A 57,671-nucleotide genomic window follows, 5' to 3' on the forward strand; every position below is an offset into this window, starting at 1 on the left:
ATGCCTCAAACTCTGGAAACAATTACGATTTAGGAATTACGAATTGTTCCTCCTGCTGATTATAGCAGATGTTTCCTCCCTTATAGTGATATCTTAAGAAGCTAAGTCGAATATCCATGATGACTTTATCAAGTTTTCCCCAACACTAAGCGAGATATCTGGTCTATGATTACCCTAATTACTCATCGTTAATCGCTAATTATTCAATGATTTTCCCGCAGATTAGGCTGATTTTCGCAGAAACTTCCCTCCTGGTAACAATACTTTAAGTTTGATATCCAGAATATCCATGCTGACTTTATAAATTTGACTCCATCGTCAGGCAATATCTTAGATCTATTGTTATCCTAATTATTAACTGATATTTTTCGCTAGAGCCGCTGGGCTCTTACTTTTTGCTTAGATAAAAAAGTAAGCAAAAAATCAAGTCAGTCTGATCCTAGTTTTCTCTATGTAGTTGAAACTGTAGCACGCCTGACGGCAGACTGACAAAGCCCGCTCTAAGCTTTTTGTTAAATTCTTTCGATAGAAGAATTCCAGAATATAATCAAGTGAATAATAGTTCGATGCGAATATTTAAGCGTCTTGTTTCTTGCCCTAATTTCTAATGGGCAAAAGTCAGCTTCAAATCTTGAATATTCCTTAGGCTAGTATTTGTCTTCCCGCTGATACTTTCTTGGATATAGCAATATCTTAAGGTCGCTAAACAGAATTTCCAAGACGACTGATAAAGATGTAAATGTCATGGTATGACTTTTTTCATTCCAAACTTAGCAATGTCTTATTTATTTCCCCGCAGATGACGCTGATAAGTCAAGATACTCTACATTCACTTTCTATAGATTAATACTAACTGATCAGTCACTACTAATTGTAATTATGATTTTCTACTCCCCACGGCATTAGGTTTACTTCATATAACCAATCAACATCTGTCCAATTTGACATCTTTAATGTAATTTCACACATCAATTCCTTAATAAATCGAAATTAAAAACCTTTGACATAAGCATTTTAGCTTTATTAACTTATTTTTGTTTCTAATCTTTATAATTTTGTAGATCATTATCAAAACATATCGAATTGAAAGCATTTACTAGTAAAATTCTTGTTGGGTTGTTTATTTCTTCCCTAATTTATTCATGTGCAAACATGGGATATCCAGTTGGTGGACCTAAGGACGAAGAATCTCCTGTTGTTGAAAAAACAACTCCACCCAATTTTTCAACTGAAGTTGAGGGAGGTAAGGTGAATATCTATTTCAATGAATTTGTGCAGTTGAAAGAGATTAACGAAAAATTCGTTGTGTCTCCACCTCTTGATAGAAAGCCTACGGTGAATTTACGTGGTGAATCTATCTATGTTGACATGGGGGATAGCTTAAAACCCAACACAACTTATACACTTGATTTTGCTGATGGTATTGCGGATTTTAACGAAGGAAATCCATTGGATAATTTTCAGTATGTATTTTCTACAGGAAAAGAACTTGATTCTCTAAGTATACAAGGTCACGCTGTAGATGCTTTTACCACCCTTCCTCTAGAGAAAGTACAGATTTATGCTTATTCTAATCATCAGGATTCTGTCCCCTTGACTACGATTCCAGATTACGTTGCTCAAACCGACACAGCAGGGCATTTTAATTTGAGTAATATGAAAGCTGGAACTTATAAAATATTCGCTCTAATTGATGGGAATCGCGATTATAAATATAATGGACCAGGTGAGGTTATTGGCTTTTTGGACAGCTTATTTACTCCCAGTGCTCATACTTTTCAACAATTGGATAGTATTACTCCAGATTCATCGGCACTAAGAACTTATACAGCTTTTAGTCCTGCTGATCTACAAATCAATTTATTTGAGGAGGAAAATCCATTATTATATCTAACTAAGTTTGATCGTTCTCGACGTGAAAAACTGGATTTTGAATTTTCTTTCAAACGAACTGAGGATTTGAAAATTGATATTTTAGAACTAGAAGATGATGCAAATAGTTTTCTTATTGAGAGTAATAGTACTCTTGATACTTTGTCTTATTGGGTCGTTGATTCTAATATTTATAAAAGAGATACATTAACAGCTGTTCTGAACTATCTAAAGACTGATTCAACAAATCAATTAGTTAGCTTTAGTGATACTATAAAGTTGAATTTTAAAGATCCAAAGAAAGCGAAGCAATCAAAGAAACAAGCTGAAAAGTCTAAAATTAAGAAGCCTGTTTATGGCTTTAAATCGAATATTCAATCCTCACAAGATCTTCATAAAGGAATAGAATTCGAGTTTAATGAACCTTTATTTGATTTTATACTTGATAGTATTCATCTTGTAAAAATGGTGGATACTCTGGAAGTTACTGTACCATTCAATTTTGAGGAAGATTCGGCCTTATTACGTACCTATCACATGAATGTGAAATGGGAATCTGAAACCAGTTACCGTTTAGATATTGATTCTGCTACTTTTGAAAATATTTTTGCTTTAAAGAGTGATGCTTTCACAAAGAAATTTAAAACGAAAGAGCTTGAATACTATGGTAAAATACTTCTTCAAGTTGATCATGTTCATCAACCGGTATTGGTGCAAATTATAGAGAATAATAAAAATGAAACCCTTATTCAGAGCAAAAAGATATATTCTGACCAACTTATAACTTTCGATTATCTTGAACCTAAAACCTATATCATTAAAATTATTGAAGATTGGAATGATAATGGTAAATGGGATACGGGTAACTATAAATTAAACCTACAGCCAGAGACCGTTCATTACTTTCGTAAGGAGATAAAGGTACGTTCTAATTGGGAGGTTGAAGAGAATGTTGTAATATCTCACGAACACTAAATATCTAATATTATGTCAGCACTTTTAGAATTCGCTATTTTTCCAACTGATAAAGGTGATAGCGTTAGTCAATATGTTAGTCAAGTTATTGAAATGATTCGCGAAAGTGGAGTCGATTATCAATTAACGGCAATGGGGACTCTTATAGAAACGGAAACTTTTCCTGAAGCATTAGATATTGTGAATAGGGCATATGCCATTTTAGAGCCACATTCTGATCGTGTATATTCAACAATGACTGTTGATATTCAGAAAAACAAGCACAATCGCCTTAAGTCTAAGGTTAGTGCGATTGAGAAAAAAATAGGTAAGGTTAATCTTTAAATTTACTGATTTGAGATATATTCTTTTTATCCTCGTATTATTTTGTTCGATAGGTCAATTAAAATCTCAGGAGAAATCTGGGATTGAGAATTTTGCCTTTCAGGCGGGAGAGAAATTGACTTTTAGAGGCTACTATAACTGGGGCTTTTTATGGGTTGCAGCAGGAGAAGTGAAACTTGAAGTTAAGAACGAACCATATTCTGATAAACCAGCTTATAAAATTGAAGCTTTAGGCAGAAGTTTAAAGGCTTTTGATTGGTTTTTCAAGCTGCGTGACACGATTTCATGTTATGTGGATACAACGAGTTTAAAACCCTTTTATTTTGATCGTAAAACGCATGAAGGAGATTATATTGCTCGACATGAATATTGGTTCGATTACAATAAGGATCAGATATACTCGAAAATAAGAAAAAGACAAAAACCTGAAAGAAAAGATACGCTTGAGAATAAACATATAAGCTCTGATATTGTATCGGTTGCTTATTACACTCGTAACCTGGATTTTTCAAAGTATAAAAAGAAAGAAAAAATCCCGCTTCGTATGCTGATTGATAATGAGGTTCATAATCTATATATCAGATATAAGGGAATAGAAAATGTGAAACTTAAGAGCGGTGAAGTTTACGAGTGTTTAAAGTTTTCTCCAATGCTTGTAAAAGGTCATCTTTTCCAAGGTGGAGAAGATATGACCATTTGGGTGAGTAATGATAGGAACCGAGTTCCAATTATGGTAGAAGCAAAAGTTTTAATAGGGAGTGTTAAAGGCCTTCTTCAATCGTACGAAGGCCTAAGATCAACACGGAATTCTCATTTTAAGAGACGATCAGGAAAAGTGAAAATTGATTAGATAAATGATTTAATCAATCTTTATTTCAAGAAGTTTAGACCAACGTTTACCAGTTACAAATAGGCGATTGTTAATTGAATCGTAAGCAATACCATTTAGTACATCATCACCTTCAGTTAATTTTCTTTTTTCAGCTGGAGTAAGAAGATTTTCCAAGTTAATATTGCTTTCTACTCGTCCGGTAGTAGGATCAATAATAACAATTGTATCAGTTAGCCATAGGTTGGCGTAAATTTTACCATTGATATACTCTAATTCATTCAAAGTATCCACTTGCCCTTTTTCATCGTAAACTTCGATATCACCAATTTTACTGTAATTTTTCGGATCGACTAGAGTTAGTTTGTTGCTACCATCAGAAATAACGAGTTTGTTATTCATGGTTGTAATTCCCCAACCTTCTCCATTTGCAGTAGGTGGTCTGAAGAAATCCTTCTGTGAAAAGTCTTCGGCATCAATTACAAAAGCCTTAGATGCTCTCCATGTTAATTGGATAATATTCCCATTATAGTAGGTGATACCTTCACCAAAATACTTCGGCTCTAATTTTCTGTCAAAAATACTTTCCCCATTTTTTATTTCAACTTTTCGAAGAGTTGATTCCCCATATTGACCCGTTCCTTCATACAAATAACCATCGTGAAAAAATAAGCCTTGTGTGTAGGATTTTTTATCATGAGGAAAAGTATTAACAATTTTATAGGTCAATTCTTTAGGTGCAATATTCGATTTGATATTGTAGAATGAAGAGATATTTCCTCTTTTTCCGTCTTCATGAAAAGCCAAGATTTGAAAATTGTGTTTCCCCATCTTTTTTTCATTTGCTATATGAGAAAAAGTCCAGGGTTTTGAGAAAATTGTCTGATGAGATTTACCATCAACAATTAGTTGTAGAGAATCAATATCCTTTGAATTCTTTCTTTTCTTTATCGAAATCTCAATCGTATCTCCTTGAGCAAAAACTTTTGCTCTTTGTGGTTGCTTTAATTTTAAGCTACGAATATACTCTATAGCCGTTTCCTGAGTTTCTTTTTCAGATTTTGCAATTGTTTTATGAGTTCCGTTTCCATTACAAGCTGAAAGTGAAACAAGGCATAGAGAGATAATAAGGAATTGAAGTTTCATATTTTATGAACGAGATGAATTTTTATTAAATGGAGGTAAACTCCGATGACCAAAGTTAAACTAATGATATTAATTTAACAATTGATTAAAAAAAAGCTGCTCAATATTAATTGAGCAGCTTTTGTATTATTTAATGATTTCCCATTCGGAACCATCTTTAGTATCTTTTATGGCAATACCATAACTACTTAATTCGTTACGAATTTTATCGGCCGTTGCCCAATCTTTATTTTGCTTGGCTTCGTTTCGAGTTGTTAGTAATAATGAAATAAGCTTATCTAGAATCTCATTGGTTCCCCCATCAGCTTCTTTTTCATTTTTCAATCCCAATACGTCGTAAACTAAATCTTGATAAAGTTTCTTAAGTGATTCAAGTTGATCAGCAGTGATCTGTTCTTTGCCAGCTGCTAATGAGTTGATCATTTTCACGCCATCGAAAAGATGAGCAATTAGAATTGGCGTATTAATATCGTCATTTAATGCAGTATAAGCTTTTGTCTTAATATCCACAATATTGACTGTTGATTCTGCACCAGCTTTAATTTTATCAAGTGTAGCTACAGCTGCCATTAATCTATTAAAGCCTTTTTCTGCAGCCTTAAGCGCATCATTTGAGAAATCAAGAGGACTACGGTAATGCGCTTGTAAAATAAAGAAACGAATAGTCATAGGACTATATGCTTGTTCCAATACATCGTTATCACCAGCAAATAGTTGGTCAAGAGTAATAAAGTTACCCAATGATTTACCCATTTTCTGACCGTTGATCGTAATCATGTTGTTGTGCATCCAATAACGAACTGCTTCGTGACCATGAGCACCGGTTGATTGTGCAATTTCACATTCGTGATGTGGGAATTGTAGATCAAGTCCACCGCCATGAATATCGAATTCAGCACCCAAATATTTTTGACTCATAGCCGAACACTCAAGGTGCCATCCTGGGAAACCATCGCTCCATTTTGATGGCCAACGCATGATATGCTCAGGATTCGCTTTCTTCCAAAGTGCGAAGTCAAAGCTATTTTTCTTTTCACTCTGTCCTTCTAAGTCGCGTGTATTTGAAATTAAATCTTCAATTTTTCTACCTGAAAGCTTACCGTAATCGTGCTTTTTACTATATTTTTCTACATCGAAGTAAACCGAACCATTACTTTCGTAGGCAAAACCATTCTCGAATAACTTTTCAATCAGTTCAATTTGTTCGATGATATGACCAGAAGCACGAGGTTCAATACTTGGCATTAGAACATTTAGATCATTCATATTGGTATGGTAACGATCAGTAAAATACTGAACAACTTCCATAGGTTCCAATTCCTCTAAACGGGCTTTCTGTGCAATTTTATCTTCTCCTTCGTCAGCATCGTTAACCAGGTGTCCTACGTCGGTAATATTACGAACGTAACGCACTTTGTAACCAGAATGCTTTAAAAAACGGAATAATATATCGAAAGTAATTGCTGGACGAGAGTGACCTAAATGAGCATCACCATAAACAGTAGGACCGCAAACATATAATCCAACATGTCCGGGGTTAATAGGCGTAAACAGCTCTTTCTTTCGGCTGAGTGTATTGTAAATTTGCAAATTATTTTCCATCGTCATTGTATTTAAATATCAGCAATTCAAACTTGTTGATATACAGCTTAAAATAATCAAAAGAATAATTGATTTCTTTTGGGTTTGTAAAATTATAAAAAATTATGGCTTCGAAGCCTGATTATGAGCAATAATAGTCGTGCGGAATAGATAGTTAACTATTTTTCACTTATTAACACCTCAAATTTTCGAGTTAAAACTTCACCCTTGTCATCTATTAATATGAGAATATGTTTGCCTAAACCGGTAAATATTTCCTTTTGATGTACATTATTAGTGCTGCCTAAATATTCATTATCGATATGCCAATAAATAGTTGCTCGAGGAATACTATGAGCTGCCTGGAAAATTGATCGTTCGAGCAATCCTCCAAAATTCTTAGGAATAAAAAGGCGGGTGTTATTCTTAGGGTAAATAATATCTATGTTTTCATTATCCTGACTCATGCAAGTTTCTAAATAGGGTGGTCGAGATTGGTATAAGGGGTTTTTTCTTTGATAATACCATTCCATTGCTGGAGGTAAAATCATATACGATTTCTGAATCATATCGCTAACACGGTAACAATCGGCATTAACTCTATATTGACCCGTTTTGTCTAAGTTGATTCGTTTACAATAGGGACAAGTACTTGTTCGTTCTCCAGTAATTGCAACATCTAAACTGTCTATTTCACTGCAATTGAATGATGCCTTGTAGCCGCTTTTTTTACAGACCACTACTTTCAACATATCATCGTAAGGCTTATCGAACCAAGTGCTAGTTGGTAGCGATTTAAAAATATCGAATAAGATGGGTGCAGCAGTTGCGCCACCCGTTAAGCCTGGTCGTCCCTCGCCATCAGCATTGCCGACCCATACAACGACTACATATTCGGGTGTAATACCAACAGACCATGCATCTCGATGACCAAAACTAGTTCCTGTTTTCCATGCAATTTTTCGTGATGAATTATACAGGCTCCAATTGACACCATCTATGGGTCTATCCATTTCGTTTAAAGCCTCGAAAGTGTGATAAACGGGAGCAGCTCCCATCATATCATTGAAGGATTTGTTCTTGATTTTATAGGTAAATGATGATTTATAGGATGCAGGAAAATACAAATCGCTTGAATATTCTGAACTTCCATTCGTATAGAATTGTAACATTCTACTAAGGCTCGAATAGACGTTTCCAAGCTCCCATAAACTCACTTCTCCTCCTCCTAATATCAAACTCAAACCATAATTATCGGCTGATCGATTAATGCTTGTGAAGCCCAATTCTCTAAGCTTATTCCTAAATTTTTCCACTCCATATTTCTGAAGCATCAAAACGGCAGGAATATTTAAGGATCTCGCCAGTGCATTGCTAGCTTTTACAGCGCCATCGTGTTTCTTGTTAAAATTCTTTGGTGCATAGCCCGATATTTGAGTTGGAATATCTGCTAATAATGTATGTGGCAAAAGCTGCGATTCCTTAATCATTAAGGAATAAAGAAGTGGCTTGAGAATACTTCCTGAGCTGCGATTGCAAGAGATTAAATCGACTTGATGACCCGAATTGACATCTTTGCCTGGTGTGTTGCCAACATAGGAAAGTACTTTCCCTGATTTTACGTCAATAATTAATGCTGCGGCATTCTGAATTTGATTTTCTCTAAGGCGACTGTAATGTTGCTCAATAATCCGACTACAGGATTTCTGAATATTGATATCTATACTTGTCTTAATCGATTTGCCTTGTTGCCCATCATTTATGGCACGCGTTAATAGGTGAGGTGCTAATTGAGGTAAAGCTTTGGGTTTTTGTGGCAATTCTTCAGCCTTAGCCAACTCACAAGTTAAGGAATCGATAATCTCATTCTTAGCTAACTTATCCAATAATCGATTTCGCTTTGCTAATAATATGCTATGGTTTCTTCCAGGATAAATTAAAGATGGTGAATTGGGAAGCACAGCTAAGGTTGTTGTTTCTCCCCAGGATAATTTACTCGATGGTCGCCCATAATATCGCCAAGAGGCCGTTTCTAAACCCACAACATTACCTCCAAATGGAGCATGTGATGCATATAGATTAAGAATTTCTTTTTTTGAATAGGATAACTCCAATCTGACTGACAGAACGAATTCGATCAATTTTTGATGCAAATTCCTTTGCTTGCTATCTCGGCTCATACGAATAAGTTGTTGCGTTATGGTGCTACCTCCACTTACTATACGATTCTCCGAAATATTTTGAACTAATGCTCTACCAATCGAGATTGGGTTAACTCCAGGATGATAGTAGAAATACTGGTCTTCGAAATGAAGGAGTGCTTGCTCGTATTTATAGGGAATACTATCGCTTGCAGGGAATCTCCATTGGCCATCGGGAGCGATTTGAGCTGCCAGCAAATGATTGTTTCGATCGAATAGTAAACTTGAATAAGGCGTATTGAAAATCGGTTGGGGCAAGCTAAACCAGAACCAAATTAATAAAACAACAAAACTTCCAAACTTAATGAGGTTTGGAAGTTTTATCAGTGACTTTAACGCTTTGGGTTTCATTAATTAATTTAATTTTTACTGAAATTTCATATCGATTACTCGATGAGTGTACTCATTTGAATATCAGGATGTTTTCCACTGAGAAAATGACCTAGCGATAGCCGACTCTTTTGCACATCATTTTTATTTGAATACATCCATTATTCTATTCATACGTGATTTATTCTTTAATTCAGAAATTTCATTATTTAGAGAATTCACCTGTTCATTTTTTGATAGAATTGTATTGTTTAGATTTGTGTTACTGGAATAAAGTTGATTGTTCCTATTCACAAGGGTTTCAATTTCGTTATTTTTATTTACAATGTTGCTTTTTAGTTCAATCACTTTGTTTTCAGTATCATTGAGCTTGATTATAATTTCATTTTCTTTGTATTTATCTGAAGTTGGTGATACTAAAATATTTCCAAATATTTGCTTTCTGAAAACGACATTCATAAAATCACGTAAGTTATCTTCTTCTTTTTCTGAAACGTCACTCGCTGATTTTTTCAATTTTAATTTTGGTCCAATCGCGATTTCAATTACTGGAATTTTCTTTTTTTCGTAATCTATAATCTTATTTCCTTCTACATCTTTTGTTACAAATATTTCCAAACTAAAAAATCCATTCCATTGTAAAGATAATTTTGCTGGTTTTGAGAATAACACTAAAAGGTCAGCATAATATGTATTTTCTCCACATACCATTTTCTTTTCCGTTATAATATTGTCAACCTCAATTTTATATACCTTGTCTTGATAGGGTTTAGTTCTTTTATCTTTTAATTTTAGATTTAAGATTCTTATATCTGAAATAACTTCTTGTGCGATTAAATGTGAAATAGTTAAACCTTTAGATGTATGGTTTTCATTTATTCCTTGATTTGGGTAATATCTAAAAGTTTTCTGTCCATTATTAAAAGTAAGTTTTGGACTTTCTTTTGATTTAGTTAGAAATAAGGGAAAATGTAATTCTTTAAATTTTCGATACTCGACATCAGACATTTTTATTAATTCCCATCTAGAAACTTTTTCCCATTGGTTATTAAAATACTTGTATGCTCTAAGTTTAGAATTTATCACTTTTCTTTAATGGTGTATAACAGTCTTGCTTAGGTTTGTGAGTGATTTCAAAGAGTAATCTTATCAATATACCCAATAAGCAAGCCGAATAAATTTATATTTTAAGCAAGCCCATTTATTAGGTTCGCTTCGTTTATGTTGTCGAAGTATTATCTCCTAGACTTATGGCCTAGCGGATTCCTACTCGATTATCGGTTCGATTTTTAAAGAGTCTACTTTACTGGTGTGATTATTATTTTGATTTGATATTTCGGATTTTATTGTCTCTTTTGTGTGTCGAGGCTTTTGTTTATTTTTTTCTAACCAATCATACAACTGTAAACATCCAAGGAATATTCCTAGTATTACCCCCATACCTGCTATTATCTTCCAAACAGCAATAGATTTAATCCTCCACGAAAGAGATGAGAAAGACTTAAATTTAGTGCCTTTTATCGTTAACCTGAACAACTTATTTCCCATATCTTCCACCAAATCCAATTCTCCCAAGAACTCCAAAATAGAAATGGTGTTACTCATGGTTTCATTTATAAATCCATTATTTATAACTTCAAATGAGGTTTTTCCATTATGCGATTTTAGGCATTTTATTATTTCCTCTGCTCTTTTTTCTTGTTCCTTATTCATATCAATTTCTTCTTCCTTTCATACCCACTACTCCCTAAGCTGACCGCTAACGTCTGTGTAAAGGACCCTTATTATTTCACAACTTTTACCGTATCACTTTTCGTCTGGCTAGCGGCTGTTGCTTTAACAGGCATAGGCGATACCACCTCGACCCAATGTCCTGCTTTGCTTGCGTTTATTTCGTTATCGTACATGGCCTCGCAATACACGGTTGGTAGGTAGAATCGCCCAAGGTAAGCTGCATTTAAAATCACCTTATACTTTTTAGTTTTGTTTTTAGCTATATCAAAATAAGTATAAACCCTATCGTCTCTGATATCTTGATAGCGCGATTTATCGCCTGATTTGGTTGTTGTGTTACCTTCCAATCTTAGGTTGCGAATTTCCCATCCTGAAGGGAATATTTGAGTCAAGGCCATTTCTTTATAATCCACCTTAATACCCGGATGCGATATGCTCACTTCGGCTACAAAATCGGTTCCTTGTACCAAACGACTTGGATCTAGTTTCTTGCCATCAAGCGTATAATAGTTCACCTTCATGTTTAAATGATGCGACGAAGATGTAGAGTCGCCAAGCAAAGGAATACCTTCTAACTGCAACTTCGCAAATAGAATTTGATCGCTTGTGTTTGTCACCTTTATCTGATGTGAGTTAATAGCATCTATACTTAATTCTTTTTGTGAAATAGGCGATCTTGTATTGATTGATTTAGCGTTCTTGTTATCGACTATGAATTCATATTTTAAATCAACTTTATCGGTACCTACACCAACAAATTTAGAAATTGCCAAAAGAGAATAGGCTGTTGTTTGGGTACTCATCCACTTATCTGAAGATAACTTATCAGCCAAATCGTCAAGAACAGTCTTCGCTTTTAATTTGTCGTTCATTAATACAAGGGTCTCTAAAATCATGGCCTGATCGCGCTCCGAACTTCCATAAGAATACGACATCTCTTTGTAATCCCTTACGCTGATATCTAGATTTGAGATAATCGCTTTAGCCACACTTTCGCGTCCGGCTAACTGATAGGCTGCTGCCAATCTCCATCGCGATACGGTCGATAAATTATTCATTTCTCGCATTCTATTCATGGCTCCAAGTGCAGGTTTCCCAGCTAAAGCTAAAGTGTATAGTCGGTAAGCTTGTATTAATTGGTCGCTACGGTAATAGTAATGCTTGCGACTATTCGAAGTCCAGTCGTTGGCTCGTTTAGATTGGAATGAAATCCATTTACCCAAAAATCCTACTGGCAATTGGTAACCTTGCGCTTTGGCTTCTAACATAAAATGCCCCGCATAACTTGTCCCCCAATCACTGGGATGATTATTGTATGAATCTGGCCAATACGTCATACCTCCACCAGTTACTTGGAATTTCTTTAAACGCTTTATGCCTTCGCGGATATTGTCTTCAATCTTTTGCTTATCCTCTTTGCTGATATCCATCAGTTTAGCCAAATGTAATTGAGGAAATACCGATGATGTGGTTTGCTCTATACATCCGTGTGGATATCGAATTAAATATTCAAGTCGTTGTCCCAGATTAATAGCCGGAATACGTGAAAGCTCTAGTATGCTTTTGTTGGTACCTTCAACACCAATGGCTTTAAAATTCTCAGTCCATGTTTTGCCCGGTTCAATGGCATATTCAATCACTTTGTGGATGGAAGGATTAGGCAAGCGAACATCTAATTCGACCGCATATTCAGCACGTTCGTTACCGCTTGTTGCAATAATTTTCACTTTCCCGATACCGATGTTTTCACTCAATTGTAAATCGAAGTACAACATTTGTTCGCCTTGCTTTTCGAAGGTCAAATTCTGCGATTTATTACCTTTTACTTTAAACAAGTCATTTGTTTCTAGGCTAACTTTTACATTTTTGATATCATCCTTCATTGTAAAAATGGTAACCGGTAACCTCAAGCTTTCGGCAGGGCCAACAACACGAGGCAGTGTACCCAATACCATTAATGGCTTTTTCACAGGACAAACCTTCTGAGTTTTTCCATAGGCTCCATTATCTCCAGCAACCAACATCACTTTTACCGAGCCAATATAATTAGGCATCGTAAACTCATGCGTGTTCGATCCTGACTCCAATTCTATAGGGCCAATAAATTTTACAACGGGCTTAAAGCGGTTTGCTTTTTTTCCTCCTTTATTTACTAGATCTTCATCTCCACCTAGAGCTAATAATCCAGACATCTCGCCAGAGTAGGCTCCCAATACATACTTGTACATATCCCAAGTCTTAACACCAAGAGCTTCTTTGGTATAAAAGTGTGACCAAGCATTAGGTGTGTTAAATCGAGTTAAGTCCAATAAACCTTCATCAACAATCGCTAAAGTGTAGGTCATCTTTTTCCCTGCGGCTTCTTTCACTGTCACTTTAAATTTTTCTTCGGGACGCAACTCATCTGCCATTTCAATTATTGGATTCAGATGCGTTTGAGGATCTTCAACACTGATCAATTCTACGCCATACAATCGAATTGGTAAATCATTATCAACCTGTTTGTAGGGCTGTATATAGGATACATGAATATACACGTTAGGCGACATGGCTTCGGTAGCTTCAAAAGTAAAGCTGTTGTTTTCTTCAGATGTTTCTACCCAGAATAGCTTCTCAACCTTATCTCCCGATTCAATACTCACCAAAACTTTCCCTTTCGATTTGGTCGGTAATTGCACCTTAACCTGATCGCCAACCTTATATTTCTTTTTATCGGTACTAAAACTTAGCATTTCAGCGCCACCAGGTGTATTGCTAGAAGATTGATTCCACCAGCCTTTATAACTTGTATAAAAAGCTTTTCCAGAAGAATGACCACTTTCTACATCGGTAATGCGAATGAATTTACGTCCCCAAGATTCAGTTCCTATATTCATTTCGTACATGGCCTCTCCATTCTTAGTGCTGATATGCCCTGTGTGAATCAAATTACTGCTTTGATTTCTCACATAGCGCGACAGTTCATCATTAGCACTATTATCCCACCACCATCTCCATTTAATTTCGAAAACTTCAATTTTGATATCTTTTTTACTAACAGAAACTCCGAATTCATCAACTGTTACGATAGGAATCAGGTTGCTTTCATTAGAATATAGAGCATTGTTCCACCCTTTTCCTTTTGGGATTTTAAAACCAACATAACTCGCGAAAGGGGAGTAAGGCATGCTATAAATATCTGTACTAAAATCACCACCTTTTTCAAACGCACGGGTTTTGAATTTTGCTTTTAGCATACCTGGCGCATTCCGCTTGATATTAACTTTAAACTTTAATTTCGTATTCCCATCAGCGTTAACATTCCCATCAAAAATTGTTTGTTCGTGAGAGTTAAATTTCTTTGAAGCATCATCAAAAGTATAGCCTTGATAAGCTTTGAATTGTGTTTTCTGAGCCTCTAAGCTCAAATTAACATCAACTTTCAAGTTGTTTGCCACAGCACCATGTAGCCAGTTAACCTGTAAATCACCAGCATTTGATTTTTTAGCTCGTAAAATTTTATCAGAAAATTCAAGCTTAATTTTCAGACGATTAGGTTTAACTGTTTCTATCTTAATTGTTTTGGTGAAACTAGCACCTCCTACTTTAACTTTAGCCAACCAATTTCCTGTTGGAGAATCGGAATCAGTAGCCGTTCTAAAATCGTAAAACCCATTTACTGAGCTTGTTTTTACCTTGCGCTGGAAAAGTTGATTATCTGGTGAATATAAATCGAATACAACAGGATGATCTTTTGGTAAGAATTGATTTTTATCTTCCAATACAAAAGACACAAATAAAGAATCTCCCGGACGCCAAACACCTCGTTCTCCATAAATGAAACCTTTAACCCCATTAGGTGTTTTACCACCCGAAACATTAAACATGCTTAAGGATAAGGCCGAACCATCATCGAGTCTCAAATAGCCAAGCTGATTGTCTTTACGCGCAATTAATAAGAAAGGTTTTTTATCTGAGTTAACTTCGTATAAACCTTCGGCATTTGTTTTGCCTTTGGTAATGAGTTGATTTTGGTAATTGTAAATTTCGATATCAACATCACATAGCTTATCTGTTGACACGATATCTGTAACAGCAACCCAAAGTTTTCCACCATCGCCACCTTTTGCTATGATACCCAAATTCGAAGCCAAGACATTTCGCACAACAGCATGTCTGTTTCTTAGGTAATATGATTCTTTACAAGGGTTATCTCGATCTGAATATTTATAGCCGTCACGATAGTCGTAATAATCATTATAATATCCTGCTGGACTATCATATGATTTTAGCTCAGGATCTTCTGCAAATAGATCTTTATCCTCTTTATTTTTTTCAGAATCAGAACATGGATAAAGAGATTGAGACATATCAAAACTGATATGAACGCGATAAATGGCTCCAGGTTCAGTCGCTATCATCTCTGATAAATCTAAAGAAAAAGTATTCCATTTAGAGTAATCGATATTCTTTTCGGACACTAGGGGCACAGCTTTTTTGTATACAATTCTACCCCAACGTTTCATTTCTCTGTCACCAGAAAATTGATTTTTTTGAAGAAAATAAGGAATATTATTTTCGAATATTTTTACGATTTTAACATTCACACCGCTTAAATTCACAGCCTTAAATGGAAAGATTAAACCATTAGAATTTGGAATGATTACGCCATCGCCAATAAGCTCGACATTAGGTTTAATACTTGTAAAATTGACCTCCGTGCGATATTCCTTTTCCAATTGATAACCACTGGAATTTCTTACACCTGTTTCTACGATTACTTCGCTTTTACCAATTAATCGCTTTCGCGGATATATTGTAACGGTATTCTTATCAACTTCTAATCGAATACTTTTACCCGATTTTAATCGTATCAAACCTTCTAAATCTTGATCTGTATCTAAAGGATCTGAGAAGAATAATAGAACACTTTGTTTGGGTGTTTGGTAGACATGACTTGAGCTCACTTTAAAATTTCCTAGTGGTGGAATTTCAATTGTTTTCTCACCCTTATCTTTCACTCCAAGACTTGAACCATTCCATTGACAAACGACTTCTGATCTTTTTTCACCTCTTTTCAAGCTATCTATCGTAAATCGATGCACTGTTCCTTTTGCATCATGCTCCCAAACAATTTTAAGTTTAGATCCATTTTGTGTAGCTGATAAGACTGATTCCACTTCAGATTCCTTAGCTATATCAGCTGTTAGTATTTTCCCTTCCTGCTTTTGAACTTCCAGATTTGAGTTTCCGTAGGCACTCATGCCATCGAAACTTACTGTTATGCTTTGGTTTTTTATTTTAAAAGTTGATTTGAAAACCTGAAGTTTTTCGGAAACAGTCAGAAGCCTACCAAGTTTAAATTTGAATTTATAATCTTGCCCTGATTTTAAATGTTTTGATGGTCTGAATTCAATTGTTTTTCGGTCGAGCCACCATGCTTCTCCCTTTATAGATGGCGAAAATGAAAACAAATCTCCTTCAACTTTAGTATCCTCAACATCCTCGGTCATTGCATCTCTTAGAATTATTCGAATACTGATGTCTTTCTCAACGATACCATTCGTATATCCAACTATATGAGCCGAAAATGCAGGATCAACTTTAGCGGGCTTTGAAGGTTTCTTATCATTGCATTGTGTAAATACAATCAGGCTTAATAATAGAAGAAGAAATGAGTGAAATCGTTTCATAAAGGAGTAAGTTATAATTAAGGCGTAATTATTCTTAAACTGAGTGTAATGGATTAATTCAGCTTTACACTCGATTCATGACAAATATAAAAATAATCTTGTATGTAAAATAAGAACTCACATCAATTATGATAGTAAAGAATTAACGCAAGTATAAAGCAAAATAAACACATACTTAATCTATTTAACTACTTTTGTACTAACACTCTTAAATCATGGTGGTTTAAGTATATTTACAATTATGGTAGGAAAAAGAAAAAAAGCAGAATCTCGATATAATAAGCAAAGTTTGATGGAGCAGGTGATGGAAGTTTTTGCAAAATCTCCATCTAAGACATTAAATTATAAACAAATTGCTTCTGCTCTTGAAATTAAAGACATGGGCATTAAACGACTAATCGTATCGATTTTATACGATTTGGTGGCTTTAGATCAGCTTAGCGAAATATCGACAGGAAAGTACAAATTGAAAGCTAAAATGGGCACTATTGAGGGCGTTGTTGATATGACTTCGCGTGGAGCTGCCTATATTGTTTCTGAGGAAATAACTGAAGATATTTTTGTTAGCCCAGCTAACGTAAATAGAGCCTTGCATGGCGATCAGGTTAAAGTATTTTTGTTTGCTCGTAAAAAAAGCAAGCAGCCAGAGGGCGAAATTGTTGAGATTATAAAAAGAAAGAAGACCAGCTTTGTTGGTGTTATTCAGATCTCAAAAAACTTCGCATTCTTAGTTCCTATGGGAAGAAATATGCCCCACGATATCTTTATTCCATTAGCACAACTGAATGGTGCTAAAGGTGGAGACAAGGCTATCGCACAAATTACAGAGTGGCCTAAGAAAGCGAAAAATCCGATTGGAAGAATTACAGATGTACTTGGGAAATCGGGTGATAACGATACCGAGATGCATGCAATTCTTGCAGAGTTCGATTTGCCATTTAAATTTCCAGAACATGTGAATGAAGCTGCCGAGGAAATCTCGGAAGAAATCACAAAAGAGGAAATTGCAAAACGACGTGACTTTAGAGATGTTCCAACATTTACGATTGACCCAGCTGATGCGAAAGATTTTGACGATGCTTTATCGCTTCGAAAACTTGAGAATGGGAATTGGGAAGTTGGTGTTCATATTGCCGATGTGACACACTATGTGCGCCCAGGTAGTATTATTGAGAAAGAAGCCTGCGAACGTGCAACATCAGTTTACTTGGTCGATCGCGTTGTACCTATGTTACCTGAGCGTTTATCAAATGGACTATGTTCATTGCGTCCTAACGAGGAGAAATTGACTTATTCAGCCGTTTTCGAGATTGATGAAAGTGCCGATATTCATAACACATGGATTGGTAGAACTATTATTAATTCTGATCGTAGATTTTCTTATGAGGAAGCTCAAGAAGTAATTGAAACCGAAGAGGGAGATTACAAGGAAGAGATTCTATGTCTAGATAAATTAGCGAAGAAATTTAGAGCGATGCGTTTTAAGCAGGGAGCTATTGATTTTGATCGATATGAAGTGAAATTCGATATCGATGAAAATGGAAAACCACTTAGCGTGTTCTTTAAAGAATCGAAAGATTCGAATAAGCTAATTGAGGAATTCATGCTTTTGGCAAATAAAAAGGTTGCAGAATCTGTTGGTCGAGTATCAAAAGGTAAAACAGCTAAAACTTTTGTTTACAGAACGCACGATCAGCCTAACACACAAAAGCTAGAAACTTTTAACAACTTTATTCATAAGTTTGGTTTTGGTATTAAGACAGCCTCTCCATCAGCTATTTCAAAATCGATGAATGAACTTTTACAGAGTGTAAAAGGGAATGCAATCCAGAATTTGGTTGAGACATTGGCTATTCGATCGATGGCAAAAGCTGCGTATACAACAAATAATGTTGGTCATTACGGTTTGCATTTTGATCATTATTCGCACTTTACTTCACCTATTCGTCGTTATCCGGATATGATGGTTCATCGTTTGTTAAATCAATACGAGAATCATGGAAAATCTGCCAATCAAGATGCGATTGAATCGCAGTGTAAGCATTGTAGCGATATGGAATTACGTGCTTCACAGGCTGAGCGATCTTCAATCAAATACAAGCAAGTCGAATTTATGATCGATAATGTGGGTTCTGAATTTGAAGGAACCATTTCTGGTGTGACCGAATGGGGATTCTATGTTGAGCTAAACGATAATAAATGTGAGGGAATGGTTTCTATTCGTGAGCTGGAAGACGATTATTATGAGTTTGACGATGAGAATTACTGCATTGTTGGACGTAATCACCGAAAGATTTATCAATTAGGTGACGAAGTGAATATAATTGTAACTAAAGCTAATTTGGCTGCTAAACAATTGGATTTTGTTTTAGCCTAGTTCATAAAAACGTGTACTTATATTTTATTCTTCAAAAGATAAAATTCACAGAATGACATAATTCGCATAATTGACATATTTACTTTGGGAAAAGCACTTAAATGAGTCTTTATAAATTCAAAATCTTTAAAACTTCATTTCTGATAATCCTGAAAATTGTGTAATTATGTGAATAATCAAACAAAAAAAGGCTCCAAGCGATATTGCTTGGAGCCTTTTCTATGAATAAGTTATTGTTTAAAAAGGGTTTGGAATACTTGCCCTACTTTACTTACAAAGTGGATTTTGATTTTAAACTTAGAAGTATCCAGACCTTTTGAATTATTTTTCGGAATAAAGATATGCTTGAACCCTAGCTTTTCTGCCTCAGAAATTCGTTGATCAATTCGATTGACCGATCGTATCTCACTCGAGAGTCCGATTTCACCAGCAAAGCAAACCTCCTTTGGAAGTGAAATATCCATACTCGAAGAAAGGACAGCAATAATCACAGCCAAATCGATAGCAGGATCGCTAACTTTGATTCCACCTGCAATATTTAAGAAAACATCCTTGGTTCCAATACGGAATCCAGCGCGTTTTTCAAGAACAGCAAGCAACATGTTTAAGCGTCGTAAATCGAAACCCGTTGAAGATCGCTGTGGTGTCCCATAAGCTGCCGTACTAACTAAAGCCTGTACTTCTATTAAAAAAGGACGCATGCCTTCCATAGAGGCTGAAATTGCCACGCCACTTAAACTCTCATCATTTGATGAAAGTAATAATTCCGAAGGGTTATCAACTTCTCTCAGCCCATCACTTCGCATTTCATATATCCCCATTTCCGAAGTGGATCCAAATCTATTTTTTGTAGCGCGAAGAATACGGTACATATGGTTTTGGTCGCCTTCGAACTGTAGAACTGTATCAACAATGTGTTCTAGTATTTTAGGACCAGCCAAGTTACCATCCTTTGTAATGTGCCCAATAAGTAGAACTGGAACGGAGGATTCTTTTGCATAACGCAAAAGCTGTGTTGTGCATTCTCTAATCTGAGAAATGGAACCAGGAGCAGAATCAATATTTTGTGTTCCTAAAGTTTGAATGGAATCAATGACCAAAACATCAGGCTTGGTATTTTTGATATGGGAGAAAATATTTTCCATGGAAGTTTCGCTCACAATCAAACATCTATCATTATCCGAATTAAGTCGGTTACCTCTTAATTTAATTTGCTGTGCACTTTCCTCCCCTGATATATAAAGTGTGGTGTGATTTTTAAGATTCAAGGCTATTTGTAAAGCTAAAGTCGACTTTCCAATGCCCGGTTCGCCACCAATTAAAACCATAGAGCCAGGAACAAGACCGCCACCTAAAACACGATTAAGTTCGCCATTTAGAGTGTCGTAGCGATTCACTTCAGAAATTTCTATATCCGAAATCTTCTGAGGTTTATTTGGTGATTGCCCATTAGTCCCAATAGTTTGTTTGTTATTGGTTTTTACAATCACCTCTTCAACGAAGGTATTCCACTCATTACAAGAAGTACATTTACCAACCCATTTAGGTGATTCAACACCACAATTCTGACAGAAAAAAGCAGTTTTCGTTTTTGGAGGCATATCAATTAAGGTTAAAGTATAAAAGCTTTACTCAAATCCTGATTCCTAAATCTAAGATCTTAAATTTATTAGTGGGTGTTGATAATTTTATTGATGATACCAGTTGAAGAAAATCCTTCGATAAAATCTAAAGTGATAATTTCGCCACCTTTTGCTTTTACGATATCATAGCCTACAATATCTTCAGCATTGTAATCGCTTCCTTTTACTAGACAGTCCGGCTGAACAAACTTAATTAAGTCGTAAGGGGTTTCTTCATCGAAAAAGACGACCATATCTATAAAGCCGAGTGAGGCAAGAAGTAGTGCTCGTGAGTATTCATCATTTATTGGTCGGTTAGGCCCTTTTAAACGTTGCACAGAAGCATCTGTATTTAAACCCATCACGAGTTTATGCCCTAAGTTTGATGCTTCGGCTAAATATTCCAGGTGACCACGATGTACAATATCGAAACAGCCATTTGTAAAGACAATCTTTTCTTCTTTAAAGCGCCAAGTTTGAAGTGTAGAAAATGCTGATTCTTTTTCGGAGAATATTTTATTTTTGATGATTTCGAGTTTCGTCATACTTTCATTTATGAGGAATGAACACTAAAGTCCATATTAAATTAAAAAATCCAGGTGGAAGTTAATCATTCTCGATATGGCTACCAAAGAAAAAAGGCTGCTCTAAAAGAACAGCCTTGCGTGTATTTTAAATTGAATTATTAGATCAATTTATTGGTTTCTGTATCGGGGAAAACCAAACTAGGTTCCCAGGTTTTAGCTTCCTCAAATTCCATTGAGGCGTAGGATATGATAATAACCACATCACCTACAGCGCACTTACGAGCAGCAGGTCCATTTAAACAAATAGTACCAGAGCCTCTTTCACCTCTAATTACATAGGTTTCCAGACGTTCGCCATTATTAATGTTAACTATCTGTACTTTCTCGTTTTCAATAAGGTTGGCCGCATCCATTAAATCCTCGTCAATGGTAACCGATCCAACATATTGCAGATTCGCACTGGTTACTGATGCTTTGTGAATCTTCGATTTGCAAACTTCAATATACATGTCGCTTAAAACTAAATATTATAAAGATATATTATCTAAAAGTCTAACTTTTCCAACTCGTACGGTAATGCAAGCAATTCTGTTGTCAGAATCTCCCCATTTTTCAATGGATTGTAAGCTTGTATCATCTACAATTTCAAAATATTCAACTTCAAGATAAGCATTACTATTAATTTTGGTTACCACCCACTCTTTTAATAGGGATACGCCAAAATCGGGGACTAAGTTACAAGCTTTAATTAAAGTTTCAGATATTTTTGCTGCATTTTTTCGTTCAAGCTCAGAAAGAAGCATATTCCTCGAACTCATTGCAAGGCCATCTAACTCTCTAATAATGGGACATGACACTATATTTATGTCTAGCTTAAGATCTTTTGTCATCTGTTTAATAACAGCAACTTGTTGGAAATCTTTTTGGCCAAAATAGGCATTATCCGGACTAATATAGCCGAATAATTTGCTCACAACCTGTGCAACTCCATTGAAATGACCCGGTCGATTTTTACCTTCCATCACTTTTTCAAGATCACCAAAGTCAAATACACGAGTATCGGGTTCTGGATAGACTTCCTCAACTTCAGGAATAAAGATTAAATCGGGTTGATATTCTGATAATAATTCAAGATCCTTATCCAAAATTCGGGGATAGGTTTTTAAATCATTAGGGTTATTAAACTGAGTCGGATTGACAAAAATGCTAACAACTGTAATATCGTTCTCTTTTTTAGATTGTGCCACCAATGACAAATGCCCTTTGTGAAGAGCTCCCATTGTAGGAACAAGTCCAACACGTTTACCATCTGCTTTGTATTTGCTAATGATTGATCGTGTTTCAGCAATTAATTTTACTATTTGCATCATTATATTTTCTTTTGCCTGCTTAAGGGCAATTTTACATGTTATTTATATCTGCTCTATAATGGTGTTAGCAGTTAATAACAAGATGATTATTAGTCTTAGTATTAGAAAGTCACGCAGGTGATAGTATCCTTGTATTGTTTAAAATATGACCTGAATGAAAGTGCAAATAAATAAAATTAATAAATACGAAATTCATTTTTAGGTCATTTAATTGTACACTAGGCGTTTTAGATCAGCTTAAGTAGAAGTATTACAAATTATTTTCTTAATTTTGCACGGATAATCTGTATTACAATATAAGCGATCACATGGAAAAGACTAAAGTACTTTTTGTATCACAAGAAATAATGCCTTACCTTCCTGAATCTGAGATGTCTAAAGTAGGCAGACATTTACCTCAAGGAATTCAAGAGAAAGGAAAAGAAATTAGAACATTCATGCCGAGATATGGCTGTATCAACGAAAGAAGAAATCAGCTACACGAAGTTATTCGTCTTTCAGGGATGAACCTTATTATTGATGATACCGATCACCCATTAATAATCAAAGTAGCTTCAATTCAAGCTGCAAGAATGCAGGTTTACTTTATTGATAACGATGATTATTTTCACCGCAAGAAAGTTTTATTAGAAGATGATGGACAAGCTTTTGCCGATAATGACGAAAGAGCTATCTTCTTTGCACGCGGTGTACTGGAAACAGTTAAGAAATTACGTTGGGCTCCTGATGTCGTTCATTGCCAAGGATGGTTCACTGGACTTTTACCAATATATCTTAAGAAAGCATTTAACGAAGATCCTTTGTTCACTGAGACTAAGATTGTATTTTCTATGTACAATGATGAGTTTTCTACAACCTTTAGCAAAGATTTTGCTGAGAAAGCACTTATCGAAGGGGTTAATTCAGACGATTTGAAGATTCTTGAAAATGCTGATTACTTAGCTATAAATAAATTGGCTATTGATTGGTCGGATGCTCTTATTATGGGAAGCGAATCAATTAATGAAGATTTACTTGCATATGCTAAGGCATCAGGGAAAACGTTCATGGAATATAAAAATGGTGATGAGTACGTTCAAGCATACTCAGACTTATACGATAGCTTGATTGCAGAATAATTAAGCATTTAAAAAATAATAAAAGGTGAGTTTTTAACGTTTGTTAGAGACTCACCTTTTTTTAATGCTTTTTTTTTTTTGTTTGTGTAGAATCCTTCGAGTATATTTGAATAAAATTATGATTATTTACTGAAGTAATGGATTTCTTATTCCTAATTATTTCAGACTAATTGATAACAGAAATTGGGACTTTAGTCCTATAATTGGAACCTTAAAGATATTTTTCTATGTGTGGAATAGTTGGATATATTGGAAAAAGGGATGCTTATCCTATTCTAATAAATGGATTGAAAAGACTCGAATATAGAGGTTACGATTCAGCAGGAATTGCCTTAAGAACTGATGACACTCGTGTTTTCAAATGCAAAGGCAAAGTTCAAGATCTAGAGAATCATGTATCTGGTCTTGATATTTCAGGTCATATCGGAATTGGTCATACCCGTTGGGCAACTCATGGTGAACCTAACGATGTGAATGCTCACCCTCACCGTTCAATGAATAATAAGTTTACGCTTATTCACAATGGTATTATTGAGAATTATTCCCCATTAAAGGAAAAACTAATTCGTAGAGGTTATACATTTTCAAGTGATACTGATACCGAAGTATTAGCTAATCTTGTTGAGTATATCTATCTTAAAGGGAATGTCACTGCTGAAATGGCTGTTCGCCTAGCTCTCTCTAAAGTAGTTGGTGCTTATGGTTTAGTTGTTATTTGCGAAGATGAACCAGATCAATTGGTAGCTGCACGTAAAGGTAGTCCTCTTGTAATTGGTGTTGGAAAAGGGGAGTACTTTTTAGCTTCTGATGCGACTCCAATTATTGAGTATACTCAGAGTGTTATCTACTTAAATGATGATGATGTTGCTATTATAAGTCGTGATGAGTTAACACTAAAAACAATTCATAACGATAAGCTGATTCCACATATTGAAGAGTTGGATTTAGATATTGAGCAGATTGAGAAGAATGGTTACGAACATTTCATGCTAAAGGAAATTTTCGAACAAACTCAATCGATTAAAGACACTTTCCGAGGAAGAGTCATTCCAGCTACAAAAGAGCTTTTCTTGGGAGGTATAAATGAAGTTATTCCTAAGTTGGTTGAAGCTCGCCGTATCCTTATTATTGGATGTGGTACTTCATGGCATGCAGGAATGGTAGGAGAATACCTTTTCGAAGAATTTGCCAGAGTTCCAGTTGAAGTCGAATATGCTTCGGAATTCCGATACAGAAATCCTGTTATCTATAAAGATGATATCGTTTTGGCGATTAGCCAGAGTGGTGAAACGGCTGATACATTAGCTGCTATTAATCTTGCTAAGAAAGCTGGAGCAACGGTACTTGGTATTTGTAATGTTGTAGGTTCAAGTATTCCAAGAAATACGGATGCTGGGGTTTATACCCATGCTGGACCAGAAATTGGTGTTGCATCGACAAAAGCATTTACTGCTCAGGTAACTGTGCTTACAATGATGGCAATGTTGGTGGGTTACAGAAAAGGAACTCTATCTAAGGAAGAATATGTGAAGCATATTGATGAACTTGCTTGTCTACCAGAAAAAATTCAAACTATTTTGGATAAGAGTGAAGAGATTAAGGAGCTTTCAACTAAATATGTTGATTCAACGAATGCTTTATATCTTGGACGAGGTTATCTTTTCCCAGTTGCTTTGGAAGGTGCTCTTAAACTAAAGGAGATTTCTTACATTCACGCTGAGGGATATCCTGCAGCAGAAATGAAGCATGGACCTATTGCACTAATCGACGATCAAATGCCTGTTTTTGTAGCTGCTACTAAGGATAAGTCTTATGAAAAGATCGTAAGTAATATTCAAGAGGTAAAAGCTCGTAAAGGCCATGTTATTGCTATTGTTACCGAAGGTGACACTGTGATTAAAGGATTGGCTGATCATGTGATTGAAATTCCTGAAACACTTGAAGCTTTGGCTCCATTATTAACTGTTATTCCATTCCAGTTGATTTCTTATTATATCGCTGTTTTAAGAGGATGTAATGTCGATCAACCAAGAAACTTGGCAAAATCAGTTACTGTAGAATAAAAAATTCAACACTAATATATTTAAAGCGACACTTAAGAGTGTCGCTTTTTTTATTGATGGACTTTTGAATCACCCATTATATAGCCAAACATTTTCTTTATCTTGGGTTCAATCTCTAAATTAGGTTTGATCATGGGCGATAGGATTAAAATTGTTATTAGCGACTTGGATGGTACTCTTTTACCTGCACAAGGAGAAGTGAGTGATCGTGATATTAAAACTTTAATAAGCCTTAAAGAAGAGAATATTGTTAGAGTTATTGCCACGGGTCGAAATCTTTACTCGGCCCTATCTGTTTTGTCAGATGACTTTCCCATTGATTATTTAATATTTGCATCAGGAGCAGGCATCTTTGATTGGAAGAAGCGGGAGCTCATTTTTTCTCAGCATCTTGATTCAGATGTTGTATTTGAGATTTCTTCCGAGTTAATTAAACTGAAGACTGACTTTATGATTTTGGATCCGATTCCCAATAATCATCAATTTGCCTATTATAGATCTGGGAAATCTAATCCCGATTTTGATAGACGATTAAGTCTATACAAGCCATTTGCTAACCCAATCGGTGATGCTGGGGATACGAAGCGTGAGGCTTGTCAATTATTGGTTATACTTTCCAATTGTGTTAATGGATTCAATGAATTAAAAGCGAAATTTGAGAAAGTAAAGATCATTAGAGCTACCTCTCCATTGGATCACGAGTCGATTTGGATGGAGATATTTCCCATGCATATCTCAAAAGCTTACGGAGCAGAGTGGCTATGTCAACATCTAAATATTGATTCTGAGAGATCTATGGTAATAGGAAACGATTATAACGATCTTGATCTATTGGAGTGGGGAAAATACCCTTTTGTTGTAGCTAATGCACCTAAAGAATTAAAAGATTCCTACGAGAATACCAAGAGTGTTGACGAGAGTGGTTTTTCTATAGCACTAGAGAAAATTCTGAATTCAAATCTGGAAGAAAATTAAGGCATAAAAAAAGAGCTACCGAATGGCAGCTCTTTTAAATATATCTTGTATTTAATTTTTACAAATTGTAAGTGATACCAATCGTAGGGAAAATAGCTGTATTCTTATATTCTCCACCGAAACCTTGAGATTTTGGATTTGTATCATAACCTTCTGTTTTTTCACCAAAGCCATAAAGAATAGCTGCATCAAGGCTGAATTTATTATTCAACTTGTATGATGCACCAGCAGTGATACCAATTTTATTAGCACCAGGCGTCTCAGGAGCATAGTAATTCTCTTGAACTGGAGTTTCATCATAATAGAAACCTGCACGTAAATCTAACTTCTCGTTATATGAATATTGAGCTCCAATTCTATAAGACATAGCGTTATCCCAATCTCTTATGCTTTCAGTATCTGAAATTGCTGGAATTTCTATGAAGGGCACAGAGGTATTTGTTGCTGGATCTGGATTAGGGTAAGCCATCTTTGTTTCATCTTTAAAATCGAAACTTAAAGTTTTATATACATCCCATTTTACAAAATTCACATCAGCAGATACTAACCATTTTTCATCAATTTGGTATGCAAAACCTACATTTAAACTAGCTGGTAATGGTAAAGTTGCCGTAAAACTAGTATTAGCAAAAGAAGGATTCCCAGACAGATCTGTTAATGGTAAAGCCACATTAAATTCAGCTTCCCCTTCGCTATTGTCCAACTCAATATCAACTTGTGAACGGTATGAAATACCAATATTTAACTTTTCAGTTGGTTGTAAGAAAATACCTATGTTGTAACCATATTTAATTGTGTTACCTGAGAGGTTTGCTTTATCGTTTGCTCCAGTAGGTAAAGCTTTACTTAATTCAAATTGACCATAAACAATGTTTAAGCCAGCTCCTACAGACATCCAGTCGTTCACTTTATACGAAACAGTTGGCTGAATGTAAATTGATTTCATTGAAATTTCTTGAATTAGGTATTTACCATCCCAATTATCTCCCCAAATATTAGAACTACCAAAAGGGGTATAAACCGCTAAACCAACTGCTAATTTATCATTCAGTTTAGCTGATCCATATAGATAAAAAGGCGTGTTGATAGGATTGTCAGTGGCATTGTTTTTATAGTCAGGACTTGTAAACTCTGTTTTCGACCAAATTAAACTACCCCCCATTGCAAGAGAGTACTTTGCATCTAGAGTTGCAAGTGCTCCTGGATTAAATTGCATGCTACTAGCATCCCAATTTAAGGCTACACCAACATGTCCCATACCAATTTGTTTGGCTCCTTGTGCATTTACGGCATAGCCTTCTGCTTTTACGCTATAAGTGAAAGCAATAAGAGCTATCGCTAAATAAATTTTTCTTAACATAGATTGAAGTTTTAAAATTCGCCGCTAATATAGAATTAATCTAATTTTCAAGGGAATTATTTCTATGCTTCTGTTATAGATATGTTCTGTATGTCTTGATTTTATGCATCTTACAGTAGATCATAATTTTACGTAATTACTTCTTTATAAAAACATACCTTCTCATCTTATTAAATTATTTGTATTTTTACCTCAATAAGGGGAACTTATTCAATTTTACGAACGATAAGCTTAATATGAGAAGCAAAGGGGATTTTATTAATCAAAGTCATCGAGAAGGCTATAAGAGTACGTCATCATTCTTGATTAATCGTTCATTTGAATGGAAGGATAAGCAGATTAATATTATGCTTGAGTCGTGTATGCACCGGCTTGGTGAGTTGAATGCTCATTGTAAGTATTTCAAAGATATAGATATCCATCTCCCTATGTTTACAGCTATTGAAGTTACTGCTTCAAATATGATGGAGGGTATTCGATCAAATATGACTCAGGCTTTTTTACCTTCTGCTTCAAAAGGCTATCGGAGCCTAATTGCGCATAAGCAAGTCAGAAACTACATTAAATCAATTGATTGGGCGGTAAACGAACTAGGTAGATTCCCATTAACATTGCATATGGTAAAGGAAACACACCGTATGCTTTATGCCGATTTGCCCAAAGAGGAAGAAACTGCAGGTAAACTGCGAATGAAATTTAACGCTAAGGATAACAAGCATCAAGAACCATCAGGTTCTAAATACACACCGCCAAGTAAACACGATTTAAAAATCTTAATTAACGATGCAAAGTGGTTTTGGCGTAATGAGAACTTAGAGCTTCCTTATCTAATAAAAATGGCAATCTCACTTTGTCAGTTTGAGACAATTCTTCCCTTTCTAGATGGGAATGGACGTACTGCTCGTACATTGATTCTTTTGGAACTCTTGAGTCTGAAGTTTATAGAAAAGCCGATATTCTGTCTGTCTGCTTTTTTTGAGAAGAATAGATTGGAATATTATCATCGATTAAATTTAATTCGTTCGAAGAATGATGTTGAACAGTGGATTCGATTTTTCATTACCGGTATGAACGAGACAGCCACATTTTGTATTGAAAGACTTGAAGAATTGCAAGAGTTAAAGGATAATTATCAGGATAGAATAGAAACGAAACTAGGTAAAAAGAGACACCCTTCTGCAAAGCAACTATTGCATATATTCTATTCAAAACCCTATCTTTCTGTCAATGAAATAAAAGAAGAGATGCAATTGAGTTTTCAATCTGCAAATCAATTGGTAAAAGAATTAGAAGAAGTTGGTTTTATAAAAGAGATGGCTGGAGCCAGACGAAATAGAGTTTTCTATTTGTGGGAGTATCTGGCCATTTTTGAAATGTAAAGTAAAAGAATTATGGAAGAAGGTTTTTTATTTAAGGATGTTTTTAATCCGGAGCTTGTTGCAAGCATGGGGCAAAGAATTAAAGCTGTTTCATCTGAATTTGATGAGAAATCTTTCTATAGCAATATTGTTCCCAAACTAACTCCCTTAAGTTTGTATGAACGTTCTTCCTTGATTTGTGAAAACCTTTATACTCATCTACCAAGAGCGTATAATAAAGCAATAAGTATACTTCTCTCCACCTTCGATAAGCCTATTGAAACATTGGAGATGACTGGTTTTGAAGGTTTCTATTTTATGCCGATTGCCAAATATGTTTCTATCTATGGTCTCGAAAAGGAAGATTTTGATGTTTCGATGAATGCCTTAATCGAAATCACAAAACGATTTACTTCGGAAGATGCGATTCGACCTTTCATTCGAAAATACCCAGAACAGACTTTTAAAAAGCTTTATAAATGGTCATCAGATGAGAATGTGCATGTAAGAAGATTGGTTTCAGAAGGAACACGACCACGTTTACCCTGGTCATCTGTACTCAGAGAGTTTATAGGTGATCCAAAACCTATTTTGGACTTATTAGAGGAATTAAAACAAGATACCGAGCTTTATGTCAGACGTTCAGTTGCCAACAACCTGAATGATATAGCAAAAGATCATCCTCAATTGGTTGTTAAAACATTGAAAAGGTGGAAAACCATTAATGACAAAGGAACACAATGGATCATTTCTCATGCTTCACGTACACTTTTGAAGCAAGGTTTGCCTGAAGCCCTAGACTTATTAGGTTATCCAACGGATGTTCAAATATCGGTTGATAATCTGATTTTGAACAAAGAGGAATGCAAAATGGGTGATGAGATAGAGTTTTCTTTTGACCTTAGCTCCCAAGCTTCTAAAGAACAGAACTTGATGATTGATTTTGTTGTGCATTATATGAAAGCCAATGATAAAACTGCTCCCAAGGTTTTTAAGTTATCTAAAAAGAAATTGCAAGCTAATGAACGACTTAGTTTTAAAAAGAAACTTTCCTTTAAAGCCATCTCGACTCGTAAATATTATTTGGGTCTACACGAAATAGAGATTCAGATTAATGGGAAACGCTATGGGAAAATAAATTTTGACTTGACTGAATAGGTTTCAAATTTTTCTTTGAGTTTTATATTCTTAATTGCTTCTTATATCTTCTTCTTTTAAGAAGAGAACAAGAAAATCAATGTTTTTCTGGATTGGAAAAAAATGACGTTTTGGGACTAAAAATCTAAAATAGAGAACTTTATGCAATCGTTTCAGAACGATACATAATGCTGTGTTATGATGTTTGTTTTCAGATGATTAGATTTATATTTCGAGCATTCTTTGTTGCGGAAAAGATAATAGTGTAACTTTGTTTGACAGAAAAAAAACTAAATATAATTATATCATGCAAACTATTGATTCATACAATTTTTCAGATAAGAAGGCTATTATTCGTGTAGACTTTAATGTGCCTTTAAACGAGCAATTCGAAATTACTGATGATACTCGTATTCGTGCAGCATTACCTACTATCAAGAAAGTATTAGATGGTAATGGTTCTTGTATTTTGATGTCTCACCTTGGTCGTCCAAAAGGAAAAGATGAGAAGTTTTCATTGAAGCATATTGTTGCTCACTTGTCAAAATCGATTGGTGTAGAAGTTAAGTTTGCTGATGACTGTATTGGTGAGAGTGCAAGAACAATGGCTGCAGAATTGAAGCCAGGTGAAGTTCTTTTACTTGAAAACCTTCGTTATTACGATGAAGAGAAAAAAGGTGATGAGGCATTTGCTAAGAAATTAGCTGATTTGGCTGACCTTTGGATTAACGACGCATTTGGTACAGCTCACCGTGCACACGCTTCTACTGCAGTTATTGCTAAATTTTTCCCAGAAGCTAAAATGTTCGGATACGTTATGGAAGGTGAACTTTCAAGCGTTGATAAGGTATTGAAAGATACTAAGCGTCCATTAACTGCTATTATGGGTGGTGCTAAAGTTTCTTCTAAAATCGAAATCATCCAGACATTAATGTCACAGGTTGATCACTTGATTATTGGTGGTGGTATGACTTACACTTTCGTGAAAGCGATGGGTGGAACAATTGGAAACTCATTGGTTGAAGACGATAAAATCGAGACTGCAAAAGAGATTCTTCTGAAAGCTAAAGAAAACAATGTGAAACTTCACCTTGCTTCTGACGCTTTAATCGCTGACGATTTTTCTAACGATGCTAACACTCAAGTTTGCGATGTTAACGCAATTCCAGAAGGATGGATGGGATTAGATGTTGCTGATGCAACTATCGAGAGCTTCAAAAAAGTAATCGAAGAATCTAAAACTATTCTTTGGAATGGTCCTGTAGGCGTATTCGAAATGGATAATTTCGCTAAAGGAACCAAAGCTATTGCTGATGCCATTGTAACAGCTACTGAAAAAGGCGCTTTCTCATTAATTGGAGGTGGTGATTCAGTTGCAGCAATCAATAAATATGGTTTAGCTGATAAAGTAAGCTATGTATCAACTGGTGGTGGTGCTCTTTTAGAGTATATCGAAGGTAAAGAATTACCAGGTGTAAAAGCTATTAAAGGATAAGAACATTTTTAATGTTCACAAGAGGGTGTCGATATTTCGACACCCTCTTTTTTATTTTATCGCATTTTGTTTCTATATTAACATCTATTATACCACTAAAAATGAAGCATATGAGAAAATATATATATACTGTTAGACTGGTTTTATTATTCATTCTCTGCTTTATATCAATTCAGACTATTGCTCAGATTGATAGCTTGCATTATATACCTCCTATGTGTTCATTCACTAGCTCGTCAGCAAACGTAGATGATCATCAGATGGTATTGACGACTACTGAAACTGTTGCATTTGATGTGACAATAAAGAATAATGATGATACTTTTATTAGGACAGTAAGTCTTTCTAGTTCTAGTCCACAGAAAATCAGTCTTAATTACTCTGTTTATACAACTTCTGTCCAAACTGCAGGTAGAAGGCTTAATTCACAAGGGGTAATAGGAACTTCACAATTGAATAATATTCTAGATACTGAGGGTTTAATTGTCTCTGGATCTAAGAAATTCTTTGTTAGTATTCAACAAAAATCATCAGCTCAGGGTGATTTATTAACTTCAAAGGGAACAACTGGATTAGGGACAGATTTTTATAGTGGGCACATGTATTCCAGAGTTGGTAGTTATGATAGTCACAATGGTCATTTCGTTTCAGCTATTGCAACTGAAAACAATACTAATATTACATTCAGTAATCCAAATGTTAGGTTTTTTGGTCGAACTTCAAATACTTTCACAGTAAGTTTAAATAAGGGCCAATCTGTAGTAATTGGTGTTAGTGTCAATCAAATTAAAAATCAACAAGGTGCTACTAAGGATTTAAATGTAGTAAATGGAACCCATGTAACATCTAACAAACCCATTGCTGTAAGTTCTGGTTCATGGTGTGCAACAGGGCATCCAAGTAATCTTGGGAACGGACGTGATATAGGTTTTGATCAGTTGGTACCTACTGATGTTGTGGGAAAAGAATATATAATAATTAAAGGTGAAGGATATAGTGGTGGAGCTCAATATAATGAGAAAGCTTTAGTTGTTGCTACCGAGAATAATACGAAAATTTATTTGAAAAATAATTCTACAGCTAGTGCAACTCTAAATAAAGGAGAATATTACTTTACTAATTATTCTGATTTTGGAACCAATAAGAACTTATATGTACATGCAGATAAAAAGATTTTTTGTTATCAAACTCTCTCCGGAGCAAACAAAAGGCAAACAGCTGGTTTCTGTTTTATTCCTCCCTTAAAATGTACAGCTGACAAGGAAGTAACCATTGCATTTGCAAATCGCCTTTCCAGTTTAGCAGTGAATCCAATTTTAAAACTAGTTACACAGTCAGGATCACAGATACAATTAAATGGAGTAAACCTTCAAAATACATCTACATACAGAAAATCTGTGCTGGGAAACACTTATTGGGAAACCTATAACATTCCTAAATCTGAGCTTCAGAAAGGTGTATATGGTAAAGGAACGAACTGGATTTTTAAAGTATCTTCATCTGGAGCATTAAACGCAATGCTTGCTGTTGAAAGTAATAATGTTGGTGGTGGTGGTTTTTTCTCTGGTTTTGGAGATATCCCTCAGATAGATCAAAACCCCGAAATTGTCGAACAAGGATTGTGTGGTGATAATGTTGCTTTAACGGCATCAGGTTTTACTAACTATAATTGGTACAAAAATGGTGTTATTGTATCTGCTAACGACGATTCAACCTATGAACCATCTGAGCCCGGAAGATATAAAGTGACAGGCTTATCACCTTGCGGAGGTTCAACAACAGAATCTTTTCCTTCAAATGAAATAAGAATTCTGCCCTGTCTTTCAGTAACAACAATAAATTTAACAGTAACTGAAGGAACGGATTTAAATGCAGTTTTTCGTGTAGAACTTTCACACCCATGGTCTGTTGCCGATAATGTTAATGTGACTTTTGATTACAAAACCAATGCGGGAACTGCAGCTGGAGGACAAGATTACACACCACAAACAGGAAATGCTACGATCAATTCAGGATCAGCATATGTTGATATTAGTGTTCCTATTGCCAATGATATTCTCAATGAAAATGACGAACAATTTACGTTGACAATAACCGATGTGGTTGAAGCTGTAGAAAGTATTAATTCAGGAACATGCACGATTCAGGATGATAACGATGCTATGCCGGTTATCTCTGTGTCTGATCAGAGCTTTGATGAAAATTCAGGAACTATTTCATTACCCATAAATTTGAATATCCCGAGTGGAAAAATAATAAGTGTAGATTATACAATAACAGATAATTCTGCAACTCAGCCTTCTGATTATTCAGCTGTTTCTTATTCTGGTAGTTTAAATTTTGCCCCAGGGGAAACGATTAAAAATATTCCAGTAACGATTAATGATGATAATATTTTTGAGCCTGGAGGAGATGAGCAATTTATAATCGCTTTAAGTGGTGTAACAAATGTAAGCAGCGGTAATATCAATGCAAATATACCTATAGTCGATAATGAATTGTCTCCTAGTGTAAGCATTGCTGACGCCAGTGCAGAAGAAGGCTTGAATATTATTTATCAAGCTGTATTGAGTCATGCAGCTGATGTTGATGTAAGCTTCGATTATGCCATTTCGCTTACTAATGGACCAGGAAAAGCAAAGCCACAGGATTTTATCAATTATGCTACTTTTTCAACGGGAACTGTAACGATACTTGCAGGAGATTTATCAGTTAATTTCCCTTCTTTTATAACTAAAGATGATAATGCAAATGAGCAAGCAGAGACATTTACAGTAGATTTCTCAGCTATTACCAATGCAACACTTAATAATACTTCTGCCAATGGAACTATTCTGGATAATGAAGGGAATCCAACTTTATCAATTGCAGCTGCATCTGGAACGGAAGGAAACGCGATTAATTTCATAATATCGGTGAGCCCAATAAGTAGTACTGATATCAATTTCGAATATAGAACTGTAAATGGTATTGCGGCTTCTCCAGCAGATTTTACTGGGACGGGATGGAGTAATATCACTCTTTTATCTAATCAGACAAGTGTTAATCTTCCAATAAGTAGTGTGCAAGATACAGATGAGGAAGGGGATGAAACCTTTACTGTTGAGATTAGAGAATCATTACCTAAAGTTGAAATTGCTACGGGCTTAGGTACTGCAACAGGTACAATATTAGATGATGATGATACACCTGATGCAAGAGCTGATAATTACTCTGTAGACGAAGATAATGTGTTGTCAAATAATGTGATGATTAATGATTTAGGTTTGGGTGATCCACCTGTAGTTGTTCATTCAAATACCAATCCAACTAATGGAAATTTGATTATTAATTCTGATGGTAGTTTTACTTATACGCCTACCTTACAATTTAACGGAGCAGATTCTTTTCAATACACAATTCAGGATATTGATGGAGATGAGTCAACAGCAACAGTGAGTATTACTGTAAATCCAATTAATGATTTACCCGTTGCGAATAATGATACTTATACCACTCCTGAAGATACGCAGCTGAATGCTGATGTTACGAGTAATGATCAAAATCTATTTGACTTACCGATAAATGTCACTTTAGTTAGTAATGTAAGTAATGGCGTACTAACATTAAATACGGATGGTACTTTTTCTTATATGCCTAGTTCCGAATATTTTGGTGCTGATAATTTCACCTATCGTTTAACAGATGGAAATGGGGATGTTGTGACAGCTAGTGTTAATCTTACGGTTCAATTCAATAATGATGGGGCACCTGTTGCTGTAAATGATAATACTTCCACTAACGAAGATACAGCAGTAGTAATAGATGTCCTAGATAATGATTCTGATATTGATGGAAACCAGACTATTGACAAAGCAACTGTTTTAATTCAAACAAGTCCAATCAATGGGACTATTACTAATCAGAACTTTGCAACAGGAGAGGTAACATATACACCAAATTCGAATTATACTGGGGCAGATAGCTTTACTTATACAATTAAAGATGATTCAGGTTCAGAATCAAACTTAGCAACAGTTTCAATTAATGTGACTGTTGATAATGATCTACCTGTTGCAATTTGTAAAAGTGGCGTTGTTATTAGTTTGGATGCTTTAGGGAACTACACTCTTGATCCTACTGAAATTGATAATGGCTCGAATGATGATAGCGATGGAGGCACGGTAACACTTTCAGTGTCGCCAAATACTTTTGATTGTTCTGATAAAGGAATAGTAAGTGTCGTATTAACCGTAACTGATACTGATTTAGCAAGTTCTACTTGTTCAACAAATATTACTGTTGTGGATAATAGTTCTCCAACTTTAAAAATTGCGCAAGGTAACATAAGTGTAATTGCCGATGCTGGAGCTTGTGGTGCTCTTGTTAATTATGCTGGTCCAATTTTTACTGATAATTGTGATGGAGACCAAAATGGAACCTTAATTGCTGGTTCTTCAAGTGGTTCAAACTTTTCAGTTGGTACCACTACGGTTACGTATGAATATACCGATGCTTCTGGAAATGGTCCTGTTCAATCAAGTTTTACAGTTACTGTTGCAGATAATCAGGAGCCAGTATTTAATAATACAGCGAATCGTAATCTTAGTCCAAATAATTCGGGTTGTGGATATTTGGTAAGTGGAACGAGTTATGATCTTACAGTTACTGATAATTGTGGAATTCAATCCTTTTCGCATGACTATGATGGAGGAGGAACAAGTCTTAATGGTAAAATATTCGGATTAGGTACAACAAACGTAACTTGGACTGCAGAAGATATTCATGGAAACACTCTTTCTAAGATTGTACAAATTACCGTAAACTCAGATCTGGCTGTTTCAATAAGTGGACCTGCTGGAAATTCAAGTTGTGATTCTGATGATGCCATTTTTACAGCAAGCGCTTCTGGCGGGATTTCTGCCTACCAATACAAATTCTTTGTGAATGATGTGGATGTAACAGCAGGCGTTTCGGGAAATACATTTACAATATCAAATCTTGTTAATGGAAATAAAGTAAAAGTAAGAGCTGTTGATAGTAATGATTGTTCTGTTGATAGCTCAGAAATAAGCATGACTATTCATCCAAAACCTTCTCCATTATTATTTTTTGATTAGAATATTTAACTGAGCAGATTTGTAATAAGTGAATTTGAGAGCTTTTTCTATTTCCTTGGAATTTCAATTGCTTTTCTAGAGGAACTAAGGATATTGCTGATGCAATAGTTAGAAAGATTGAAAAAGGTGCTGTCTCAATAATTAAAGGTGATGAGGCTATATTTACTGCTAATGCATCGGGAGTGAACTCTTTTTATACTTATGAATTCTTTGTAAATGGTTTAGAAGTTACTGCTGGAGTTTCTGGAAATACATTTACGATTTCCGATCTTAATACAGGCGATCCTGTTAAGGTTAGATTGACTGATAGTAATGGTTGTCAGGTTGAAAGTAGTGAGATTATTATGACTGTTCATGCAAAACCCTCTCCTCGACTTTATTTCGAATAGAATTTCAGCTAACTTTGTCCAGTTAGAATCCGAAAAAAGAGACGCAATAGAATGATACAGATGGTTTGGAAGGAAGATCTATTTAATATTAAGACAGATGAAGAGTTTATACAAATAGCTCTTAAGGTATTTCGTTTTCAAGCGACTAATAATCCAGTTTATGCTCGATTCATTGAATTGCTGAATATTGATGTGAACTCTGTCGATCATCTTGATAAAATTCCTTTTTTGCCAATAGAATTTTTCAAATCACATAAAGTGGTTTCTACTAATGAAGAGGCGAAAGCAGTTTTTACTAGCAGCGGAACAAGTGGGAATCTAACTTCTCGACATTTTGTGCCAGATCTTGGAATTTATGAAGATAGTTTTACTAAGGGTTTTGAGGCTTTTTACGGCTCTGTAAATGATTATTGTATTCTAGCTCTTTTGCCGTCTTATCTTGAGCGTGAGGGCTCTTCCCTGATCTATATGATGGAGAAATTGATTAAAGAAAGTGGACATCCACAATCAGGATTCTATTTGAATAATCATGAGGAATTAATTGCTAATCTCGCAGAATTAAAAGCACAAAATCAAAAGGTATTATTACTGGGTGTCAGTTTTGCCTTGCTTGAACTTGCAGAAAACCATCAGCTCGATTTAGGTGATGTTATTGTGATGGAAACAGGTGGTATGAAAGGTCGTCGTAAGGAATTGACTCGTGAAGAATTACATTCAATCTTTACGTCACGTCTGGGGGTTGATAAAATCCATTCAGAATATGGCATGACAGAGCTTTTATCTCAAGGCTATAGCAAGGGAGATAGCTTGTTCGAAACACCTGCTTGGATGAAAATACTAATTCGTGATGCCTATGATCCATTCTCTTTTGAAAAAACAGGCCGAAGTGGTGGTGTGAATGTCATCGATTTGGCTAATCTTTATTCTTGTTCTTTTATCGAAACTCAAGATTTAGGTAAGATTCATGCTGATGGTAAATTTGAAATACTTGGACGATTTGACAACTCTGATATAAGAGGATGTAATTTGTTAGTGAGTGAGTAAAGAAATGCCCAATTCCAATTGTTTCGCCTCAACTGTGAAAAACAACTAAAAGATAAGGCCCATGGAATTCCCCTACCGAGGATCCATCTTTTTTTTCTCTTTTCAATTTAGATCATTGTAAAAAATAAGGTGCCTCATTACAATAATGAGACACCTTACAACTACATACTAAATTATTGAACTACTACTAAAAAGCAATTGCTGTAATAGAGTTCACAGGATTCTCTACGGACACAAATCTAAATTGAGTGGATCCAAACATGAATGGACTCTGGTATACCAGGAATCCTGATTCTTTACTCAGCTCATTCAGGAAGTTCTTCAAGCCTTCACTATTCTGAACACTTTCAACCAATGCATTCATTTCCTCTTCCCGTTCATTTACTTCCGTATCAGGATCATCCTCAACAGAATCATACAGATAAACATGAGTTGTACTTAATTTGAACTGAACGATTCCAGATCCTTTATTGATCATCTCATATTTAATCATAATCTGGCCAGTTTCCATTGTAATATTCAAACCGGGACCTTCCACAACACTACCCTTATAATTATTCATCAGGAATGCTCTGCTTAAACCTTTGATTTCCTCCTCCATGGCAGAAAAGTATGAGCCAAAAACTCCGTTCTTAAAGAAAATTCGACCATAATCCTTGGTCTCAAATTCCTCAATTACGCCAGGCGTATAGAAAACGGGAACAGGTACATTTACTAGTTTTAATTCAATATTAGAATCTTTAAAAATGAAATCGCCTGCCGTTTTAACATTGTATTCTTTATCACCACTATCAGGAGCAACTTCTACTTTTTCAATTTCTCCAGTGTAGGATAAAGAACTTACTTCTTTTCCGTTAAGAATGAATGGTTCATTAAAAATTAAACCTTCAGTCGTGAAAATAACAGCTCTTTCTTCTTTAAATAATTGTTCATCTGCATTATAACTGATACTTACGTTATTATTAGATGCATTGAATTCGAAACCATATTTATTTTTAGACTCTCCTTCAATTTGAAAGGCCATAAAACCATTTGCTTTTAAAGCTAATAATTGATCTTTTATGGCTTGAAAATTCCAGAATGGTAATTCAGCACTAATTGCTTTCTTTAGGATAAGTTTTCCTTTATTTACTTTTCCCTCCAATATAATTTCATCCTCAGTTGAGCTTATAAAAACAAATTCTATTTCACCACCCATGCCTTCAGGATTGTATCTGTCAGGAGTGGTTAACCAAGTTAGATTTTTATTATAGGTAGAAAATTTTATTTGAGTAGAAGCTTCTTGATGAATTGTATACTCAGATGTTTCATTGACTTTAGTATGATCACCAAGTATGCTTACCATTCCATCAGGAATGAACTTCATAATCATTGTTGAGCCTTGCATAGAACTGCTGCCGACTGCAAAATAGTTTGTTTCCCATCCATACTCAGAGGAGGTTAGGAGATCTTTATACTTCTTATTAGCTTCTGCAATTCTTTCTTCTGGTGATTTCTCAAATACACTTTCGAAATCATTATCATCGCAGGAAGTGAATGCCAATACTGCGATTATTAAAAATAATATCTTTCTCATAGTTATTTATTTTTTACGATTAATGCTTCAGTTGCCGTATCAATTCGCTTTTGTAAGCTGAAAAGATCTACTCCCCAAACCGTTTTAAAATAATTGGTTACGATCTGAAGTTTACGATTTAATTTATCAAGTCCTTCAGGTGAACCAGCAACTTGTGAATACTTAAGGTCAGCAGTACTCTTATATGTAATACCTAACATATATAATCGATGCTCCCAAGCAGTCATAGTCATTGTTGTCGTTTTAATATATTCCTTTTTGGTCCATAAGCTCACTGCTTTTATAATAAGCCCTTCTGAATCTTTTACAGGAACTGTATATTCTATTGGCGTATTACTATTATCAACAGTTGTTAAAATGGCAGCTACAAGTTCCACAAAATCTTCATTTTCGTTTAGCATCGAGTAAGATGTGATATAACCTTTCAAATTAGCATCTGATACGTTTACATCTTTCCAGTTTCCTGTATAGTCCCCTTTAGTGATACTTTTGAAATCAAGCGAATAAAATGTTGTTTGATGAAGAACATGAGCAAATTCATGGTGCATCGTATGAAACGCTTTGATTACAGATGATCTGTCGGTGTTATCAAATTTATCGATATCAAAAACGGTTACTTTTCTTCCACCTTCAGCTAAACCAAGTGTAATAGTCCCATCTTTATTGTATTGTGGTGTACCAACTAATACGATAATTTTAGGAATAAAAGTCTCAAGGAAAGGATTCCCCTTCGTCTCTTCCTTATAAGGTTTAATCCATATTTCTAACATAGCTTCAAGAAATTCTTGTGCCTGTTTTTTTTGTGGAGGAGTTACCCAAAAATCACTAGAGACCTCGTTATCATCCCATCTCCATTTAACTTCAATATTATATGGAGTTGTATAATTGTCCATGATCCATTTATCAAGATCATCTTGATGACTCTCTTCTACTGATAGTACTGAAACATCAGAAAGATCAGCTTCTTCATCACAGGAAGAAAAACAGAGAACTATAAGACTGATTGTCAGTAAATAATATATTTTTTTCATGTTTTGTTTTTTTTAAACTATCGTGGATTTGCCATAATACCATAAGATTGAGCAGATTCAGGTATTTGAAGTTGTTTTCTTGGATCTTTATCCGATAGAATTGTCGGAGTTCCCCTAACAATTTTGTGTTCTACAGGAATGTTAAATCGTCTAATATCAAACCACCTGTGTCCTTCATAATAGAATTCTTTTCGCTTCAAATCGATAATACAGTTTAGTATATCACGAGACTCTATTGTTGTGTTATAGAAAGGATTTAATTTGTATTCTACCTTTGCTTCTTTATAATTGTCTTGAATATTCTCTGTAGTAGCTAAATGTGTTGTAGAATTATAATCTTTTATTCTTTTGCTAAGAATGTAATTAATATCAGTGATAGCATCTGCTTTTTGATTAAGCATAGCATAAGCTTCAGCTCGATTAAATAGAACTTCTTCAGAAGAAAGAAGAGGTGTCATAGTATAATACCAACCTGTATTTGCATTTAAGCTTGCACGTTTGAAGAAGTATCCCCATTTAAGCATTAGTTTATGTTCTGAACCATATGCTGCTGCTGATAAAGCCCAAGTTCCACCAACAAAAACATTATTAAATAATGCATTTTGAATATCATAGGTCATCGAATATCTCGCTTTAGCAAAATAATAGTTAAACCATCGAGAAACAGTACTTGCAAGAAGTAATACAGAAGGCTCCTCCGCTTTATTGTATTGAGCTTCTTGTTCGTTTAGGCCTAGCTTAGAATATGCACCATTTAAATCTCTGAATTTAGTTGTTGGATCAACTCCTAATACGAGGTCACTATGTTTAATAACTTTAGCCCATTCACCTTTCATTAAATAAAAGCGAGACGCAAAAGCATGAGAGGCATCATAGTTTAAATGATATTTAGGTACTTCGTAAGCGTTATCTTTAATATATGGTAAACCCTCTAGAAGATCTTTCTCAATCTGTGCATATACTCCAGCAACAGTTCCTCTATCATATTGGACTAGAACAGTTTTTTCTGGAGTAGTTACATAAGGAATCCCCATATCATTTTTGGCTGTTGATGGATCATAAGTTTTTGACCATAAATTAACAAGCATAAAATGTGCGTAAGCTCTTGCAACAAGTGCTTCACCATAGTAAGGCGCAAAAGAAGGTTCGAATATTTTTTTACCATCTTCTTCTCCAGTAACTTTCGTTTTAAGATACTCTAATGCTTCATTAGCATGTGAAATAGCTTTATAACAAGCATCCCAATATCCAGTTGGGCTATCTTGAGAAACATCAGTGAACTTATCCCATGCATAGGCATCAGAATTAGTTTGAAGTATAGTTCCAGATCCTTTATCTTCGGCATTGTCACTCATTGAGAAGCAAAACATGCCATAGGAATTGTCAGGATAAGCATTAACTAGTAATTCGCTGACTTTCTCAGGAGAATCTAAACTAGTTCTATCATCAGGAGTTGTATCCAAATAATTATCACACGCCACAAAACTTAGGGCTGCAATGAGTAGATATAAATATTTAAATTTCATAAGAGTCTGTTTTAAAATCCTAACTTTAAGGTCATTGTATATTGCTTAGCAACTGGCATTGCTACACCACCAGCACCAAAAAATTCAGGATCCTGTCCATTTAGTTTTGAATCAGAATACAATAGGAATAAATTTGTTCCTTGTGCTTTTATTTGAGCAGAGTTTAAACCTATTTTTTGAAGAACAGATTTAGGAAGATTATAGCTTAACGAAACTTCTTTCATGCGGACAAAATCCCCTTTAGCAACTCTCTGATCTGAGTAGTTGTAGGCATTATAAGTCGATTCAATATCAGATCCGTATTTATCGTACATTCTTTTAGATACAATTGTAGGAATAGTCGTTAGATTTTCATCACCTTTCATAATCCATCTATCGTTCATATCACGAGTAATGGCATCCATGTCACTATAGTTAGCATGAAAAGAAGGATAAAGTCGAATTACATTTCCTAACTGATAGGTCATGAAGACATTTAAGTTCCAATTCTTATATTTGAATTGATTAGAAAAACCACCTGTAATCTTTGGGTCTATCGATCCTTCATACTTCAGATAATCTGTTTCTTTATCTTGGAAATAAACATCAGTTGTAGTTTCGCCATTAGCATCTTTAAAAGTGGGTACACCATCTTCATTAAGGCCAGCAAATGGAATCGAATACAAACCTCTTACAGGACCTCCAAGAATAGCTCCACCTTCAGACTTAACCAATTCAAAAATATTTGGCTTTGATTCTAACTTAGTGATTTCATTTTCGTTATAAGCAAATGTAAGATTGGTAGTCCACGAAAAGTCTTTTGTTTTGATGTTTTTGGTATTCAAAGTAAATTCGATACCCTTGGATTCCATATCAGCATAATTTGCATATTTCCATGCTTCGCCACCAATACCAGAGGTTCTAATGGCTGCTATTAAATCAAATCCATTACGTTTATACACATCAGTTTGAATACTGATTCTGTTATTGAATAATCCAATATCTAATCCAATATTTGTTTCGTATTGCTTCTCCCAAGTCAATTCTGAGTTTTCAAGAGCACTAATCAACATCCCATTTTGTCTTTCGGATTCATATGGTGTAGTTGTTAACTCATTTCTTAGAATAATTTGTGAATTTGTTGAACGACCCATACTTGCTGTCAAACCATAAGTTCCCCTTAACTGTAGATAAGAAATTGCATCAACATCAGCTAAGAAAGATTCTGATTTCACATCCCATTTTCCCGAAATATTCCAAGTAGGAAGATACCTCGCGCTTCTAGCTTCACCAAGTTTATTGGAACCATCAATACGAGCTGTTCCGTTGAATGTATATTTACCTTTATAAGAATATCCTATATTTGTAAAAGCTGCAACAGAACGATCACGAAGAGGAGTCATTCCAAAATATGAATATCCTGATTGTACAGTAGATTTAATAATGTTGGGATCAGTGTAAACAACACCACCTTTATCATATTGATAGCCGTACCCATTAAAATATGTTCTTTGTCTATCAACATATTTCAGTTCTTGTCCAGCTAAAACATTTACAATATGAGTTTCATCAAATGTTTTATTCCAGTTTATAATATTTCTGAAATAGTAATTTTTTAATGAGTTATCTTCTCTGTTATAGAAACCTCCATGAGGTAAAACAACAACAGGGTTTGCATTAGGATTTTCAGGATCAGTGTAAAGATAACGATTGGCTTGCGCTACAGTTGCATCATCATTAGCACGATATGCACGAGCGACATTAGATCCTTCCATGATTTTATGCTCATTGGTTGATTTCACATAACGAACAGAACCAATGAATTTATAATTCAAATTTTTATTGAATTTATAGCTTAAATCTGCTTGAATATTCAAATCAAGCACATCCAATTCATTTTTATTATTCTGATACTCATTTATAATATTAAATGGAGCATGATTCATTCTGAAGTATTCAAGATTACCATTTTCATCAAAAGGAGTAATGGTTCTACTTGTATTCATTGCATAAGAAAAAGGATTAATATCAAATTCTCTTTTGTAGTTACCATTAACAACATCATTTGTTCTATCAAATGAGCCTGGAGTTTCTTGTTCTCTGATAGATCCTTTAGTTTGAACTCCTATTGATAATTTGTCTGATAGTTCAAAATCACCTCTCATATTGATTGTGTAACGATCAACTTGATCAGCAATTGTCCAGCCTTCATCATGCAATAAACTGGTAGATACATAAAATTTAGATTTGTCTGATCCTCCAGAAATAGAAATAGAATGGTTTTGTTGTAATGAATTTCTAAATAAGATATCAAACCAATCAGTATTGGCATATTCATATCTTTTTAAGAAATTAGTTCTGGCCTCGGGAGTATTCTCTAATGCAAATTTTCCTGTTTGGTCATTATAGGTATTGATTGCATTATACATTTTAAAATAAATACCGCCATCTTGAGATCTCGCCATATTAGCATGGGTTAACCATCCTTTTCGTTCCATATCAGTAAACATTGACATTTGCTCCTGAGAGTTCATTATGTCATATTGGCCATAGTTTGGCTTTTGTTTAACTGTCATTTCAGAAGTGATATTTACTGTTGTTTTACCAGCTTTACCTTTCTTCGTTGTAATTACAATAACACCATTCATAGCACGGGCACCATAAAGGGCTGTTGCTGATGCATCTTTCAGAATTGAAAATGAAGCGATATCATCTGAGTTAATTCCAGCTACAGAAGAACTAATTAAGGTTGCCACATCTCCCGATGATAATTCATCAGGTGAGATATCAACTACATCTTCAAGAACAACACCATCTACCACCCATAATGGCTTTGTATCACCATATATTGATGAAGCACCACGAACCCTAATTTTTGGAGCAGCTCCAAAAGTTCCTGATACATTCTGAACTGATACTCCGGCAACTTTACCTTCTAGCATACGTCCCACATCTACAATACCATCAACTTTTGCTTTGGCAGCATCAATTTTGGTCGCAGCACCTGTAAATAATCTTCTATCAATTTTTTGATATCCATTACTCACAACAACTGTAATTTCGTTGAGTTGTTCAGATGAAGTTTTTAGAGTAATGTTTAATTCAGTTTGATCTGTAATTAAAATCTCTTGAGAGATCATTCCTATAAAAGAGAATAAAAGAGTTGTTCCTTTGGTGGGAACTTCAATCGAATATTTACCATCAAAATCTGTTGAAACTCCAGTACTTGTTCCTTTTATAACGACTGAAACTCCAGGTAGAGTTAGATTATTATCATCTTTTATTACACCAGTAATTTTCTTTTTATTTTGTATTTGCCCTGACTTAATAGTCGACTCTAGCTTTTTATTTGATGAGGGCTTGATGATGATAACCTTATCTTTAATCTTATATTCTAGATTCGTATCTTTTAAACTTTCATCCAAGACTGTTCTGATATCAGCATCTTTTGTTGAAATTGAGACATTATCAATATTTTCAACATCTTCATTACTATAAAGAAATGTAAAGTCAGATTGGCTTTTTATTGAATTAAAAATCTCTACTAGAGAGCAATTGTTCAAATTTAATTCATAAGTCGATGGTTGAGGTGATGCCCAAGCATTCACTTGAATTATGCTCACCATTAAAAGCATGAGTAGTAGTCGTTTTCCCCTGAGAATATTCTCATAAAAATAGGAAGACTTTTCTCGTTTTTTTTCCATAATTTTATAGTTGATTTGGTTAGTATTACATTTCTGCTTCAACAGAAATGATTTATTGACTCTATACGGAGATTGTTACAAGCTTTCTCCGTATTTTTTTTAATTTACTTTTTTGACTATGACACTTCTAGACTTAATTGAAAATCTAACTTTATTAGTGAATTCTATCATTTCGAGGACACTGTTGAAATCTTCATAACGAGCGAGGTCGCCTGAGAATTTTATATTCTTACACTCATTATTCATAAAAAAGACTTCTACATTATACCAGCGTGATAATCGAATCATAATTTCTTCAAGTCTTTCATTTTGAAATACTAGCCTGCCATTCTTCCATGCCGTATAGATTTGAGTATCTACTTGAGTCTTTTTGAAGTTACCATTGTGTTTATTAATAATAAACTGATCGTTAGGCGTAAGTATTTCCTTTTGGTTCCTGACTAAACCATTAACTTCCACTTTACCTTCAACAAGGGTAGTTATAATCTCATTTTCATCTCCGTAGGCATTCACATTGAACGATGTACCAAGAACTTTAATTTGAATATCATTCATTTTTACAACAAAAGGGAAGTCCTTATTCTTGCTTACATCAAAATAAGCTTCACCTTCCAATTCAACTAGACGTTCTTTGCCTGTAAATTTTGTAGGATATCTTAATTTTGAATTGGAGTTAAGCCAAATTTTAGTTCCATCACTAAGAGTTAGACTATATTCTCCTCCTTTAGGAATAATTATGGAATTGTATGAGATTTTTTTCTTAGACAGGTTTTTGTTGTCATTTTTATAAACCAGATGTCCCTCAGTGTTATTAATCTCTAAACCATCTTCCTTAAGCTTTACGAATTCATCTAAAACTATTGTTTCGCCTTTTTCGCGCATCAAAAGAGCTTTGTTTTTACCAGGAGAAATAATCGCAATTTTATTTGTCTGTTTTTCTGGAATAGAATTGATTAAAAAGAAAGTGCTAAGACCAATTACGACAAGACTTGCTGCATATTTAAGAAATTCGAACTTGATTTTTTTTGTTTTCTTCTGTTGAATGTTGGAGTTGATTTTATTCCAAATGTCATCTTTTTTAGAATCCTCAAGCAGGTCTTCATTTTTAAAATAGTTACTCTCAGGGTTTTTCGAGAGTTTGTGATAGAGAGCTAAATTCTCTTCATTCTCATATTTCCATTCATCTAAAATACGACCTTCTTCCTGAGATAGTTTCCCCTCTAATCTCTTTGAAATAAGGTCTGCAATTTTAAATGAGGAGTTTAATTTATTCATTCTCTTAATAGCATTAGTAGTTTGTATCTGCTTAAACAGGCAAAGTCGAAAAAGGGGTGACAAAAATTTCTTTTTATCACCCCTTTTTTTTCAGTTATAGGTTATTTGTCTAGTTATTTGGAATTTAACTAATTTTCTTTTTTTAGTTTTTCTTTTAGAAATCGACTAGCACGCAATTTTTGAGTTTTGACTGTATTGATTGATATTCTCAAATCTTCAGCAATTTCTTTGTTTTTAACCCCATTTAAACTAAGGAGATATATGATTCGAGCTGATTCTGGAATTTCTTTAACCGCTGCAGAAATTTGTCGATTAACTTCTTCTTCAATAATATTTCTGTAGAAAATATTCTCATCGTAAGAATTTTGATCTTGTCTGTTTTCAAATTTCTTTTTGACAGTTTGATGTTGAATATGATTGAGACATGAATTTTTAACAGATTTATAAAGGAATGCTTTTAGCGCTAACTCATGGAAAAAGTAAGAACGTTTTTCCCAGGCCTTAATAAAGACTTCTTGTATAATATCCTCCATAACATCTTGAGAGGAGATATATTTCATTCCAAAAAGATAAAGAGCATCAAAATAACGTTCATAAATCTTTTTAAAAGCGAAATTATCTCCATTTCTAAATTGCTTTAGATGGGAGTTACTTAGGGATTTCATAACAAATTGGGTTAGTCATTGTTAATTTTGGGTTAACAATTATATGCATTTTTTCTTACATGTATTACAACACAGATGCTGCTTTATAATTCATAATTAACTAGTGTCTATCCATAATTTAATATTATAGTTAAATATTTGCATTGGTATGGAATCTTTTTGGTAATTATTGAGCGGTTAATGCAATCTGTTGGTTATTAATATTTAATGATGTTGTTTCGTTGTCTAAATAGTACGATTATTAGCTTGGGTTATTAATGAGTTTAAGTTTTTCTTAAAAAAAAATGTTTTTACTGTAAAATAATTTATAATGGATGTGAAATGGATAAAGTAAAAAAAAGGTTCGAAGTAAAAACCTCGAACCTTAAATTATTTCTTGTCTCCAATAATAATTAGAATTTTCTATAATCCCAACTTCGCTTTCAATTCAGCAGGAATGGCATCTTTATGAACCATGATAGCAACAGTCTTAAGACGTACATAAGACTCACTCATGTTTAAGTAGCCACCCATTTTGTTTGAGTTCTTAGCCCAAGAGTTTTTAGTCTTGTAATAACGAGTACCATTCTGATCTTTCTCGATACCAGTTAAATGCATCAAGTGATCGTCTGTAGTTTCGAAGCTGTCGTAAGTCTTTTGTCTTAAAGCCTGATCAACATCTTGTTCTGTTCCTGGCTTATCAAATTTATATAATGAAGCCTTCTTCTCTTTTGCTGACATGGCAGTCCATTTCTCAATATCAGAGTTAGACATGTCTTTTGTATTAGCAACTGGAAGAATTGCAACACCATTACGATGAGAGAAACCTTTTTCACTTACATCACCATCCCAACAAACAGAATAGCCATTTGTTAAAGCATTATCCATAACAGACATCAATTCATCAATTGGTAGATTGTAATACAAATCATCTGACCAGTTATCAGGAATCTCAAGATTCATTTCCTTATAATAAGGGTGATGTGAGTATGACGTTAATTCGATATAATCACTAGGTTTGAATCCTGTATTGTTCATGTATTCAACTGGAGATATAGTTTTTCCATTTGATTCGAATTTCTCTGGAGCAGCACCCATATATGTGTTTAAAACACCATTTACTGATTGGTTCCAAACTGGGGTGATTTTTCTATTGGGGTTTTTCACGATCTCATCCAACATGGCCTTGGTTGACTTCACCATCTCTTTATGAATGTGAAATTCACCCTGATATTCGTTTCCAGAATAAGCTGTCTCAGGCACAAAACCGAATTCTCTTACTACGTTTAATACATCGTGAGCCTGACCACCTTCGCTATAGTTACCTTTTCCGTGAAGACGGAAATAACGTAGCGCTTTTTGAGAATAGGCATGACGAACCGTAAACATCTCTGATAAGTCGATATTTCCAGCGCCTAAACGAATCAATTCTGTTTCGATAAATGAAGTCGTTGCAAAAGCCCAGCAAGTTCCAGTACTTTCCTGATTACGAACCTCAGTAGTTGATACATTTGAAATTGGGGAAAAATTGAATCCTTCTCCTGTAGTTTTTCCTTTCTTTTTTGCGAATGCTTGTCCTTGACTACATAAAGTCAGGGAAAGAGCGATTACGCTTAATTGTTTAAAATTCATGCTTGTTGTTTTATGGTTGTGTTTTATAATTCGACCGGAAAGATATTAAGATTACTGAATTAATCACATGCTTAATAGCTCATTTTGCAGCTTTTTAGTCAAACTGGCTACGATTAATTCATAAGAATGATCGATCCAGTTTTTGAGTTGATTATCCGAAATTGCACCATCAATGGCAACCATATTCCAATGTTTTTTATTCATATGCCATCCAGGTAATATTTGTTGGAATTGTTCACGTAATTCCACTGCGAGCTCTGGATCACATTTTACACTCATACTTAAATCCTTGTTGATATTAGTGAGTAAAAACATTTTATTCATCACCTTAAAAACAAGAACTTCCTGATCGAATGGGAAGCTTTCGGTAACTCCTTTTTTTGAAAGGCAGTAGTCTCTTAATTCTTCAATATTCATAGTATTCAATTCGTAATTTACAATGTCTGATTATAAATCGACAATTATTTATTAGCCAATAGGTGCAATAAAGGCATCCTCAATGTGTTCAATGTCAAATTTCCCATTTCTTTTTATCACCGAAATCACATCAAAACGAACTTCCATTTCTATCTCTTTGAGATCAACATAGGCTTGTGTAGCACGACAAAGAAATCTGATTTTAGGCAGAGTAATGGCATCAGACGGATGTTCAAAGAAGTCTGTCGATCTTGATTTTACTTCAACAACGACTAAATAATCACCATCAGTTGCAACAATGTCCAATTCCTTCTTTATATAAATCCAGTTGCGATCAAGAATCTTATAGCCTAAGCTTAGCATGTGCTTAGCGGCTAAATCTTCGCCTAACTTACCTAAATCGTTATGTTCTGCCATGGTTTTAAAAGTTTCAAATTTTCACGTAAAGTGTGCTAAGGATTATGTGACTCGTATTAACGTTAAGACAGCAAAGAGATTCTGAAAAATTATATAAATTAATCTTTGCGAATTCTGCGATTAAAAACCTCTGAGGTTTTTGCGGGAATTTAGTTTTTCCAACCTAACTTAACTGCACTTTCATTTACATCGATTGTAACTTTTTTTCCTAATGGCAAAGGCCAATTTTCATCAATGTGACCTGCCGGAAAATTGAAAACAACTGGATAATCGTAGTCCTTTGTTGCTTCTTGGATAATTTCATACGCCGATTTTCCAAAAGGCGTTTTTCCATCTTTCATATCGCTCATCCCACCAACAATAAGACCTTCGAGATGTGCTAATTTACCACTCAGTTTGAGACTTAGTATCAATCGATCCAAATGATAAAGTTCTTCGTTTAGATCTTCGATAAATAAAATCTTACCATGTGTATTGAGTTCATTATGAGTAGCATTCAAGCTGCAAATAATAGAAAGATTCCCGCCTACGAGTTGAGCTTCTCCAAAGCCATTACGGTTTAGTTCATGGGATTTTAACTGATAACTTGAAAGTTCCCCAGCCAGATATTCCATCAGCTTTTGTACGGAGGTCGAATCAGCTATGTTTTCTGTGAAATTGATAGGCATTGTGGCGTGCAAGCTTCCAAAATGGAGGTGATTTAAGCGGGCATGTAAAATCGTAATATCACTAAATCCAATTAATAGTTTTGGGTGTCTCTCAAAACCATCAAAACGAAGCTTATCAATAATACGAATACACCCATATCCACCTCGAGCGCAGATGATCGCCTTTATTTCTTCATGATCGATCATGATTTGCAAGTCAGCAGCTCGATCTTCATCTGTCCCTGCAAATATGTGGTGTTCATCAAAAACATGTTCGCCTAATATAACCTCGTAACCATACGATTCGAGTACAGTTTTAGCAGTGATTATCTTTTGACGGTCAATTTTACCAGCGGGAGCAACTAAGCCAATTTTGTCTCCTTTATTTAATAAGGCAGGTTGAAACATATGATGTGATATTTTATATTCAAATTTTTGATCCTGTGATTCTTACAATTAAAGAATTATCACTTTTTAATAAACACCAAATTAGCAATAAAATACTGAATTGTAATATGAGGAATCCCGAATCATTTCAAAACTAAATGCTTGAAATTGTGAATTCTATTTTATCTTTGCGCTTTCGAGACCGATTCATTAATCGGCTACTCGCAAATAGTTTCATTATTAATACTTAAGGTCTTTACAAAGTTCCAAGAGACAAATTGATCTCTCTTGTTGAATGAAGGTCTTTTAAAACCTCTATTTTCAGATGACAAAATTTAACAGAACACTTGTTACAGCTGCTCTTCCTTATGCGAATGGGCCAGTTCATATTGGGCATTTAGCGGGCGTATACGTTCCTGCTGATATTTATGTGCGTTATATGCGTATGAAAGGTGAGGATGTGTTATTAATTGGTGGTTCGGACGAACATGGTGTACCCATTACCATTAAAGCAAAAAAAGAAGGTATTACACCACAGGATGTGGTTGATAAATATCATAATATTATAAAAGATTCTTTCGAGAAATTCGGAATTTCATTCGATGTTTATTCTAGAACAAGTTCGGAGACTCATCACGAAACAGCAACTGAATTTTTCAAAACCCTTTACGATAAGGGGGAGTTTGTTGAGAAAACTTCTGCGCAATTTTACGATGCTGATGCCAATCAGTTTTTAGCTGACCGTTACATTACCGGAACATGTCCGCATTGTAAAAATGAGAAAGCTTATGGCGATCAGTGTGAAAGTTGCGGTACTTCACTAAACGCAACTGATTTGATCGATGCCCGTTCAGCTATTACAGGAAATAAACCAGAATTAAAAGAAACCAAGCACTGGTACTTACCTCTTGATAAATACGAGCCATACCTAAAAGAGTGGATTCTTGAGGAACACAAGGAATGGAAGCCAAATGTTTATGGACAATGTAAATCGTGGTTGGACAATGGCTTGCATCCAAGAGCTGTAACCCGTGACTTGAACTGGGGTGTACCCGTTCCTATTGAAGGAGCTGATGGTAAAGTGCTTTATGTTTGGTTCGATGCACCTATCGGATATATTTCGGCAACCAAGGAGCATACGCCTGATTGGGAAAAGTATTGGAAAGCTGAAGATTCAAGAATGGTTCACTTTATTGGTAAGGATAATATTGTATTCCACTGTATTATTTTCCCTGCTATGCTTAAAGCTGAAGGTTCTTACATTTTACCTGATAACGTACCATCTAACGAATTCTTAAACCTGGAAGGTGATAAGATTTCTACTTCTCGTAACTGGGCAGTATGGTTACACGAATATTTGGAGGAATTTCCTGAGAAGCAAGATGTATTGCGTTATGTATTAACTGCAAATGCACCTGAAACTAAGGATAACGATTTCACATGGAAAGATTTCCAGGCTCGTAATAACAATGAGTTGGTTGCAATCTTTGGAAACTTTGTTAACCGTGCTTTAGTTCTAACTCACAAATATTTTGGAGGTTTAGTTCCTGAAGCGGGAGAGCTTACTGATTTTGATAAAGAAACATTGGCTCAGATTCCTGTAATTAAAGCTGATATCGAAAAGAATTTGGAGACTTTCCACTTTCGTGAGGCACTTAAAGTAGCTATGACACTTGCTCGTTTGGGTAATAAATATTTAGCTGATACTGAGCCTTGGAAGGTGATTAAAACCGATGAGGCACGTGTTAAGACTATTTTGAATATCTCTTTACAAATTTCAGCCAATTTAAGTACTTTGATGGAGCCATTCTTGCCATTCACGGCTGAGAAACTTCGTGGTTTCCTTAATATGGACCGTATTGAGTGGGCAGATGTAACTGCCGATGCACTTCCTGCTGGTCATCAGATCAATAAGCCTGAATTATTGTTTGAGAAAATTGAGGACGAGACCATTCAAGCGCAAGTTGATAAGTTAGAAGCAACTAAAGTGGCTAACGAACTTGAAAACAGAGTAGCGACTCCAGTTAAAGAGAATATCAATTTCGACGATTTCATGAAAATGGATATTAGAATTGGAACCATTACTGAAGCTGAAAAAGTTGCTAAAACGAAGAAACTTTTAAAGATTACTGTTGATACAGGAGTAGATACAAGAACAGTTGTTTCGGGTATTGCTGAGCACTACAAGCCAGAAGAAATTATTGGTAAACAAGTAAGTGTTTTGATGAATCTTGAGCCAAGAAAACTAAAAGGAATTGAATCGGAAGGTATGATTCTAATGGCTGAAGATGCTGATGGTAAATTAGCATTTGTATCTCCAGAGCAAGCTGTTGCAGCTGGTTCTGAAGTTCGATAAGCAATCAGTTTAAAAGATATAGCCCCAATCGTTCTAAAACGATTGGGGCTTTTCTTTCCAAATATCTCGGTATATGAAAAAAGCACCTCCGAAATGGAAGGTGCTTTTCTATATGTACTTGTATCCTTTAGACGTTCAGACCATTGGACTGTTCGACTTTTTTACCGCCATAATTATCTTGTCATCTCAACTTTAGCAGTTGGATTAAGATTCTTGTTTCTGTTTTCAACAGAAGTCATCAGTTTGCTTGCCAAATCGGCGAAAGCCATACCTGTTACTGAATCTTCGTTTAAGGCTGCAGGTGCACCATTGTCACCACCCTCGCGAATGCTCTGAACAATTGGAATCTGTCCCAATAGATCGATGCCTTTTTCTTCAGCTAGTTTCTTACAACCATCCTTACCAAAAATGTAGTATTTATTATTTGGCAATTCGGCAGGTGTAAACCAAGCCATATTTTCTATCAAACCTATAATTGGTACATTAACACCAGCACCTTCGAACATATTGATACCTTTCACAGCATCCGCCAAAGCAACATCCTGAGGTGTACTTACTACAATAGCACCAGTTACTGGAACAGTTTGTACCAAGGTTAAGTGAATATCTGATGTTCCAGGAGGAAGGTCGATTAATACGAAATCAAGTTCTCCCCAGTTGCCTTCTTCAATCATTTGCTTAAGTGCATTCGAAGCCATAGGACCTCTCCATACAGTTGCCTGAGCAGGATCAACAAAGAAACCAATAGATAGCATCTTCACACCATAACGCTCGTGTGGTTCGATTCTATCCTTGCCATCAATATTCGTTAACTTTGGACTTGCATCCTCTGAACCAAACATTTTAGGTACCGAAGGACCATAGATATCAGCATCGATAAGACCGACCTTTTTACCAGCCTTAGCTAAAGCAACAGCGAGGTTAGATGCGATAGTTGATTTCCCAACACCACCTTTACCAGAAGCGACTGCAATAATATTGGTTACATTAGGTAATACCGAAGGCGCTTCAACAACGTGAACAGCTTTTACCTTAATGTTTCCTTTAATCTCAGCATCTTTATCTACAAAACGTAAAATGTTTGCAACACAGGCCTTTTTTAAAGGAATGATATTGGGATCGTCAGATTTTTGGAAAACTAAATCGAATGCAATCTTTTTGCCTTCAATTTTCATATTACGAACCATATCGAGGCTAATAATATCTTGATCGCTACCTGGAAACTTTACGAGTTTTAAAGCATCGGTAACTTGCTTGTTTGTATATGACATATTTTGTGAATTAATATATTTAGTGAGTTTGAGATCTAATAGAATGTTAACCTATTACGATTCATTCAAAGAAATAAAGAGTGACAAACTCACAGTCATGCAAATATATACATTTAGATTGATTTTAAATAAAATCTTCGGGGAGTTCCTTCATGGGATCCCAAAAATGTTTTTCAAAATCCTGAACTTGATCATCTATAATAACAACACCTTCGTTTTCGAGTAGCTGCTGCATAAGATCCTCACCTGGGAAATGATGTTTGCCAGAAAGCATACCAATACGATTTACAACCCGATGTGCAGGCACATACTCTTCGCTAACATGTGATTTATTCATAGCCCATCCAACCAATCGGGAGCCACGAGGCGAACCTACAAAACGTGCAATAGTGCCGTAGTTGCTTACACGTCCAGCAGGTATTTCCTGTACAACTTTGAATATGCGTGAATAAATATCGGACATTCTAATAAGGGCTTCTAGTTCTCTTTTTTTACTTTATGCTTCTCTTCAGTTGGCTGCTTGCGTCTATCTCGACCAAAACTGCGATACTCGTCCAATTCAATTTCTACATCGGGTTCAACAAATTCAGTTTTACCTTCTAAAAGGAATTGAATATACTTGATAGGAATTCCTTTGCTAAGGAACTGAGCTTCGTAATATGTTTTAATACCTAGAATATCATTGGCATGTTCGGAATTGTATAAATCGTCGGTATCAGTTAATACTTTCAGATTGTTTTCCTTAATCATATAACGCGTGTATTCGTACAAGAACTGGCTATCAGATTTGAGATGAATCATACCATTATCATTCATCAAATCGCTGTAAAGTTTCATATAGCGAGTTCCAGTCAATCGTTTGGTGACCTTTTTCATCTGAGGATCGGCAAAAGTAATCCAAACCTCAGAAATCTCGCCATTGGCAAAAACAGAACGTAGAAGTTCAACTTTTGTACGAACAAAGGCAACATTCTTTAGGCCTTCTTCATTGGCTATTGTAGCACCTTGCCATAAGCGAGCACCTTTTATATCGATGCCAATAAAATTCTTGTCAGGAAAACGCTGAGCCAAACCTACTGTGTATTCGCCTTTACCACATCCAACTTCTAGAACAATTGGGTTATCATTTTTGAAATACTCCTTGTTCCATTTGCTTTTAAGTCTGAATTCCTTGTCCCAAACATCTTCGTGTGAGGGTTGGAGAACATTCTCAAAAGTCTCTATCTCTGCAAAACGCTTTAATTTATTTTTTGCCACTTTTTGTATAATGTATTAGTAGACTAGCCATTAGCTGGCTGGTTAATTATCTTAATTTGAGTATTTAATTACTTGTTTTATCAATTTTGATACCGATATTTACGATACCTGGTAAATTTTCGTCTCTCATCCCGTGAACCATTTCAAAGGTGTAAAGTCCTGGTCTTGTGAATAGAATAGCTGGTTTGTAAAGCATTTGCAAATCAAATATATTGCCAAAACCACTACCATACCATTCACCCGTATCACTGGCAAGATGGCACTCGAATTTCTCTTCGCTTATTTTACCATCAGGGTCAATTTGCTTAATAAACAGCCATAGATTACTATAGGGGTATTTGCCCGTATTTCTGATGTTAACAGAAATGTTGTGTAGTTGAATTGAATCTGTTATTTCGACCTCAAAACGAGCAATATTCTCTTTACTCCATTCGTGATTTGGGATGTCGATATAATTCTCAAAGACAGGACTATCCTGGCAGGCACTTGTTATAAATATGAGTGCTAAACTAAGAAGTAAAAGGTATTTGGATTTAAACATCATTGATCTTGAATCTATCAGGTCTTAATTCTTATAAGCAAATAAAGTATTGAGTTGAGAATAAGTCTGTCTCAGTTCTCAATACTTTATATATTTTCACACGTGAAAATCTACTCGTTTGATTTATTGATCTTACGAGGTTTTCTACGGAATTTACGTTTAGGTCGAGGCTTCTTAGGTGTCTCTGATTTATCGAAACGATTTAGACTATCTTGTCCTACTACATTTTCGTAATCAAGAGCTTTTATTTTTACTTCTTCTTTCTTGACCAAAAGCTCGTTTACCTTTGTACCTTTTTTATTTAAACTGATGATCTCTTTTACCCTATCGATAGGAATCTGTACCATATTCACAGCGTAATTCTTATCGAAGCTGTACCACATTATACGTTTGAAAATATCAGTTTTCTGATG

40 protein-coding genes (1 of these 40 running past the window's edge) are annotated in these 57,671 nt (G+C 35.1%); 14 read left to right on the forward strand and 26 right to left on the reverse strand.

The window, feature by feature from the left end; genetic code table 11:
* Positions 1-1,083 precede the first annotated feature (1,083 nt).
* From ACXR6G_RS13990 to ACXR6G_RS14000, 3 genes are read left to right on the forward strand one after another with little or no spacing between them, the layout of a single operon-like run.
* Complete coding sequence (locus ACXR6G_RS13990) at positions 1,084-2,847, forward strand: Ig-like domain-containing domain (RefSeq protein WP_458362060.1); 1,764 nt, start codon at positions 1,084-1,086, stop codon at positions 2,845-2,847.
* A 12-nt stretch (positions 2,848-2,859) separates the two neighbouring features.
* A complete protein-coding gene (locus ACXR6G_RS13995) occupies positions 2,860-3,171 on the forward strand; it encodes an MTH1187 family thiamine-binding protein (RefSeq protein ID WP_458362061.1) in 312 nt (103 codons plus the stop codon).
* Between the two features lie 10 nt (positions 3,172-3,181).
* The gene (locus ACXR6G_RS14000; RefSeq protein ID WP_458362062.1) at positions 3,182-4,021 is read left to right on the forward strand and encodes a DUF3108 domain-containing protein; all 840 of its coding nucleotides are present in this window, start codon (positions 3,182-3,184) and stop codon (positions 4,019-4,021) included.
* 9 nt (positions 4,022-4,030) lie between these two features.
* Here the strand turns inward: ACXR6G_RS14000 and ACXR6G_RS14005 are convergent, their stop codons facing one another.
* The 6 genes from ACXR6G_RS14005 to ACXR6G_RS14030 form a co-directional block, all read right to left on the reverse strand.
* On the reverse strand, positions 4,031-5,146 hold the full coding sequence (locus ACXR6G_RS14005) for a glutaminyl-peptide cyclotransferase (RefSeq protein WP_458362063.1): 1,116 nt from the start codon (positions 5,144-5,146) through the stop codon (positions 4,031-4,033).
* A 126-nt stretch (positions 5,147-5,272) separates the two neighbouring features.
* A complete protein-coding gene (gene cysS, locus ACXR6G_RS14010) occupies positions 5,273-6,748 on the reverse strand; it encodes a cysteine--tRNA ligase (protein ID WP_458362064.1) in 1,476 nt (491 codons plus the stop codon).
* A 158-nt stretch (positions 6,749-6,906) separates the two neighbouring features.
* Entirely contained in the window at positions 6,907-9,279 is a 2,373-nt protein-coding gene (gene pbpC / locus ACXR6G_RS14015; RefSeq protein ID WP_458362065.1) for a penicillin-binding protein 1C, read from the reverse strand.
* A 123-nt stretch (positions 9,280-9,402) separates the two neighbouring features.
* Entirely contained in the window at positions 9,403-10,344 is a 942-nt protein-coding gene (locus ACXR6G_RS14020; RefSeq protein WP_458362066.1) for a hypothetical protein, read from the reverse strand.
* Positions 10,345-10,524: 180 nt separating this feature from the next.
* Positions 10,525-10,971, reverse strand: coding sequence for a hypothetical protein (locus tag ACXR6G_RS14025; protein ID WP_458362067.1), 447 nt, complete (start codon positions 10,969-10,971; stop codon positions 10,525-10,527).
* Between the two features lie 71 nt (positions 10,972-11,042).
* A complete protein-coding gene (locus ACXR6G_RS14030) occupies positions 11,043-16,664 on the reverse strand; it encodes an alpha-2-macroglobulin family protein (RefSeq protein WP_458362068.1) in 5,622 nt (1,873 codons plus the stop codon).
* Positions 16,665-16,905: 241 nt separating this feature from the next.
* Here ACXR6G_RS14030 and rnr point away from each other — a divergent pair, with 241 nt between their 5' ends.
* Entirely contained in the window at positions 16,906-19,041 is a 2,136-nt protein-coding gene (gene rnr, locus ACXR6G_RS14035; RefSeq protein ID WP_458362069.1) for a ribonuclease R, read from the forward strand.
* 230 nt (positions 19,042-19,271) lie between these two features.
* Here rnr and radA read toward each other — a convergent pair whose 3' ends face one another.
* From radA to panC, 4 genes are all read right to left on the reverse strand, one after another.
* On the reverse strand, positions 19,272-20,642 hold the full coding sequence (gene radA / locus ACXR6G_RS14040; protein ID WP_458362070.1) for a DNA repair protein RadA: 1,371 nt from the start codon (positions 20,640-20,642) through the stop codon (positions 19,272-19,274).
* Positions 20,643-20,710: 68 nt separating this feature from the next.
* Positions 20,711-21,208 (reverse strand): D-glycero-beta-D-manno-heptose 1-phosphate adenylyltransferase, encoded by a 498-nt coding sequence (gene rfaE2, locus ACXR6G_RS14045; protein WP_458362071.1) that lies wholly within the window; start codon positions 21,206-21,208, stop codon positions 20,711-20,713.
* Between the two features lie 140 nt (positions 21,209-21,348).
* Positions 21,349-21,699, reverse strand: a complete 351-nt coding sequence (gene panD / locus ACXR6G_RS14050; protein ID WP_458362072.1) for an aspartate 1-decarboxylase — start codon at positions 21,697-21,699, stop codon at positions 21,349-21,351.
* Between the two features lie 18 nt (positions 21,700-21,717).
* On the reverse strand, positions 21,718-22,560 hold the full coding sequence (gene panC / locus ACXR6G_RS14055; protein WP_458362073.1) for a pantoate--beta-alanine ligase: 843 nt from the start codon (positions 22,558-22,560) through the stop codon (positions 21,718-21,720).
* Between the two features lie 308 nt (positions 22,561-22,868).
* Between panC and ACXR6G_RS14060 the strand changes: the two genes are divergently transcribed.
* The 3 genes from ACXR6G_RS14060 (at position 22,869) to ACXR6G_RS14070 (ending at position 26,716) form a co-directional block, all read left to right on the forward strand.
* On the forward strand, positions 22,869-23,678 hold the full coding sequence (locus ACXR6G_RS14060) for a glycogen/starch synthase (RefSeq protein WP_458362074.1): 810 nt from the start codon (positions 22,869-22,871) through the stop codon (positions 23,676-23,678).
* Positions 23,679-23,905: 227 nt separating this feature from the next.
* Complete coding sequence (gene glmS, locus ACXR6G_RS14065) at positions 23,906-25,741, forward strand: glutamine--fructose-6-phosphate transaminase (isomerizing) (RefSeq protein ID WP_458362075.1); 1,836 nt, start codon at positions 23,906-23,908, stop codon at positions 25,739-25,741.
* Positions 25,742-25,873: 132 nt separating this feature from the next.
* The gene (locus ACXR6G_RS14070; RefSeq protein WP_458362076.1) at positions 25,874-26,716 is read left to right on the forward strand and encodes an HAD family hydrolase; all 843 of its coding nucleotides are present in this window, start codon (positions 25,874-25,876) and stop codon (positions 26,714-26,716) included.
* Between the two features lie 58 nt (positions 26,717-26,774).
* On the opposite strand, the gene ACXR6G_RS14075 is transcribed toward ACXR6G_RS14070, so the two are convergent.
* The gene (locus tag ACXR6G_RS14075) at positions 26,775-28,076 is read right to left on the reverse strand and encodes an OmpP1/FadL family transporter (protein WP_458362077.1); all 1,302 of its coding nucleotides are present in this window, start codon (positions 28,074-28,076) and stop codon (positions 26,775-26,777) included.
* Between the two features lie 236 nt (positions 28,077-28,312).
* Here ACXR6G_RS14075 and ACXR6G_RS14080 point away from each other — a divergent pair, with 236 nt between their 5' ends.
* The 6 genes from ACXR6G_RS14080 (at position 28,313) to ACXR6G_RS14105 (ending at position 38,598) form a co-directional block, all read left to right on the forward strand.
* Positions 28,313-29,455 (forward strand): Fic family protein, encoded by a 1,143-nt coding sequence (locus ACXR6G_RS14080; protein WP_458362078.1) that lies wholly within the window; start codon positions 28,313-28,315, stop codon positions 29,453-29,455.
* A 12-nt stretch (positions 29,456-29,467) separates the two neighbouring features.
* A complete protein-coding gene (locus ACXR6G_RS14085; protein WP_458362079.1) occupies positions 29,468-30,592 on the forward strand; it encodes a DNA alkylation repair protein in 1,125 nt (374 codons plus the stop codon).
* 286 nt (positions 30,593-30,878) lie between these two features.
* On the forward strand, positions 30,879-32,066 hold the full coding sequence (locus ACXR6G_RS14090) for a phosphoglycerate kinase (RefSeq protein WP_458362080.1): 1,188 nt from the start codon (positions 30,879-30,881) through the stop codon (positions 32,064-32,066).
* 110 nt (positions 32,067-32,176) lie between these two features.
* The gene (locus ACXR6G_RS14095; protein ID WP_458362081.1) at positions 32,177-37,165 is read left to right on the forward strand and encodes a tandem-95 repeat protein; all 4,989 of its coding nucleotides are present in this window, start codon (positions 32,177-32,179) and stop codon (positions 37,163-37,165) included.
* Between the two features lie 182 nt (positions 37,166-37,347).
* Positions 37,348-37,554: a hypothetical protein gene (locus tag ACXR6G_RS14100; RefSeq protein WP_458362082.1), complete on the forward strand. Its 207-nt coding sequence runs from the start codon at positions 37,348-37,350 to the stop codon at positions 37,552-37,554.
* Positions 37,555-37,605: 51 nt separating this feature from the next.
* A complete protein-coding gene (locus ACXR6G_RS14105; RefSeq protein ID WP_458362083.1) occupies positions 37,606-38,598 on the forward strand; it encodes a LuxE/PaaK family acyltransferase in 993 nt (330 codons plus the stop codon).
* Positions 38,599-38,785: 187 nt separating this feature from the next.
* Here ACXR6G_RS14105 and ACXR6G_RS14110 read toward each other — a convergent pair whose 3' ends face one another.
* The 10 genes from ACXR6G_RS14110 to ACXR6G_RS14155 all read right to left on the reverse strand — a co-directional run bounded on the left by ACXR6G_RS14110 (position 38,786) and on the right by ACXR6G_RS14155 (position 51,854).
* Positions 38,786-40,174 (reverse strand): DUF4302 domain-containing protein, encoded by a 1,389-nt coding sequence (locus tag ACXR6G_RS14110; RefSeq protein ID WP_458362084.1) that lies wholly within the window; start codon positions 40,172-40,174, stop codon positions 38,786-38,788.
* A 2-nt stretch (positions 40,175-40,176) separates the two neighbouring features.
* Complete coding sequence (locus ACXR6G_RS14115; RefSeq protein ID WP_458362085.1) at positions 40,177-41,205, reverse strand: substrate import-associated zinc metallohydrolase lipoprotein; 1,029 nt, start codon at positions 41,203-41,205, stop codon at positions 40,177-40,179.
* A 17-nt stretch (positions 41,206-41,222) separates the two neighbouring features.
* Entirely contained in the window at positions 41,223-42,731 is a 1,509-nt protein-coding gene (locus ACXR6G_RS14120) for a RagB/SusD family nutrient uptake outer membrane protein (protein WP_458362086.1), read from the reverse strand.
* An 11-nt stretch (positions 42,732-42,742) separates the two neighbouring features.
* On the reverse strand, positions 42,743-46,414 hold the full coding sequence (locus ACXR6G_RS14125; protein WP_458362087.1) for a SusC/RagA family TonB-linked outer membrane protein: 3,672 nt from the start codon (positions 46,412-46,414) through the stop codon (positions 42,743-42,745).
* 99 nt (positions 46,415-46,513) lie between these two features.
* Positions 46,514-47,689, reverse strand: a complete 1,176-nt coding sequence (locus tag ACXR6G_RS14130; protein WP_458362088.1) for a FecR family protein — start codon at positions 47,687-47,689, stop codon at positions 46,514-46,516.
* A gap of 128 nt (positions 47,690-47,817) precedes the next feature.
* Positions 47,818-48,354 carry an RNA polymerase sigma-70 factor gene (locus ACXR6G_RS14135; protein WP_458362089.1) on the reverse strand — a complete coding sequence of 179 codons (537 nt, stop codon included), beginning with the start codon at positions 48,352-48,354 and terminating at the stop codon, positions 47,818-47,820.
* A 402-nt stretch (positions 48,355-48,756) separates the two neighbouring features.
* A complete protein-coding gene (locus ACXR6G_RS14140) occupies positions 48,757-49,965 on the reverse strand; it encodes a C1 family peptidase (RefSeq protein ID WP_458362090.1) in 1,209 nt (402 codons plus the stop codon).
* Positions 49,966-50,028: 63 nt separating this feature from the next.
* Entirely contained in the window at positions 50,029-50,382 is a 354-nt protein-coding gene (locus tag ACXR6G_RS14145; RefSeq protein WP_458362091.1) for an MmcQ/YjbR family DNA-binding protein, read from the reverse strand.
* 51 nt (positions 50,383-50,433) lie between these two features.
* Entirely contained in the window at positions 50,434-50,799 is a 366-nt protein-coding gene (locus ACXR6G_RS14150; RefSeq protein ID WP_458362092.1) for a YraN family protein, read from the reverse strand.
* 149 nt (positions 50,800-50,948) lie between these two features.
* Positions 50,949-51,854 (reverse strand): S66 peptidase family protein, encoded by a 906-nt coding sequence (locus ACXR6G_RS14155; RefSeq protein ID WP_458362093.1) that lies wholly within the window; start codon positions 51,852-51,854, stop codon positions 50,949-50,951.
* Between the two features lie 304 nt (positions 51,855-52,158).
* On the opposite strand from ACXR6G_RS14155, the gene metG reads away from it, so the two are divergent.
* A complete protein-coding gene (gene metG, locus ACXR6G_RS14160) occupies positions 52,159-54,189 on the forward strand; it encodes a methionine--tRNA ligase (protein ID WP_458362094.1) in 2,031 nt (676 codons plus the stop codon).
* Positions 54,190-54,362: 173 nt separating this feature from the next.
* On the opposite strand, the gene ACXR6G_RS14165 is transcribed toward metG, so the two are convergent.
* The 5 genes from ACXR6G_RS14165 to ACXR6G_RS14185 form a co-directional block, all read right to left on the reverse strand.
* The gene (locus ACXR6G_RS14165) at positions 54,363-55,460 is read right to left on the reverse strand and encodes an Mrp/NBP35 family ATP-binding protein (protein ID WP_458362095.1); all 1,098 of its coding nucleotides are present in this window, start codon (positions 55,458-55,460) and stop codon (positions 54,363-54,365) included.
* Between the two features lie 124 nt (positions 55,461-55,584).
* Positions 55,585-55,923 (reverse strand): MGMT family protein, encoded by a 339-nt coding sequence (locus ACXR6G_RS14170; protein WP_458362096.1) that lies wholly within the window; start codon positions 55,921-55,923, stop codon positions 55,585-55,587.
* 14 nt (positions 55,924-55,937) lie between these two features.
* Positions 55,938-56,717, reverse strand: a complete 780-nt coding sequence (gene trmB, locus ACXR6G_RS14175) for a tRNA (guanosine(46)-N7)-methyltransferase TrmB (RefSeq protein ID WP_458362097.1) — start codon at positions 56,715-56,717, stop codon at positions 55,938-55,940.
* A 64-nt stretch (positions 56,718-56,781) separates the two neighbouring features.
* Complete coding sequence (locus ACXR6G_RS14180) at positions 56,782-57,261, reverse strand: gliding motility lipoprotein GldH (protein ID WP_458362098.1); 480 nt, start codon at positions 57,259-57,261, stop codon at positions 56,782-56,784.
* A gap of 107 nt (positions 57,262-57,368) precedes the next feature.
* Positions 57,369-57,671, reverse strand: partial view of a PSP1 domain-containing protein gene (locus ACXR6G_RS14185; RefSeq protein WP_458362099.1) — the end only. It continues 849 nt past the right edge of the window; only the last 303 of its 1,152 coding nucleotides appear in the window; its start codon lies off the right edge, out of view; the stop codon is at positions 57,369-57,371.

The organism is Ancylomarina sp. YFZ004, assembly GCF_054254355.1.

What these genes read in the sequence shown, in the direction of transcription:
- metG (WP_458362094.1), top strand. Translation starts at nt 52,159, where the DNA reads ATGACAAAATTTAACAGAACACTTGTTACAGCTGCTCTTCCTTATGCG.
- ACXR6G_RS14180 (WP_458362098.1), bottom strand. Translation starts at nt 57,261, where the DNA reads ATGATGTTTAAATCCAAATACCTTTTACTTCTTAGTTTAGCACTCATA.
- ACXR6G_RS14105 (WP_458362083.1), top strand. Translation starts at nt 37,606, where the DNA reads ATGATACAGATGGTTTGGAAGGAAGATCTATTTAATATTAAGACAGAT.
- ACXR6G_RS14030 (WP_458362068.1), bottom strand. Translation starts at nt 16,664, where the DNA reads ATGAAACGATTTCACTCATTTCTTCTTCTATTATTAAGCCTGATTGTA.
- ACXR6G_RS14120 (WP_458362086.1), bottom strand. Translation starts at nt 42,731, where the DNA reads ATGAAATTTAAATATTTATATCTACTCATTGCAGCCCTAAGTTTTGTG.
- ACXR6G_RS14070 (WP_458362076.1), top strand. Translation starts at nt 25,874, where the DNA reads ATGGGCGATAGGATTAAAATTGTTATTAGCGACTTGGATGGTACTCTT.
- ACXR6G_RS14135 (WP_458362089.1), bottom strand. Translation starts at nt 48,354, where the DNA reads ATGAAATCCCTAAGTAACTCCCATCTAAAGCAATTTAGAAATGGAGAT.
- ACXR6G_RS14165 (WP_458362095.1), bottom strand. Translation starts at nt 55,460, where the DNA reads ATGTCATATACAAACAAGCAAGTTACCGATGCTTTAAAACTCGTAAAG.
- rnr (WP_458362069.1), top strand. Translation starts at nt 16,906, where the DNA reads ATGGTAGGAAAAAGAAAAAAAGCAGAATCTCGATATAATAAGCAAAGT.
- cysS (WP_458362064.1), bottom strand. Translation starts at nt 6,748, where the DNA reads ATGGAAAATAATTTGCAAATTTACAATACACTCAGCCGAAAGAAAGAG.
- ACXR6G_RS14080 (WP_458362078.1), top strand. Translation starts at nt 28,313, where the DNA reads ATGAGAAGCAAAGGGGATTTTATTAATCAAAGTCATCGAGAAGGCTAT.
- ACXR6G_RS14060 (WP_458362074.1), top strand. Translation starts at nt 22,869, where the DNA reads ATGGAAAAGACTAAAGTACTTTTTGTATCACAAGAAATAATGCCTTAC.
- ACXR6G_RS14140 (WP_458362090.1), bottom strand. Translation starts at nt 49,965, where the DNA reads ATGAATTTTAAACAATTAAGCGTAATCGCTCTTTCCCTGACTTTATGT.
- panC (WP_458362073.1), bottom strand. Translation starts at nt 22,560, where the DNA reads ATGATGCAAATAGTAAAATTAATTGCTGAAACACGATCAATCATTAGC.
- rfaE2 (WP_458362071.1), bottom strand. Translation starts at nt 21,208, where the DNA reads ATGACGAAACTCGAAATCATCAAAAATAAAATATTCTCCGAAAAAGAA.
- ACXR6G_RS14090 (WP_458362080.1), top strand. Translation starts at nt 30,879, where the DNA reads ATGCAAACTATTGATTCATACAATTTTTCAGATAAGAAGGCTATTATT.
- ACXR6G_RS14075 (WP_458362077.1), bottom strand. Translation starts at nt 28,076, where the DNA reads ATGTTAAGAAAAATTTATTTAGCGATAGCTCTTATTGCTTTCACTTAT.
- ACXR6G_RS14025 (WP_458362067.1), bottom strand. Translation starts at nt 10,971, where the DNA reads ATGAATAAGGAACAAGAAAAAAGAGCAGAGGAAATAATAAAATGCCTA.
- radA (WP_458362070.1), bottom strand. Translation starts at nt 20,642, where the DNA reads ATGCCTCCAAAAACGAAAACTGCTTTTTTCTGTCAGAATTGTGGTGTT.
- ACXR6G_RS14170 (WP_458362096.1), bottom strand. Translation starts at nt 55,923, where the DNA reads ATGTCCGATATTTATTCACGCATATTCAAAGTTGTACAGGAAATACCT.
- ACXR6G_RS14095 (WP_458362081.1), top strand. Translation starts at nt 32,177, where the DNA reads ATGAGAAAATATATATATACTGTTAGACTGGTTTTATTATTCATTCTC.
- ACXR6G_RS14085 (WP_458362079.1), top strand. Translation starts at nt 29,468, where the DNA reads ATGGAAGAAGGTTTTTTATTTAAGGATGTTTTTAATCCGGAGCTTGTT.
- ACXR6G_RS14005 (WP_458362063.1), bottom strand. Translation starts at nt 5,146, where the DNA reads ATGAAACTTCAATTCCTTATTATCTCTCTATGCCTTGTTTCACTTTCA.
- ACXR6G_RS13995 (WP_458362061.1), top strand. Translation starts at nt 2,860, where the DNA reads ATGTCAGCACTTTTAGAATTCGCTATTTTTCCAACTGATAAAGGTGAT.
- ACXR6G_RS14130 (WP_458362088.1), bottom strand. Translation starts at nt 47,689, where the DNA reads ATGAATAAATTAAACTCCTCATTTAAAATTGCAGACCTTATTTCAAAG.
- glmS (WP_458362075.1), top strand. Translation starts at nt 23,906, where the DNA reads ATGTGTGGAATAGTTGGATATATTGGAAAAAGGGATGCTTATCCTATT.
- ACXR6G_RS14125 (WP_458362087.1), bottom strand. Translation starts at nt 46,414, where the DNA reads ATGGAAAAAAAACGAGAAAAGTCTTCCTATTTTTATGAGAATATTCTC.
- ACXR6G_RS14155 (WP_458362093.1), bottom strand. Translation starts at nt 51,854, where the DNA reads ATGTTTCAACCTGCCTTATTAAATAAAGGAGACAAAATTGGCTTAGTT.
- ACXR6G_RS14110 (WP_458362084.1), bottom strand. Translation starts at nt 40,174, where the DNA reads ATGAGAAAGATATTATTTTTAATAATCGCAGTATTGGCATTCACTTCC.
- ACXR6G_RS14145 (WP_458362091.1), bottom strand. Translation starts at nt 50,382, where the DNA reads ATGAATATTGAAGAATTAAGAGACTACTGCCTTTCAAAAAAAGGAGTT.
- panD (WP_458362072.1), bottom strand. Translation starts at nt 21,699, where the DNA reads ATGTATATTGAAGTTTGCAAATCGAAGATTCACAAAGCATCAGTAACC.
- ACXR6G_RS14150 (WP_458362092.1), bottom strand. Translation starts at nt 50,799, where the DNA reads ATGGCAGAACATAACGATTTAGGTAAGTTAGGCGAAGATTTAGCCGCT.
- ACXR6G_RS14115 (WP_458362085.1), bottom strand. Translation starts at nt 41,205, where the DNA reads ATGAAAAAAATATATTATTTACTGACAATCAGTCTTATAGTTCTCTGT.
- pbpC (WP_458362065.1), bottom strand. Translation starts at nt 9,279, where the DNA reads ATGAAACCCAAAGCGTTAAAGTCACTGATAAAACTTCCAAACCTCATT.